The organism is Kluyvera genomosp. 1, from assembly GCF_001266615.1.
Lineage (GTDB): Bacteria > Pseudomonadota > Gammaproteobacteria > Enterobacterales > Enterobacteriaceae > Kluyvera > Kluyvera cryocrescens_A.
Map to the genome: position 1 here is coordinate 1 of NZ_LGHZ01000021.1, position 57,671 is coordinate 57,671.

The window sequence follows — 57,671 nt, forward strand, 5'->3', positions numbered from 1 at the left end:
ACAGAGCCACAGCAGCCCGCTTACGAGCAGCCGCAGTACGCACAGCCACAGCAGCCCGCTTACGAGCAGCCGCAGTACGCACAGCCACAGCAGCCCGCTTACGAGCAGCAGCAGTACGCACAGCCGCAGCAGCCAGCCTACGAACAGCCGGCTTATCAGGAACCTCAGCACGCTCAGCCAGAAATTCCTGCGTATGAGCCACCGTATGCTGCTCAGGATCCGATCGCACCAACACATACCGCTGAGCCAGAACCGGCTGTAGAAGAAGAAATTAAACCCGCTCACCGTCCACCGCTTTACTATTTTGAAGAGGTGGAAGAGAAGCGGGCGCGTGAACGCGAGCAACTGGAGGCTTGGTATCAGCCTATCCCTGAACCATTAGCACCGGTTGAACAACGTGGTGTCTTCCCCTCGACAACTGCTTCGGTCTCCGTACCTGAACCTACGGCTGCCGTTGCACCGGTCGCAGCAAGCGTCCGTCATGCATCTGCTGCTACAGGCGTGGCCGCAGCCGCGGCAGCCGCATCAGCACCGTTATTTAGTCCAGCTGATGGCCCTCGTCCGCAGGTGAAAGAGGGCATAGGCCCGAAACTGCCACCACCGAACCGCGTACGTGTCCCAACGCGCCGTGAACTGGCATCTTATGGCATTAAACTGCCTTCGCAGCGCATGGCAGAAGAGCGCGCAGCGCGAGAAGCCGAAAATTATCAGCATGAAGACGCTGATAATCTCATAGACGATGATGCTGAAGCCCTGCATCAGGATGCGCTGGCCCGTCAATTTGCCGCGTCTCAACAGTCTCGCTACGGCGAAAATCATCTTAATGATGATGAAATTGGTGAAGAAGAGGATGCAGATACCGCAGCGGAAGCCGAACTGGCCCGCCAGTTTGCCGCTTCACAGCAGACTCGCTATTCCAGCGAGCAGCCGCAGGGGGCACGCCCATTCTCCGCTGAGGATTATGAATTCTCGCCGATGAAAACGCTGGTTGATGACACGCCGAAAGCGCCGCTGTTTACACCAGGCGTGATGCCGGAACCTGCACAGCCGCAGCAACACTATCAGCAGCAGCCGCCTCAGCATGCCCAAGGCTACCATCAGCCGCAGCATGCTGCGCAGCCATCGCAATATGCGCAGTCGCAGGCACCGGTTCAGCAGCCGGTTGCTCAACCGCCGCAGTACGCGCAACCGCAGGCAACGGTGCAGCAGCAGCCACCGCAGTATGCGCAGCCGCAACAGCAGCCTGTTACGCCACCGCAGGAAAGTTTAATTCACCCTCTGCTGATGCGTAATGGTGACGATCGTCCGCTGCAAAAGCCAACAACGCCACTGCCGTCGCTCGATCTTTTAACGCCTCCTCCAACGGAAGTTGAGCCGGTCGACACCTTCGCACTGGAGCAAATGGCGCGTCTGGTTGAAACCCGCCTGGCCGACTACCGCATTAAAGCGGATGTGGTTAACTACTCTCCAGGCCCCGTGATCACGCGTTTTGAGTTGAATCTGGCGCCTGGCGTTAAGGCTGCACGAATCTCTAACCTGTCGCGCGACCTGGCGCGTTCGCTATCAACCGTTGCCGTACGCGTGGTGGAAGTGATCCCGGGTAAACCGTACGTGGGTCTGGAACTGCCGAATAAAAAACGTCAGACCGTCTACCTCCGCGAAGTGCTGGACTGCGATAAATTCCGTGATAACCCATCACCGCTGACCGTGGTACTGGGTAAAGATATTGCCGGTGAACCGGTTGTTGCCGATCTGGCTAAAATGCCGCACCTGCTGGTTGCGGGTACCACCGGTTCTGGTAAGTCGGTTGGCGTGAACGCCATGATCCTCAGCATGCTGTATAAAGCGCAGCCGGAAGATGTTCGCTTCATCATGATCGATCCGAAGATGTTGGAACTCTCGGTCTACGAAGGCATTCCACATCTGTTGACGGAAGTAGTAACCGATATGAAGGATGCTGCCAACGCCTTGCGCTGGAGCGTCAACGAGATGGAGCGTCGCTACAAGCTGATGTCCGCTTTGGGCGTGCGTAATCTGGCTGGCTATAACGATAAGATTGCCGAAGCGGCTCGTATGGGACGTCCAATTCCGGACCCATACTGGAAGCCTGGTGACAGTATGGATGCTACCCATCCGGTACTGGAAAAACTGCCGTATATTGTGGTGCTGGTTGATGAATTTGCTGACTTGATGATGACCGTCGGTAAAAAAGTCGAAGAGCTTATTGCGCGACTGGCGCAGAAAGCGCGTGCCGCAGGGATTCACCTGGTACTGGCGACTCAACGTCCGTCGGTGGATGTGATTACCGGTCTTATTAAGGCCAATATCCCGACGCGTATTGCCTTTACGGTTTCCAGTAAAATTGACTCTCGCACGATTCTCGATCAGGGCGGTGCAGAGTCCCTGCTGGGCATGGGCGACATGCTTTATGCCGGTCCAAACTCGAATAACCCGGTACGTGTCCACGGTGCATTCGTTCGCGACCAGGAAGTTCACGCTGTGGTTCAAGACTGGAAAGCGCGTGGTCGTCCGCAGTATGTTGATGGCATCACCTCCGATACGGAAAGTGAAGGCGGCGCTGCAGGTTTTGACGGTGGCGAGGAGCTGGATCCTTTATTCGATCAAGCGGTGAATTTTGTTACCCAGAAGCGTAAAGCGTCAATTTCTGGCGTTCAGCGTCAGTTCCGCATTGGCTACAACCGCGCGGCGCGAATCATCGAACAGATGGAAGCGCAGGGCATCGTGAGCGAGCAGGGGCACAACGGCAACCGTGAAGTACTGGCACCGCCGCCGTTCGACTGATTGCAAAGATGGGTAAATAAGTCAAAATTAAGCATTTTCTTCTGTCACCTCGCGAAATGGCGTCATAGAGTGGGTGACAGAAGCTCTCCTGGCGGGAGCATGAGGCTATTTAAGGATTAACAATGAAAAAGTTCGCGATCACGTGTGCATTACTTTCCAGCTTTGTTGTTAGCAGCGTTTGGGCTGATGCCGCCGGTGACCTGAAATCTCGTCTGGACAAAGTGAGCAGCTTCCATGCGAGTTTTACCCAGAAAGTGACTGACGGTAGCGGTAATGCGGTACAGGATGGTCAGGGCGATCTGTGGGTTAAACGCCCGAATCTGTTTAACTGGCATATGACCCAGCCGGATGAAAGTGTTTTGGTTTCTGACGGTAAAACCCTGTGGTTCTACAATCCATTTGTCGAGCAGGCTACTGCTACCTGGCTGAAAGATGCGACCGGCAATACGCCGTTTATGCTGATTGCTCGTAACCAGGCCAGTGACTGGCAACAGTACAACATTCAGCAGACCGGTGATGATTTCGTTCTGACTCCGCGCGGCAACAATGGCAACCTGAAGAAATTCACCATTAACGTTGGTCGTGACGGCACCATCCATCAGTTTAGCGCCATTGAGCAGGACGATCAGCGCAGCAGCTATCAGCTGAAAACGCAGCAGAACGGCGCGGTTGACGCATCTAAATTCACCTTTACACCGCCGCAGGGCGTGACGGTGGACGATCAGCGTAAGTAAGAGGCATGCGTGGGCAATTTGTCGCTCGATTTTTCCGATAATACTTTCCAACCTCTGGCCGCGCGTATGCGGCCAGAAAATTTAGCGCAGTATATCGGCCAGCAGCATCTGTTGGCCGCCGGTAAGCCGCTGCCGCGAGCCATCGAAGCCGGACATCTGCATTCGATGATCCTCTGGGGGCCTCCGGGCACCGGTAAAACCACGCTGGCGGAAGTGATTGGCCGCTATGCTAACGCTGACGTAGAAAGGATCTCCGCGGTCACCTCTGGGGTAAAAGAGATCCGCGAGGCTATCGAGCGCGCCCGGCAGAATCGCAACGCTGGCCGGCGTACCATCTTGTTCGTTGACGAAGTCCACCGCTTTAACAAAAGCCAACAGGACGCCTTTCTTCCGCATATTGAAGACGGCACTATTACCTTTATCGGCGCAACCACCGAAAACCCATCGTTTGAACTCAACTCGGCGCTGCTCTCCCGCGCTCGAGTTTACCTGCTGAAGTCCCTCACGACCGAAGACATCGAGCAGGTTTTGACTCAGGCAATGGAAGACAAAGAACGTGGGTATGGCGGCCAGGATATTGTCCTACCGGATGAAACGCGTCTTGCTATTGCTGAGTTAGTGAACGGCGATGCCAGAAGGGCCCTCAACACGCTGGAAATGATGGCCGACATGGCGGAGCTTGATGCCAGCGGCAAGCGCGTGTTGCAGCCGCAGCTGCTGACGGAAATTGCCGGTGAGCGCAGCGCGCGTTTTGATAACAAAGGCGATCGCTTCTATGACCTGATTTCTGCACTGCACAAATCGGTACGCGGCAGTGCGCCTGATGCAGCCCTTTATTGGTATGCACGCATTATCACCGCCGGCGGCGATCCGCTCTACGTTGCACGACGCTGTCTGGCGATTGCTTCAGAAGATGTGGGTAATGCCGATCCGCGAGCGATGCAGGTGGCTATTTCCGCCTGGGATTGTTTTACCCGCGTCGGTCCTGCTGAAGGGGAACGGGCAATCGCCCAGGCGATTGTTTATTTGGCCTGTGCGCCGAAAAGTAACGCAGTTTATACCGCATTTAAAGCGGCAATGGCCGATGCCCGAGAACGTCCGGATTACGACGTGCCGGAACATTTGCGTAATGCGCCGACCAAACTGATGAAAGAGATGGGCTATGGGCAGGAATACCGCTATGCCCACGATGAGCCAAATGCCTATGCGGCGGGAGAAGAGTATTTCCCCAGCGAAATGGCGCAAACTCGCTACTATCGTCCAACGAATCGGGGTCTTGAAGGCAAGATTGGCGAAAAGCTCGCCTGGCTCGCTGAACAGGATCAAAATAGCCGCACAAAACGCTACCGCTAGCGCAGGCGTTGCGGTAATGTTGTCAATGTACCTCTGCGACCGCGGGCTGCGGTCGCATACTCCACTTTCAATTCGATAAGCATAGGATAAGCATGCTCGATCCCAATCTGCTGCGCACAGAGCCAGACGCAGTCGCAGAAAAACTGGCACGCCGGGGCTATAAGCTGGATGTAGATAAACTTCGCGCTCTTGAAGAGCGTCGTAAAGTACTGCAGGTAGAAACTGAAAATCTGCAGGCAGAGCGTAACTCGCGATCGAAATCCATCGGCCAGGCGAAAGCACGCGGGGAAGACATTGAGCCTTTACGCCTGGAAGTGAACAAGCTTGGCGAACAACTTGATGCCGCAAAATCTGAACTGGACGTTCTGCTGGCTGAAATTCGTGATATCGCGCTGGCGATTCCGAACGTTCCTCACGACGATGCTCCGGTCGGTAGAGATGAAAACGACAACGTTGAAGTCAGCCGCTGGGGTACCCCGCGTGAATTTGACTTTGAAGTTCGCGACCACGTGACGCTGGGTGAAATGCACAGCGGCCTGGATTTTGCCGCGGCGGTTAAACTGACCGGTTCACGTTTTGTGGTGATGAAAGGCCAGATCGCCCGTATGCACCGCGCATTGTCGCAGTTCATGCTGGATCTGCACACCGAACAGCATGGCTATAGCGAAAACTATGTACCTTACCTGGTTAACCACGATACTCTCTACGGTACCGGGCAACTGCCTAAATTCGCCGGCGACCTGTTCCATACTCGTCCACTGGAAGAAGAGTCTGACAGCAGCAACTATGCGCTGATCCCGACGGCGGAAGTGCCGCTAACTAACCTGGTTCGCGATGAAATCATCGACGAAGACGATCTGCCTATCAAAATGACTGCACATACGCCGTGCTTCCGCTCCGAAGCGGGTTCTTACGGTCGTGATACCCGTGGCCTGATCCGTATGCACCAGTTCGACAAAGTTGAAATGGTACAGATCGTTCGTCCGGAAGATTCCATGGCGGCGCTGGAAGAGATGACTGGACACGCGGAAAAAGTGCTGCAGTTACTGGGCCTTCCTTACCGTAAAATTATTCTATGCACCGGCGATATGGGCTTTAGCGCATGCAAAACCTATGACCTCGAAGTTTGGGTGCCTGCGCAGAATACCTATCGTGAAATCTCTTCATGCTCTAACGTCTGGGATTTCCAGGCGCGTCGCATGCAGGCTCGCTGTCGCAGCAAGTCTGACAAGAAAACGCGTCTGGTTCACACCCTGAACGGGTCTGGACTGGCGGTAGGGCGTACGCTGGTTGCCGTGCTGGAAAACTACCAGCAGGCAGACGGCCGCATTGAAGTTCCTGCGGTACTGCGTCCTTATATGAATGGTCTGGAATATATTGGTTAATTCTAACCATGTCGAAAAAAGCGCCGCAAGGCGCTTTTTTTATGTCTGACATTGATACCGAACAATACCTCTCCTGACAGAACGTTTAATACTCCCTTCTAAGTACTACCAGCATATAAAACTACAATAACAGAATTTCGTTATATAAATAACTATATAGCGATTAGTGTTTTCAATGTCAGCAACGAAGTGAGTATCCATGAAAACTGAAACCCCCGATGCTTTACTGGCAGCCGAGGTCAGCCGCCGTGGTTTGATGAAAACTACGGCGATAGGCGGACTGGCGATGGCCAGCAGCGCGTTAACGCTTCCGTTCAGCCGTATTGTCAGCGCCGCCGACGCAATTGCCCCAGCGACCGCTGCTGAACGCATTACCTGGAGCGCTTGTACGGTAAACTGCGGCAGCCGCTGCCCGCTGCGCATGCATGTTGTCGACGGTGAGATTAAGTATGTTGAGACCGACAACACTGGTGATGATGACTATGAAGGTCTCCATCAGGTTCGTGCCTGTCTGCGCGGCCGTTCCATGCGCCGTCGTGTCTATAACCCAGACCGTCTGAAGTATCCGATGAAGCGCGTGGGTAAGCGCGGGGAAGGCAAATTCGAGCGCATTAGCTGGGAAGAAGCTTTCGACCTCATTACCGACAATATGAAGCGCTTAATCAAAGATTACGGTAACGAGTCGATTTATCTCAACTACGGTACCGGTACGCTGGGCGGAACCATGACCCGCTCGTGGCCGCCGGGAAGTACGCTGATTGCACGCCTCATGAACTGCTGCGGTGGCTATCTGAACCACTACGGCGACTACTCCTCCGCGCAGATTGCCGCAGGTCTGAACTACACCTATGGTGGCTGGGCTGATGGCAATAGCCCGTCCGATATTGAAAACAGCAAACTGGTCGTTCTGTTTGGTAATAACCCTGGCGAGACGCGTATGAGCGGCGGCGGGGTGACCTACTATCTGGAACAGGCGCGGCAAAAATCCAACGCACGCATGATCATCGTCGATCCTCGTTATACCGATACCGGTGCGGGCCGCGAAGATGAATGGATCCCTATTCGTCCGGGTACCGATGCTGCGCTGGTCTCTGCGTTGGCGTGGGTAATGATCACGGAAAACATGGTCGACCAGCCGTTCCTCGATAAATATTGCGTGGGCTACGACGAGAAAACGTTGCCTGAAGGTGCTCCGGCGAACGGTCACTATAAGGCCTATATCCTGGGCCAGGGCAGCGACGCCACGGCGAAAACGCCGGAGTGGGCTTCTACGATCACCGGGATTCCTGTTGATCGTATCGTGAAGCTGGCGCGTGAAATCGGCAGTGCCAAACCGGCCTATATCTCTCAGGGTTGGGGACCACAACGCCACGCTAACGGTGAAATTGCTACCCGTGCTATTTCGATGCTGTCAATTCTGACGGGCAACGTCGGGATTCATGGTGGCAACAGCGGTGCACGCGAAGGTTCCTATGAAGTGCCATTCGAGCGTATGCCGACGCTGGAAAACCCAATTGAAACCAGCATTTCCATGTTTATGTGGACTGATGCGATCGTACGCGGCCCGGAAATGACCGCACTGCGCGACGGTGTTCGTGGGAAAGACAAACTGGATGTACCGATCAAAATGATCTGGAACTATGCCGGTAACTGTCTGATTAACCAGCATTCTGAAATCAACCGTACCCATGAAATTTTGCAGGATGATAAGAAGTGCGAAATGATTGTGGTGATTGACTGCCACATGACGTCGTCGGCGAAATATGCCGATATTCTGCTGCCGGACTGCACCGCATCCGAACAGATGGACTTCGCGCTTGATGCTTCCTGCGGCAACATGTCCTACGTTATCTTCACCGATCAGGTCATCAAACCTCGCTTTGAATGCAAAACGATTTATGACATGACGACCGAGCTGGCGAAACGCATGGGTGTGGAGCAGAAATTTACTGAGGGAAGGACCCAGGAAGGCTGGATGCGCCACCTGTATGAAATCTCTCGCCAGACCGTACCTGAGCTGCCAGATTTCGACACCTTCCGTAAGCAAGGCATCTTTAAGCAACGCGACCCGGAAGGGCATCACGTAGCCTACAAAGCATTCCGTGAAAATCCACAGGCGAATCCGCTGACGACGCCGTCGGGGAAAATTGAAATCTATTCGCAGGAGTTGGCGAAAATCGCCGCGACCTGGGAGCTGGCGGAAGGTGATGTTATCGATCCGTTGCCGATCTATACGCCAGGTTTCGAAAACTACAACGATCCGCTTGCCGGGAAGTATCCGCTGCAGCTGACGGGTTTCCACTATAAGTCTCGCGTTCACTCAACCTACGGTAACGTCGATGTACTGCAGGCGGCGTGCCGTCAGGAAATGTGGATCAACCCGCTGGATGCGAAGAAACGCGGCATTGCGAATGGCGATCGTATTCGTATCTTCAACGACCGTGGTGAAGTGCATATTGAAGCCAAGGTTACACCGCGCATGATGCCGGGCATCGTCGCGTTGGGTGAGGGCGCCTGGTACAACCCGGATGCGGGTCGTATCGATCAGGCCGGCTCTATCAACGTGCTGACTACCCAGCGCCCATCGCCGTTGGCGAAGGGTAACCCATCGCACACGAATCTCGTCCAGGTTGAGAAGGTGTAAGGAGTAACTGATGACCACCCAATATGGCTTTTTTATTGACTCCGCCCGCTGCACCGGTTGTAAAACCTGCGAGCTGGCCTGTAAAGATTACAAGAACTTAACCCCGGACGTCAGCTTCCGCCGTATTTACGAATACGCGGGCGGTGACTGGCAGGAAGACAACGGCGTCTGGAACCAGAACGTCTTTGCTTATTACCTGTCGATTGCATGTAACCACTGTGAAGATCCGGCCTGTACCAAGGTCTGCCCGAGCGGTGCGATGCACAAGCGTGAAGATGGCTTTGTGGTTGTTGACGAAGATGTCTGCATCGGCTGCCGCTACTGCCATATGGCCTGTCCATACGGTGCGCCGCAGTACAACGCCGCCAAAGGTCACATGACCAAATGCGACGGCTGCCACGAACGTGTGGCCGACGGCAAGAAACCGATCTGTGTGGAATCCTGTCCGCTGCGCGCGCTGGACTTCGGCCCGATTGAAGAGTTGCGCCAGAAGCACGGCCAGCTGGCTGCGGTGGCCCCGCTGCCTTCTGCGCACTTTACTAAGCCAAGTATCGTGATTAAGCCTAACGCCAACGCACGTCCGTGCGGTGACACAACCGGCTATCTGGCCAACCCGAAGGAGGTGTGAGATGGGAAGTGGATGGCATGAATGGCCGCTGATGATCTTCACGGTCTTTGGGCAGTGCGTTGCCGGTGGTTTTATCGTTCTGGCGCTGGCACTGATGAAAGGTCAGTTGCCGCGTGAGCAACAGCAGCGCGTAGTGCTGAGTATGTTTGCGCTGTGGGTGCTGATGGGCATTGGTTTTATCGCCTCGACGCTACACCTCGGTTCGCCGATGCGCGCGTTTAACTCGCTGAATCGCGTAGGGGCTTCCTCGCTGAGTAACGAAATCGCCAGTGGCGCCATCTTCTTTGCGGTGGGTGGAATTGGCTGGCTGCTGGCAGTCACCAATAAGCTGTCGTGCGCATTGCGTAGCGTATGGCTGGTGGTGACGATGGTGCTGGGCGTGGTGTTCGTGTGGATGATGGTGCGGGTGTACAACACTATCGATACCGTACCAACCTGGTACAGCATCTGGACGCCGCTGAGCTTCTTCCTGACGCTGTTTATCGGTGGCCCGCTGCTGGGTTACTTGCTGCTGTGCTGGTCGGGTGTGCAGGGCTGGGCGCTGCGTCTGCTGCCGGTTATTAGTCTTGCGGCGCTGGCGGTGAGCGTGGTGGTGGTGCTGATGCAGGGCGTTGAATTGGCCTCCATTCACAGCTCCATCCAGCAGGCTTCGGCGCTGGTACCGGACTACGGCTCGCTGATGGCGTGGCGTATTGCGGCTATCGTGCTGGCACTGGTGTGCTGGGTGGCTCCGCAGCTGAAGGGCTATCAGCCCGCGCTGCCGCTGCTCAGCCTGGCCTTTGTGCTGGTACTTATCGGAGAGCTCATTGGCCGCGGTGTGTTCTACGGTCTGCATATGACCGTCGGAATGGCGGTTGCCAGCTAAGTAAAGTAAGCTGCCAGGGCGACCTCGCCCTGGCACTTTTTGTTCATGAATTTTTTCGACCGAACCTCTTCTTGCTATTTTGTCTATTTCTCAATAAAAACAAACAAATAGATTTATCTAATGATTTTGTGCCCTCGCGCTGAATAAGAAACATCAATCGTGGCATCAGAAAGCGCGTATTGGCCGTAATCAGGTGGATTGACAATGTTTTTGGCAGTGGCATGATGCGCTCGAAATCTGTCTATCCTCACGGTTTGTAGCCCATGTCCACCTATACTCGCCCAGTGCTGTTATTGCTCTGTGGCTTACTTTTATTGACGCTGGCGATCGCGGTATTAAACACGCTCGTCCCGCTCTGGCTCGCCCATGAAAATCTGCCTACCTGGCAGGTGGGGATGGTCGGCTCGTCCTATTTTACCGGTAACCTGGTCGGTACTATGCTGACCGGACGTCTGATTAAGCGGCTGGGATTCAACTTCAGCTATTACATTGCTTCGCTTATCTTTGCCGCTGGCTGTGTAGGGCTGGGCTTTATGGTGGGCTTCTGGAGCTGGATGTTCTGGCGCTTCATCGCAGGTGTTGGCTGTGCCATGATCTGGGTGGTGGTAGAAAGCGCGCTGATGTGTAGCGGGACGTCACGTAACCGTGGGCGTCTGCTGGCTGCATATATGATGATGTACTATATCGGCACCGTGCTGGGTCAGCTTATCGTTAGCAAGCTGCCGACTGATATGGCGACCATTTTGCCGTTGATGACTGGGGTCGTATTGGCCGGGATTCTGCCTTTGCTGTTCACCCGTATTCTGAACCAGCAGAGCGAACCGCAGGACGGCACGACGCGTGTCTGGCCAATGTTCAAACTGCGGCAGGCGCGTTTGGGCGTCAATGGCTGTATTATTTCAGGTATTGTGCTGGGGTCGCTGTATGGTCTGATGCCGCTGTATCTTAACCACCGCGGTGTGAGTGATTCAGGGATTGGTTTCTGGATGGCGGTGATGGTCAGCGCCGGTATTCTGGGGCAGTGGCCGATTGGCCGTCTGGCAGACCGTTACGGTCGCCTGCTGGTACTGCGTGTGCAGGTGTTTGTGGTGATCCTTGGCTGCATCGCGATGCTCAATCAGGCGATGATGGCGCCGGCGCTGTTTATTCTTGGTGCTGCTGGTTTCACGCTGTATCCGGTTGCCATGGCCTGGGCTTGCGAAAAAGTAGAGCACCATCAGCTGGTGGCCATGAACCAGGCGCTGTTGTTGAGCTACACGATTGGCAGCCTGCTTGGCCCAACGTTTACCGCCATGTTGATGCAAAACTATTCTGATAACCTGCTGTTTATCATGATAGCCGGCGTATCATTTGTATACCTTATGATGCTTCTGCGCAAAGCCGGTCATCATCCAACGCCTGTTGCCCACGCCTGATATTCCATGCGCGTTGTCAGCCTGACAACGCGCCTCTCCACTTATTGCCACTATACGTATCTGGTGATGCGATGCACCGATCGGGCGAACTTATAACATTCTTAGTTCAACATCATTAACCCTATTTAATGTGCGTGATATTGGAATTTTGCCCCATGGCATTATCCTTTTCCTTACTGCGCTCGCATAATCATCCGTCTAAAAAACGCATTCGCGAATAATAGCATTCAAGGAACGGAATTTATGGCAAGCGGTCAGGATAAACAGCTGCGATGGTACAACATCGCGCTGATGTCGTTCATTACGGTTTGGGGCTTTGGTAACGTTGTTAATAACTACGCTAACCAAGGTCTGGTTGTTGTTGTTTCATGGATTTTTATCTTTGCTCTCTATTTTACGCCTTACGCGCTGATTGTTGGCCAGCTTGGCTCGACTTTCAAAGACGGCAAGGGTGGGGTGAGTACCTGGATTAAAAATACCATGGGGCCAGGATTGGCCTATTTGGCGGCATGGACCTATTGGGTGGTACATATTCCGTATCTGGCGCAGAAGCCGCAGGCAATTCTGATAGCGCTGGGATGGGCAATTAAGGGTAACGGTTCGCTGATCACTGAATATGGTGTTGTGGCGTTGCAAGGCTTTACATTAGCGCTGTTTATTTTCTTCATGTGGGTGGCATCCAGAGGAATGAAGTCACTCAAGCTGGTGGGTTCTATTGCCGGCATCGCTATGTTCATTATGTCGTTATTGTTCGTTGTAATGGCGGTGACTGCCCCAGCGATTACTGAAGTGACCATCGCGACCACCAATATTACCTGGCGGACGTTCATTCCGCATATTGATTTCACCTATATCACGACGATTTCGATGCTGGTGTTTGCTGTTGGCGGTGCGGAAAAAATCTCACCTTACGTGAATAACACCCGTAATCCGGGTAAAGAGTTTCCGCGGGGGATGATTTTTCTCGCGGTGATGGTGGCGCTATGTGCCATTCTTGGCTCACTGGCAATGGGGATGATGTTTGATTCCAATAATATTCCAGATGATCTGATGGCAAACGGTCAGTATTACGCGTTCCAGCGGTTGGGCGAGTACTACCACATGGGCAATACGCTCATGGTTATCTATGCTGTTGCAAACACCCTGGGACAGATTGCGGCGCTGGTGTTTTCTATCGATGCACCACTGAAAGTTTTGCTAAGCGATGCTGATAGCCGCTATATCCCAGAAAAACTGTGTCGGACTAATGCGTCGGGAACGCCGGTGAATGGTTACTTGTTGACGCTGGTGCTGGTTGCGCTACTCATCATGCTGCCGACGCTGGGTATCGGTGATATGAATAATCTCTACAAGTGGCTACTGAATCTCAACTCGGTGGTGATGCCGCTGCGCTACCTGTGGGTGTTTATCGCTTTTATTGCGGTGATTCGTCTGGGGCAGAAATACCGTTCAGAGTATGTCTTTATTCGTAATCGTTCGCTTGCGATGACCGTCGGCATATGGTGCTTCTTGTTTACCGCCTTTGCCTGCATAACGGGGATCTTCCCGAAAATGGCCGCCTTCACGCCGGAGTGGATCTTCCAGCTGTCGCTCAATGTTGCCATGCCGTTTGTACTGATAGGATTAGGACTGATTTTCCCTTTATTGGCACGTAAGCGCTAAAAACAGAGAACCCGGCGTTATGCCGGGTTCTTAATAATAGGCAGGGAGCTTAGTACATCACCTTATGACCGTACTGCTCGAGGATACCTTTCACACGTTCCATGGTCTCTTTCTTTGGCGGATGAACGCCGTCTAGTTTGTACTCTTCACCCATCGCTACCCACTTGTGTTTGCCCAGTTCGTGGTAAGGCAGCAGTTCGATTTTCTCAACGTTGCCCATATCGCGGGTAAACTCACCCAAGCGATGGGCAGAATCGTCATCGTCTGACCAGCCAGGCACCACGACGTAGCGGATCCAGACCTTAATGTCTTTCTTCGACAGATACTTGGCAAACTCCAGCGTACGATGGTTGGAGACACCCACCAGATTCTGGTGAATATCGTCATTCATCTGCTTGAGATCGAGCATGACCAGGTCGGTCACTTCCAGCAGTTCATCAATGACTGGATCGTAGCGACGAACGAAACCGTTAGTATCGAGACAGGTGTGTATACCTTCTTTATGACAGGCGCGGAACCAGTCGCGGACGAACTCAGCTTGAAGAATGGCTTCACCGCCGGATGCGGTTACGCCACCACCGGATGCATTCATAAAGTGGCGATAGGTCACCACTTCTTTCATCAGTTCTTCAACAGTAATCTCTTTACCGCCATGTGTATCCCACGTATCGCGGTTGTGGCAGTAAAGGCAGCGCATCAGGCAGCCCTGGAAGAAGGTAATAAAGCGGATGCCTGGGCCATCAACGGTGCCACAGGACTCAAAGGAGTGAATACGACCAATTACAGACATTGCGGTGTTATCTCCAGTTCTTCCCGGCTTCCAGCCAGGTTTGCGAGCACGGTTATAAAGCCGCGTCGAGTTTATTTTGCGTGTTAACCTCATTATAGAAGTCAGCAGGCAAAATCCACTCAGCGTGAGTAGGTTATAAGAAAGGCCCCACCGAGGTGGAGCCTTTATTTTACGCGTTTTTAATCGCGATTTCAGTCAAATCTATTAGATAGATTGAGTGAAGGTACGAGTGATAACGTCCTGCTGCTGTTCTTTAGTCAGGGAGTTAAAACGTACTGCGTAGCCAGATACGCGGATGGTCAGCTGAGGATATTTCTCAGGATTTTCCATCGCGTCGAGCAGCATTTCGCGGTTCATAACGTTAACGTTCAGGTGCTGACCGCCTTCGATAGACGCTTCGTGGTGGAAGTAACCATCCATCAGACCTGCCAGGTTGGTTTTACGAACGTCGTCGTCTTTACCCAGTGCGTTAGGAACGATAGAGAAGGTATAAGAGATACCATCTTTAGCGTAAGCAAACGGCAGTTTCGCAACGGAGGTCAGAGAGGCAACAGCACCTTTCTGGTCACGACCGTGCATTGGGTTAGCACCTGGGCCGAATGGCGCGCCAGCACGACGACCGTCTGGGGTATTACCGGTTTTCTTACCATAAACCACGTTAGAGGTGATGGTCAGAACAGACTGAGTCGGGATAGCGTTACGGTAAGTAGTCAGTTTCTGAATTTTCTTCATGAAACGTTCTACCAGGTCAACAGCCATGTCATCTACGCGAGCATCGTTGTTACCAAACTGCGGGTATTCGCCTTCGATTGCGAAGTCGATAGCCAGACCATCTTCGTCACGAATTGGTTTAACTTTCGCATATTTGATTGCAGACAGGGAGTCAGCAGCAACGGACAGACCTGCGATACCACACGCCATGGTGCGGATAACGTCACGGTCGTGCAGCGCCATCAGAGAGGCTTCGTAGCTGTACTTGTCGTGCATGTAGTGAATCACGTTCAGCGCGGTGACATACTGTTTAGCCAGCCAATCCATGAAGTGATCCATGCGGTCCATAACTTCGTCGAAGTTCAGAACGTCGCCTTTGATAGGATCAGTTTTAGGACCAACCTGCATTTTCAGTTTTTCATCAACGCCGCCGTTGATTGCGTACAGCATGGTTTTCGCCAGGTTTGCACGAGCACCGAAGAACTGCATTTGTTTACCAACGATCATTGGGCTTACGCAGCAAGCGATAGCGTAGTCATCGTTGTTAAAATCAGGACGCATCAGGTCATCGTTCTCATACTGCAGGGAAGAAGTATCGATGGATACTTTTGCTGCGTATTTTTTGAACGCCAGTGGCAGTTTTTCAGACCACAGAACGGTGATGTTCGGCTCTGGAGAAGGACCCATGGTGTACAGGGTATTCAGGAAGCGGAAGCTGTTTTTGGTAACCAGAGTACGGCCATCAACGCCCATACCACCGATAGATTCAGTTGCCCAGATTGGGTCACCGGAGAACAGTTCATCGTACTCAGGAGTACGCAGGAAGCGAACCATACGCAGTTTCATGACCAGATGGTCAATCATTTCCTGAGCTTCTTGTTCAGTGATTTTGCCTGCTTTCAGGTCACGTTCGATGTAGATATCCAGGAAGCTGGAGGTACGACCGAAGGACATTGCAGCGCCGTTCTGAGATTTAACCGCAGCCAGGTAGCCGAAGTAAGTCCACTGAATAGCTTCCTGAGCGTTGGTAGCAGGACCGGAGATGTCGTAGCCGTATTTAGCAGCCATCTCTTTGATCTGACCCAGCGCACGGTGCTGTTCGGAGATTTCTTCACGCAGACGGATAGTCGCTTCCAGGTTTACGCCGTTTTCCATGTCAGACTGCAGGGACAGGAACTGTGCGTATTTGTCTTTCATCAGGAAGTCGATACCGTACACCGCGATGCGACGGTAGTCACCGATGATACGACCACGGCCGTACGCATCTGGCAGACCAGTCAGAACGCCAGATTTACGGCAGTTCAGAATGTCTTTGGTGTAAACATCGAAGACGCCCTGGTTGTGGGTTTTGCGATATTCGGTGAAGATTTTTTTCAGCATTGGGTCCAGCTCGCGATTGTACGCTTTGCAAGAACCTTCAACCATTTTAATACCACCGAACGGGATAATCGCACGTTTCAGTGGAGCTTCAGTTTGCAGACCAACAATTTTTTCCAGCGCTTTATTGATGTAGCCAGCGTCGTGGGAAGTGATGGTAGATGCAACGGAGGTGTCAAAATCAACTGGCGCGTGAGTGCGGTTTTCCAGTTTAACGCCTTCCATAACGTTGTCCCACAGCTTGGTGGTCGCGTCAGTTGCGCCAGCCAGGAAGGACTCGTCACCCTCATACGGAGTGTAGTTTTTCTGGATGAAGTCACGTAAGTTTACTTCATTCTGCCAGTCACCTTTGGTAAAACCTTCCCAGGCTGTGGCTAACTTTTCATTAAGTTCGGACATGTAACACCTACCTTCTTAAGTGGACTTTTATTTACTGCCTGGAGCAGCCGTCAATTAATGACGGTCACCGCCACGCAGGTAAATGACCCAGTATGTCAACCCAACCAGCAAACCGCCGCCGATGATGTTCCCGATAGTCACGGGAATCAGGTTATCGGTGATGAAGTGCATCACGGTCAGGTGAGAGAAATTTTCCGGAGAAGAACCAACAGCGGTCCAGAATTCCGGGCTAGCAAAATCGCGTATTACGATACCCATCGGGATCATAAACATGTTTGCGATACTGTGCTCAAAACCGCTGGCAACGAACATGGCAACCGGTAAAACCATAATCATGGCTTTATCCATCAGGCTGCGGCCAGAGTAGCTCATCCACACCGCCAGACAGACCATCAGGTTTGCCAGGATGCCGAGAGCAACGGCTTCAATAAATGTATGATGCAATTTGTGATCGGCAGTTTGCAGGACATTTAGCCCCCATCCGCCGTTGGCCGTCATATATTCACCGGACAGCCACATGAGCAGTACGAAGAGCAGGCAACCTACCAGGTTACCAACATAGACGTTGAGCCAGTTTTTCGCCAGTTGACCCCAGGTGATTCGGCCGCTGGCTTTCGCAACAACGATAAGCACGGTCGAGGTAAAGAGGTCGGCGCCACAAATAACGCAAAGAATGAGGCCTAGTGAGAAGCAGATACCACCAATCAGTTTCGCAATGCCGAACGGCATGCCAGCTGTACCTGTGGTGGCTGTAATATAAAATACAAAAGCAATCGAGATGAAGACGCCCGCAGTAATCGCCAGATAAAAGGTTTTCAGCGGATGTTTGGTTGCTTTATAGACACCTGCTTCTTCGGCAACTTTGGCCATTGCAGCAGGGAGAAGTAGATCAAAAGGGTTGTCAGCTTTCACACTAACTCTCTCTTTTTATTTAATCGGCGACGAGATACTAACAAAGCATTATAGATGAGAAATTGATATAGATCATATCCCGCCGGGCTTATAGGCCTGCAAGTTGGATGGTTTTTCAACGAAAGCAGGGTAATTTATTGAATATAATGATAAAAATAAATTTTAAGATTTGCAAATTCAGTTGAATTATTTCTTTACCCTTCATTTTGCTAGTTAATTAAAATGGAGTAATGATCAAGTAAATTAACAATAAAAGTAAGCTACTAATAATTGAGTTTACTTATCTTTAACTTTATTTTCACACTGAGTTGAAGCGAAGCGCGGAAATAAAAAAGGGGCCAACAAGTGGCCCCGTAATATAGCGTAGAGTAAAGGTTAAAACCTACTTTTTCTGTGGGGAAAACTTATTTCCCCCAGAACGCAGCTTTCGCACGCTGCAGTTTTTCGTAGGCTTGCAACAGCGACTGATGTGCAGGGAAGGCTTTCAGTGAACCGTCAACCGGCTGCAGGCCATAGAAGGCCTCTTCACCACTCAGGGCCGCACTGGCGGCTTCTACAGCTTCAGCACCGTACATACGCACGAAGGCATTGAGGTATTGCAGCGGTTCGCGCTCTTCTTCCTGAGACAATAGCAGCAGCGTCTGCAGGCAGCGGTAGTAGTTCGCACGTTCTGCGCTGAAGACCGAGGCGTTAAATTCCATGGTCCATTCGGTCCAGATCAGCGCCTGTTCCAGATCGCCGCCCGCCAGCGCCAGCATCGCTTTCAGCTCGCCGACACGCAGAGTGTACCAGCCGTTATCGGAACCGGTCGCCAGACCCAGCAGTTCACGCACGCGAGTGAAGTCGTCCAAACCTTCATCATCGATCTGCTCGATAAGATTCAGGTACTCTTCTTTTTCCCACTCGCTGCCCGGCAGAGAGAGAATGGTTTCGCGCAGGTGGCTACCCATATTGTTGTTGGCCAGCCACAGATCTTCCGCAGGATAAATATCGGACATGCCTGGCACAATAATGCGGCAAGCGTAAACGCTCAGGTGCTCATAGTCAGCGATGTACACTTCTTTATCTTCCGCGTTGAAGATAGCCATCAGCGTCGCGAACTCTTCTTCAGTAGTACCAGAGAAGCTCCAGTCAGCGAATGGATAGTCAGCATCCTGCTTGAACAAATCCCAGGAAATTGAACCGCTGGAATCGATGAAATGAGTTTCCAGGTTGGTATGTTCAGCCACTTCTTCATCATCGAAGGTTGGCGGGGTAAACACGTCGAGGTCTTTCAGACCACGGCCCTGAAGCAGTTCGGTAACGGTACGCTCCAGTGCAACACCGAAGTCTGGGTGCGCGCCGAAGGAAGCGAAGCAGGTACCGTTCGCTGGGTTGAACAGCACAACGCAGATAACCGGGTATTTACCGCCCAGTGAGCCATCGTATGCGAAGATTGGGAAGCCTTCGGCCTCCAGTTTAGCGATAGACTCAACGACGCCAGGATAACGAGCCAGCACTTCGGATGGAATTTCCGGCAGACTGATGCTCTCCGCGATGATGCGATTTTTGACATAACGCTCGAACACTTCCGACAGCCCCTGAACGCGGGCTTCGTTACGGGTGTTGCCAGCAGACATGCCGTTGGAAACATACAGGTTGGCGACGATGTTCATTGGAATATAAATGGTTTCGCCGTCGGACTGGCGAGTGAACGGCAGACCGCACACACCGCGATCGTCATTCCCGGACTGCAGATCGACCAGCATGCTCGCAGTCAGTTGATCGTCAGGATCGTAGAATGCGCGCAAACGAGCGTCGAGCAGACCTTCTGGTACATCGTCGTTCTCAGTCAGCGGGAACCATTTCTCGTTCGGATAGTGTACGAACGGGCCATTGGCGATTTCATCGCCCAGCCAGAAATCAGCAAAGAAATAGTTGGTAGAGAGACGTTCAAAGTACTCACCCAGCGCTGACGCCAGCGCTGCTTTTTTGGTGGCGCCTTTGCCGTTGGTAAAGCATAAAGAGCATGCCTTATCACGAATATGCACCGACCAGACGTTAGGAACAGGGTTCAACCAAGAGGCTTCTTCAATATCGAAACCCAGGTCGAGCAGCTTTTGCTGGAAGCGAGCGATGGAATCTTCCAGCGCGGCATCTTTGCCGGGAATATAGGTCTGCGTCATAGCAATCTCTTTTGTCGTACGGAAAGCGCGCAATGATACGGGTTTTGCGTGACGGGTGCTATCTCCGGCGAAAATAAAAGGGCCGTCTATGCTTATAAGCAATAACCTATTGTTAAGGCGTGGAAAAGATGAAAGCGTTTGATCTTCAACGGATGGCGTTTGATAAATTCCCGCCTGAATTTTTAGGCGAAGTCGCGTTAAGAACCCTGTTTACCTTTTTATTAGTCTTTCTCTTTCTCAAAATTACCGGGCGTCGCGGCGTTCGGCAGATGTCGCTGTTTGAAGTTCTGATCATTCTGACGTTGGGTTCAGCGGCAGGGGACGTCGCTTTTTATGATGATGTGCCGTTGGTGCCGGTTTTTGTGGTGTTCGTCTCCCTTGCTTTACTTTACCGTTTGGTGATGTGGCTGATGTCGAAAAGCGAAAAGCTGGAGGATTTGCTGGAAGGCAAAGCTATTGTCATTGTGAAAGAGGGGCAACTCGCGTGGGAGAACGTTCGTAAAGCCAATATGACCGAGCTGGAGTTTCTGATGGAACTGCGGCTTAACAGCGTTGAACAGCTGGGGCAAGTCAGGTTGGCGATTATGGAGACCAACGGCCAAATCAGTGTTTTCTATTATCCTGACGACGACGTCAAGCCGGGTTTGTGCATTTTGCCAGAAAGCTTCGCGCCGAGATTTAAGGTGATGCCAGCGTCGGGCGAGTACGCTTGTGCGCGATGTAGCTATGTCGTCAGCCTTGAGGTCGGTTGTCGTCAATTATGTCCTCGCTGTACGAATCCAGTATGGACGAAGGTTAGCCGGGCGAAACGCGTCGCCTGACAGCTATTTTGTCGGTTTTGACGTACTCGAGCGGAAGAATGTTTTGTGTGACGATCAACGCAATTCGCGGGCGAAAAGTTTTAGACATTGCGGCGCGTGTCACTGAATGATAAAACCGATATCCACAGTTATTACTTATGGCTTTTAGCGTGGTGAGGGAAAATGGCTCAGGTTTTTAATTTCAGTTCAGGTCCGGCAATGTTACCGGCAGATGTTCTTAAATTGGCGCAGCAAGAACTTTGCGACTGGAACGGGTTAGGTACGTCGGTAATGGAAGTCAGCCACCGTGGTAAAGAATTTATCCAGGTGGCCGAGGAAGCAGAAAAAGATTTCCGCGACCTGCTCAATATCCCTTCCAACTACAAAGTTCTGTTTTGCCATGGCGGCGGTCGCGGTCAGTTTGCCGGCGTTCCGCTGAATATCCTGGGCGATAAAACCACCGCCGACTACGTTGACGCTGGCTACTGGGCTGCCAGTGCGGTTAAAGAAGCAAAAAAATACTGCACACCGAACGTGATTGACGCCAAGGTTACCGTTGATGGTAAACGCGCAGTGAAACCGATGCGTGAATGGCAGCTTTCCGATAATGCGGCCTATCTGCATTTCTGCCCGAATGAAACCATTGACGGTATTGCGATTGAAGAAACGCCGGACTTTGGGAAAGACGTTGTCGTTGCTGCTGATTTTTCCTCCACCATTCTGTCGCGTCAAATTGACGTGAGCCGCTACGGTGTTATTTATGCGGGCGCGCAGAAAAACATCGGTCCTGCTGGCTTAACGTTGGTGATCGTGCGCGAAGATCTTCTGGGTAAAGCGCATGTAGCCTGTCCGTCAATCCTCGACTACACCGTGCTGAACGACAATGATTCTATGTTTAACACGCCACCGACTTTTGCCTGGTATCTTTCTGGCCTGGTGTTTAAATGGCTGAAAGAGCAGGGTGGCGTAGAAGCCATGGATCGCATCAATCAGCAAAAAGCCGATCTGCTGTATAGCACTATTGATGGCAGTGATTTCTACCGCAATGATGTCGCGAGCGCCAACCGCTCCCGCATGAACGTTCCATTCCAGCTGGCTGATAGCGCGCTGGATAAAGTGTTCCTCGAAGAGTCGTTTGCGGCCGGTCTGCATTCACTGAAAGGCCACCGTGTGGTTGGCGGGATGCGCGCTTCTATCTATAACGCAATGCCGCTGGCTGGCGTACAGGCGCTGACGAACTTCATGCAAGACTTCGAACGCCGTCACGGTTAATCTGGCTGTATCTATTCATCCCCACGGTTACGCCGTGGGGTTTTTACTTCTGTTTTAGAGAGTTGAGTTTCATGGAATCCCTGACGTTACAACCTATCGCGCGTGTCGACGGCACCATTAATCTGCCCGGTTCAAAAAGCGTGTCGAACCGCGCACTGCTGCTGGCGGCATTGGCTCGTGGCACCACCGTCCTGACCAATCTGCTGGACAGTGATGATGTTCGCCACATGCTGAACGCGCTGAAGGCTCTGGGAATTCACTATACCCTGTCCGCCGATCGTACCCGTTGTGAAGTCACCGGTAATGCGGGCATGTTGCAGTCATCTGACGAGCTGGAATTGTTCCTCGGCAACGCTGGCACGGCGATGCGCCCATTGGCAGCCGCTTTATGCTTGGGGACCAATAATATTGTGCTGACCGGCGAGCCGCGTATGAAAGAGCGCCCAATTGGTCATCTGGTCGATGCTTTGCGCCAGGGCGGTGCCCAGATTGATTATCTGGAACAGGAAAACTATCCGCCTTTGCGCCTGAAGGGTGGATTTACCGGTGGTAACGTCGAAGTGGATGGCAGCGTATCCAGTCAGTTCCTCACCGCGCTGCTGATGACTGCACCGCTGGCACCTCAGGACACGACAATCGCCATTAAAGGCGACCTGGTGTCTAAACCGTATATCGATATCACTCTGCACCTGATGAAAACTTTCGGCGTGGAAGTGGAAAACCAGAACTACCAGCGCTTTGTGGTGCGTGGTCGTCAGCAGTACGTTTCCCCTGGCCAATATCTGGTGGAAGGGGACGCGTCTTCGGCTTCATATTTCCTTGCTGCGGGCGCTATTAAAGGCGGCACAGTGAAGGTCACTGGCATCGGTCGTCACAGCGTTCAGGGCGATATCCGTTTTGCGGATGTGCTGGAAAAAATGGGCGCTACCGTGACCTGGGGCGATGATTTTATTGCTTGCACGCGCGGTGAACTTAACGCTATCGACATGGACATGAACCACATCCCTGATGCCGCCATGACCATCGCTACCGCTGCGCTGTTTGCCAAAGGGACGACCACGCTGCGTAACATCTACAACTGGCGAGTGAAAGAGACCGATCGCCTGTTCGCGATGGCGACTGAACTGCGCAAAGTGGGTGCAGAAGTGGAAGAGGGCGAAGACTACATTCGCGTTACGCCGCCTGCGACGCTTAATTTTGCGGAAATTGGTACTTATAACGATCACCGTATGGCGATGTGTTTCTCGCTGGTGGCGCTGTCCGATACGCCTGTGACCATTCTCGACCCGAAATGTACGGCGAAAACGTTCCCGGATTATTTCGAACAGTTGGCGCGTATCAGCACTCTGGCTTAACGCTGATCTTAGCATAAAAAATACACTTTCTGGGCTGGCATCTTGCCAGCCCACTATACTTATCTATTCTCCTGCACTTCTTAGGCCTAATTCTGGAATTCGCAGACAAAAGTAACCGTCGGGCGCAGAGATGCGTATAATGCGCGGCGTTTACGTTGATTACGCCTTTTATTAAGGAGATAGAGATGACGGCAATTGCCCCGGTAATTACCATTGATGGCCCAAGTGGCGCGGGTAAAGGCACACTGTGCAAAGCCATGGCAGAAGCATTGCAATGGCATTTACTGGATTCGGGCGCGATTTATCGCGTACTGGCTTTGGCTGCGTTGCATCATCATGTTGACGTGACCTCGGAAGATGCGCTCGTTCCCCTGGCGGTTCACCTGGACGTTCGCTTTGTTTCGACTGACGGTACGCTGGAAGTCATTCTTGAAGGTGAAGACGTGAGCGGTGAAATCCGCACCCAGGACGTTGCTAATGCGGCTTCCCAGGTTGCCGCATTCCCACGCGTTCGTGAAGCGCTGCTGCGTCGTCAGCGCGGTTTCCGTGAAGCACCAGGCCTGATTGCCGATGGCCGTGATATGGGGACAGTCGTCTTCCCGGATGCGCCGGTAAAAATCTTCCTTGATGCGTCATCGGAAGAACGTGCCAACCGCCGCATGCTACAGTTGCAGGAAAAGGGCTTTAGTGTTAACTTTGAGCGCCTTTTGGCAGAGATAAAGGAACGTGACGACCGCGATCGTAATCGTGCCGTTGCGCCACTGGTTCCTGCCGCTGATGCTTTAGTGTTGGATTCCACCACCTTAAGCATTGAGCAAGTAATTGAAAAAGCGTTAGACTATGCGCGCCAGAAATTGGCACTCGCGTAAAACGCGACAGAATTTTGTAGTACCCCCGTTGCAATGGATTGACAGCGGGTATGTGAAACAACCCCATCCGACAAGGTGTCAGGTGGACGTTAAATCTAACTTCGAAGATTAAACATGACTGAATCTTTTGCTCAACTATTTGAAGAATCTTTAAAAACAATCGAAACCCGTCCGGGTTCCATCGTTCGTGGCGTTGTTGTTGCTATCGACAAAGACGTCGTCCTGGTTGATGCGGGCCTGAAATCTGAATCTGCAATCCCTGCAGAGCAGTTCAAAAACGCAGCCGGCGAGCTGGAAATCCAGGTCGGTGACGAAGTTGACGTTGCGCTGGACGCAGTAGAAGACGGCTTCGGCGAAACCCTGCTGTCCCGTGAGAAAGCTAAGCGTCACGAAGCTTGGATCACGCTGGAAAAAGCATACGAAGACGCTGAAACTGTTGTTGGTGTTATCAACGGCAAAGTTAAAGGTGGCTTCACTGTTGAGCTGAACGGTATTCGTGCGTTCCTGCCAGGTTCCCTGGTAGACGTTCGTCCAGTGCGCGATACGCTGCACCTGGAAGGCAAAGAGCTTGAGTTCAAAGTAATCAAGCTGGACCAGAAGCGTAACAACGTTGTTGTTTCTCGTCGTGCCGTTATCGAATCCGAAAACAGCGCAGAGCGCGATCAGCTGCTGGAAAACCTGCAGGAAGGCATGGAAGTTAAAGGTATCGTTAAGAACCTCACTGACTACGGTGCATTCGTTGATCTGGGCGGCGTTGATGGCCTGCTGCACATCACTGATATGGCATGGAAACGCGTTAAGCATCCAAGCGAAATCGTAAACGTTGGCGACGAAATCACTGTTAAAGTGCTGAAATTCGACCGCGAACGTACTCGTGTATCTCTGGGCCTGAAACAGCTGGGCGAAGATCCATGGGTAGCTATCGCTAAGCGTTATCCAGAAGGTACCAAACTGACTGGCCGCGTGACCAACCTGACCGACTACGGCTGCTTCGTTGAAATCGAAGAAGGCGTTGAAGGCCTGGTACACGTATCCGAAATGGATTGGACCAACAAAAACATCCACCCATCCAAAGTTGTTAACGTTGGTGACGTAGTGGAAGTTATGGTTCTGGATATCGACGAAGAACGTCGTCGTATCTCCCTGGGTCTGAAGCAGTGCAAAAACAACCCATGGCAGCAGTTCGCTGAAACCCACAACAAGGGCGACCGCGTTGAAGGTAAAATCAAGTCTATCACTGACTTCGGTATCTTCATCGGCCTGGACGGCGGCATCGACGGCTTGGTTCACCTGTCTGACATCTCCTGGAACGCTACAGGCGAAGAAGCAGTTCGTGAATACAAAAAAGGCGACGAAATCGCAGCTGTGGTTCTGCAGGTTGACGCAGAACGTGAACGTATCTCCCTGGGCGTTAAACAGCTCGCAGAAGATCCGTTCAACAACTGGGTTGCTCTGAACAAGAAAGGCGCTATCGTTAACGGTAAAGTGACTGCAGTTGACGCTAAAGGCGCAACCGTAGAACTGGCTGACGGCGTTGAAGGTTACCTGCGTGCTTCTGAAGCATCCCGTGACCGCGTTGAAGATGCAACTCTGGTTCTGAGCGTTGGCGATGACGTTGAAGCTAAGTTCACCGGCGTTGATCGTAAAAACCGCGCAATTAGCCTGTCTGTTCGTGCTAAAGACGAAGCTGACGAGAAAGATGCAATCGCTACTGTTAACAACAAACAGGAAGACGGCAACTTCTCCAACGCTATGGCTGAAGCATTCAAAGCAGCTAAAGGCGAGTAATCTTGCCGATTTGGGTTTAACAACCTGAATTGTGATGAGTTTACTTGACAGATTGCAGGTTTCGGCCTGTAATCTAGCACAAAGGGCGGCTACGGCCGCCCTTGTTTAATAAGCTGTTAGCTAATTTTCCTTAAAAGGAAACCGGAGGAATCATGACCAAGTCAGAATTGATTGAAAGACTTGCCAGCCAGCAATCCCATATCCCTGCAAAAGCAGTGGAAGATGCGGTGAAAGAGATGCTGGAGCATATGGCCTCAACCCTTGCTGAGGGTGAGCGCATTGAAATCCGCGGTTTCGGCAGCTTCTCTCTGCACTACAGAGCACCACGTACCGGGCGTAACCCGAAAACTGGCGACAAAGTGGAACTGGAAGGCAAATATGTGCCGCACTTCAAGCCGGGTAAAGAACTGCGCGATCGCGCCAATATTTACGATTGAGTTCGTCTCGCCAAGTGCGACAAACTTGATTGAGAGAAAAGCACCTACGGGTGCTTTTTTCGTTTCTGAAATACCGATTCTACGATCACAATCCCCATTTCTTTGCGGTCTCTGCGGAATGCGTCTCGCAGTTTGGCTGCAACGTAGAGTTGCTTTAAACGCTGCTCTGGAATCTTCTCCGTAAACCCATTTTTAACCACGCGACACACGACTAAGCCAGCGCGACACTTCTGCTATCAAGGAGGTGTAAATGCGTCTACCACATTTGGCTTGTTGCGTGCTACTGGGCATTCTACCGCTTAGTGTATTGCCCGAGTTGCCGTCACCAGGCACCATCAAATTAGCCATTGTAGGGTGTGTAGCGCTGGTGTTTTTTGGGCGAATGGGACGCGTAGCCTGTCTTATTGGGCTTTTCTTTTGTTGGGGCGTTCTTGCTGCATGGCGGGTGTTGCTGCCAGCCGAAATCCTGCCGGGGAAAAATCGACATATTGAGATTGTACTCACGCAAACGGATGGGCAAACCACACACCGTGGCATCATTACGCATCTGGAAGGGCAGCGTTATTTTGCGCGAACAGAGATTGCTTTATATGGGAGCTATCTGCCAAAGCCTCCCTGTGTTGGGCAACATTGGCGTATAGCGGTAAGTGCGCGAGCCGTGCACGGACAGCTTAATGAAGGTGGCTTTGATGCACAGCGCTATGCACTCTCGCAGAACCGCCCGCTGACGGGGCGAATTGTTGACGCGCAACCGCTGGATACCGATTGTAGTCTACGTGGGCAATTCTTGGCCTCGTTGCAAGCATTGCTTGCGGACTATGAATGGCGGGATGTGATGTTGGCATTGGGGATGGGGGAGCGTCTTTCGGTCTCCCCGGAAATTAAAATGTTGATGCAGCAAACCGGGACTTCACACCTGATGGCGATTTCGGGGCTACATATTGCACTTGGCGCATCGCTGGGGTGGCTGTTGATTCGTGGTATTCAATTCTTCCTGCCCAGCTGGCTTATCGGCTGGCGTTTTCCATCTCTGATTGGACTCATGGCGGGTATTGCATACGCCATGCTGACGGGAATGCAACCTCCTGCACTCCGAACGGTAGTGGCTGCTGCTATCTGGTATGCACTACGATTAAGTGGCAGGCAGTGGGCTGGCTGGGAGGTATGGCTTTGCTGTCTGGCCGCTATCGTATTCATCGATCCTCTGTCGGTACTCTCGGACAGCCTGTGGCTGTCGGCATTTGCTGTCGGTGTTCTGATTTTTTGGTACCAGTGGGTGCCGTTTCCAGTCGGGTATTTTTCGCGGCTGTTTACGCCATTCGCAAGGCTTATCCATTTGCAGTTTGGCTTATTGTTGCTACTCACTCCGCTGCAAATTGCGCTTTTTCACGGCATGAGCATGACGTCGTTATGGGCAAATATCGTAGCGGTGCCGGTGGTCACATTCATCGCTGTGCCGCTTATTTTGCTGGCTATGTTTTTACACCTTTGGGCACCAGCAGCGGCTGAAATGGCGGTATGGAACGGTGCGGATAGTGTTATAGCGCTGCTGTTTCGCTACTTACACTTGCTGCCGACGGGGTGGCTGAATATTAGTGGTGCCTGGCTCGGTGTGTCGCTTCTGCCCTGGCTGGCTGTAGTTGTCTGGCGTCTACATGGATGGTGGCGATTTCTGGCGCTATGGCTGTCGTTCGCTGTACTGCTTTCTTTTCCTTTGTGGCGTAAAACGCCTCAAGATCAATGGAGCGTCACAATGCTGGATGTGGGGCAGGGGTTAGCTTTGGTGATTGCTAAAGGTGGCAATGCGCTTATCTATGATACAGGGCTAGCATGGCCCGGAGGGGATAGCGGTGAGCAATTGATCATCCCCTGGCTGCGCTGGCATGGACTAACGTTACAAGGGATCGTACTGAGCCACGATCATCTGGATCATCGTGGGGGGCTTCATTCTGTGCAACGCGTTTGGCCGCGGACGTGGGTTAGAAGCCCACTGGGCTGGGCGGGGCACCTGCCTTGCTCACGTGGTGAATCCTGGCAATGGCAGGGGCTTACCTTCCGTGCACTCTGGCCATTAGCTGGCAACGTGCAGAAGGGTAACAATGGTTCATGCGTGGTGAAGGTTGATGATGGGAAAAATAGCATTCTGCTTACGGGAGACATTGAATTTCCGGCTGAAATGGCCATGATTAGCCGTTTCTGGCAGCCATTTGCGTCTACAATTATTCAGGTTCCACATCATGGCAGTTCGACATCGTCAGGTTTAGCGTTGATTCAACGGGTGGGCGGCTTTGCTGCACTGGCTTCCGCATCTCGCTATAACGCATGGCACCTGCCTTCCTCAAAGATAAAGGCTCGCTATCTTCAGCATCAGTACGCTTGGTTTGATACCCCCCATCAGGGGCAGATTACCGTCACTTTCGGTGCTAAAGGCTGGAAGATTGAAGGCTTACGAGATCAACTTTTACCACGTTGGTATCATCAGTGGTTTGGCGAGACTCGCGATAACGGGTAGAATATGCGGCTATTTCAACATAAGCTGGTTTTTTGAATGCAGAACGACAAAGATCTCTCCACGTGGCAGACCTTCCGCCGACTCTGGCCGACTATCGCGCCATTTAAAGCAGGGTTGATCGTGGCGGCCATCGCGTTAGTCCTTAACGCGGCCAGCGATACCTTTATGCTATCGCTTCTTAAACCGTTACTGGATGATGGTTTTGGTAAAACAGATCGCTCAGTGCTGCTGTGGATGCCGCTGGTCGTTATTGGCTTGATGATCCTGCGTGGCATCACAAGCTATATTTCAAGCTATTGTATCTCCTGGGTTTCTGGCAAAGTGGTGATGACCATGCGCCGTCGGCTATTTAGCCATATGATGGGAATGCCGGTCTCATTCTTCGATAAGCAGTCCACCGGGACGCTGCTGTCGCGTATTACCTATGACTCTGAACAGGTCGCATCGTCCTCATCAAGCGCACTGATTACCGTTGTCCGTGAAGGGGCGTCGATTATCGGTCTGTTCATCATGATGTTTTACTACAGCTGGCAGCTGTCGGTGATTCTCATCGTACTGGCACCCATTGTGTCAATTGCGATCCGCGTGGTCTCCAAGCGTTTCCGTAGCATCAGTAAGAATATGCAAAATACGATGGGGCAGGTTACTACCAGTGCCGAACAGATGCTGAAAGGGCATAAAGAAGTGCTGATGTTTGGTGGTCAGGCCGTTGAGTCTCATCGCTTTGATAAAGTCAGCAACAAGATGCGTCTGCAGGGAATGAAACTGGTTTCTGCGTCTTCGATTTCTGACCCTATTATTCAGTTGATTGCCTCACTGGCACTGGCGTTCGTTCTGTATGCCGCAAGCTTCCCAAGCGTTATGGAAACGCTGACTGCGGGTACCATTACCGTCGTCTTCTCCTCAATGATTGCCCTAATGCGTCCTCTGAAATCACTGACTAACGTGAATGCGCAGTTCCAGCGTGGAATGGCCGCTTGCCAGACGCTGTTTGCGATTCTTGATAGCGAGCAGGAAAAAGACGAAGGCAAACTCGACGTTGATCGCGCGAAAGGTGCAATTGAGTTCCGTAACGTCACCTTTACCTACCCAGGCCGTGAAGTACCGGCGCTGCGCAATATCAACCTGTCTATCCCTGAAGGGAAAACGGTGGCGTTGGTTGGGCGTTCTGGTTCGGGTAAATCGACCATCGCCAGTTTACTGACCCGTTTTTACGATATCGATGAAGGCGAAATCCTGCTTGATGGCCATGATTTACGCGAGTACAAGCTCTCCGCGTTGCGTAATCAGGTCGCGCTGGTTTCGCAGAATGTGCATCTGTTTAACGATACGGTCGCCAACAACATTGCCTATGCGCGTACGGAAGAATTCAGCCGCGAGCAGATTGAAGATGCTGCGCGTATGGCCTATGCGATGGACTTTATCAATAAGATGGATAACGGCCTGGATACAATTATCGGCGAAAACGGCGTCTTGCTTTCTGGTGGTCAGCGTCAGCGTATTGCGATTGCGCGAGCGCTGCTGCGTAACAGCCCAATCCTGATCCTTGACGAAGCCACTTCTGCGCTGGATACCGAATCTGAACGTGCGATTCAATCGGCGCTGGATGAACTGCAGAAAAACCGTACTTCGCTGGTCATTGCACACCGTCTCTCTACCATCGAACAGGCCGACGAAATTATCGTGGTGGAAGATGGCCAGATTGTTGAGCGCGGTAGCCACAGCGATCTGCTGGAGCAGCGTGGCGTTTACGCGCAGCTGCACAAAATGCAGTTTGGCGAATGATAGCCAGAATCTGGTCGGGCGAATCGCCGCTTTGGCGCCTGCTGTTGCCGCTTTCCTGGCTGTATGGCCTGGTGAGCGGCATTATCAGACTGTGCTATCAGCTTGGTCTGAAGAAAGCCTGGCGTGCGCCTTGTCCAGTTGTGGTCGTCGGTAACCTGACCGCGGGCGGTAATGGTAAAACGCCGGTAGTTATCTGGCTGGTTGAGCAACTGCAGCGCCAGGGTATTCGTGTCGGTGTGGTTTCTCGTGGCTATGGCGGTAAAGCTGAACGCTATCCGTTGCTGCTAAATGCCGGCACGACGACCGCAGAAGCGGGCGATGAACCGGTGCTTATTTTTCAACGCACCGGCGCGCCGGTCGCTGTTTCCCCAGTGCGAGTAGATGCGGTAAAAGCGCTGCTGGCCGCTCACGATCTGCAACTTATTGTCACTGATGATGGGTTACAGCACTATCGTTTGGCGCGAGATAAAGAGATCGTTGTTATCGATGGCGTACGTCGTTTTGGGAACGGCTGGTGGCTACCTGCTGGCCCAATGCGTGAGCGAGCTTCACGTTTAGACTCTGTTGATGCGCGGATTGTGAACGGTGGAGAGGCTCAATCGGGGGAAATCCCGATGGTACTGCGTCCCGGAGAGGCGGTTAATTTATTAACCCATGAAAGGCGTCCTGTGGACACGCTGAAAAACGCAGTGGCGATGGCCGGTATTGGTCATCCGCCGCGTTTTTTTGCTACCTTGAATCAGTGCGGGCTACAACCGGTGCGCACCGTCGCCTTAGCCGACCACAAGGCGCTCACGGAAGCGGATGTACAGGCGTTGGTCGAACCCGGTCAACAGCTGATTATGACAGAAAAAGATGCGGTGAAATGCCGCCGCTTTGCGCAGGAAAACTGGTGGTATTTACCGGTCGATGCTGTTCTTTCCGGCGACCGTGCACAGACGCTGCTACAGGACTTGATAACTCTCGCTAGACGCTAACACGGCATCGGCGATACCCAGGAGAATTGGTATGGCCGAACATCACCTTTCCCTACGCGCAGCGCGTCATCTTCATCTGGCCGCGCAGGGTCTCCTTAATCGCCCACGCCGTCAGCCAACAGCGGCTGATATTCTGCCTACCATCCAACAAATGTCGCTGCTGCAAATTGACACCATCAACGTGGTGGCTCGCAGCCCCTATCTGGTGTTATTCAGCCGTCTGGGTGCTTACCCGCAGGCATGGTTAGATGATGCACTTGCCCGTGGCGAACTGATGGAGTATTGGGCTCATGAAGCCTGCTTCCTGCCGCGCCAGGATTTTCCGCTGGTGCGCCACCGTATGTTGGCTCCGCACAACATGGGCTGGAAATATCATCAAAGCTGGATGGATGAACACGCGCAGGAGATTGTGGCGCTGAAATCCCATATCGCCGAAAACGGTCCGGTACGTTCCGCTGATTTCTCGCATCCACGGAAAGGGGCAAGCGGCTGGTGGGAATGGAAACCGCATAAACGTCATCTGGAAGGTCTGTTCACCGCCGGCGAAGTGATGGTGGTGGCGAGGCGTAACTTTCAGCGCGTTTACGATCTCACTGAACGCGTGATGCCGAACTGGAATGATGCCACGGACGCGCTGGCGCAGCCCGTTGCTGAAATGCAGATGCTGGAAAATAGCGCCCGCAGCCTGGGCATTTTTCGACCTCAATGGCTGGCGGATTACTACCGCCTGCGTAAACCCGATCTGGCGGCTCTGATGGCGCAGTGGCGGGCTGAACAGCAAGTAGTGGCCGTGGATGTCGGAACGCTGGGCGAAATGTGGGTACACAATAGCAGGTTGCCTGAGCTTGAGCGGGCAGCCGCGGGCAAGCTGAATGCCACCCACAGCGCGGTGCTGTCGCCTTTTGACCCTGTAGTCTGGGATCGTAAACGGGCTGAACAATTATTTGATTTTAGCTATCGCCTCGAATGCTATACGCCAGCACCTAAGCGCCAGTTCGGCTATTTTGTTTTGCCGCTACTACATCGGGGAGAAATCGTTGGCCGAATGGATAGCAAAATACATCGTCGCGACGGCGTGCTGGATATTTTCGCACTGTATTTGCAGGTGGGCGTGCGTGTGAGCCAGCACCTTGAACATGGGCTGAAACAGGCGATTAATGATTTTGCCAGTTGGCAGGGTGCCACACAGGTTAAGTTTGGTTCACTGCCAGAAAAACTCTTTAGTGAACAACGTCGCGGATGGGAGATTGACGCCGACCGTTAGCGCTCTATGATATGCTGCACTGGTTTTCGATACGGCCCATCAGGAGGAACCATGGATCACCGTCTACTTGAAATTATTGCCTGCCCGGTTTGCAACGGCAAATTGTACTACAGCCAGGACAAGCAAGAACTGATTTGCAAACTTGATAATCTGGCGTTTCCCCTGCGTGACGGAATTCCCGTATTGCTGGAAACTGAAGCCCGCGTACTCGCTGCTGAAGAGAACAGACCATGAGTTTTGTCGTTATTATTCCCGCGCGTTTTGCCTCTACGCGCCTGCCGGGTAAACCGCTGCAGGATATCAACGGCAAACCGATGATTGTGCACGTGCTGGAGCGCGCGCGCGAATCCGGCGCTGAACGTATTATCGTGGCGACCGACCACCCGGAAGTGAAACAAGCCGTTGAAGCCGCCGGTGGTGAAGTTTGCATGACTCGCGCCGATCATCAGTCAGGCACCGAACGTCTGGCGGAAGTGGTTGAGACGTGTGGTTTTAGCGATGATACCGTCATTGTTAACGTGCAGGGCGATGAGCCGATGATCCCGGCGGTGATTATCCGCCAGGTGGCTGATAATCTGGCAGCCAGCCAATCCGGCATGGCGACGCTGGCGGTCCCGATTCATGACGCTGAAGAAGCTTTTAACCCGAACGCGGTGAAAGTCGTCATGGACAAAGACGGTTATGCGCTTTATTTCTCGCGTGCCACCATTCCATGGGATCGCGATCGCTTTGCGAAAAGCCGTGAAGCGATCGGCGACACACTGCTACGCCATATTGGTATCTACGGCTATCGCGCCGGTTTTATTCGTCGTTACGTCACCTGGGCGCCAAGTCCGCTTGAGCACATTGAGATGCTTGAGCAGCTTCGCGTACTTTGGTACGGCGAAAAAATTCACGTCGCGGTGGCGAAAGAAGTCCCGGGTACGGGCGTTGATACGCCAGAAGATCTGGCCCGCGTTCGCGCCGAAATGAAGTAATCCCTTCGCCCCCTTGTTCACAGGGGGCGTCTTTAGCCTCATGTTTCCTGACTATCTGTTGCAATTTTGATCTTGTCTGGTGAAATTCACGTCCCATATGCTCATTATGAAAGCAATGGCTTTTATAGGGGTAATCTGACATGGAACAGCTACGTGTAGAACTCAGCCATCTTTTGGGTGAATCACTCAGCCGCGTGGAGTGTATTAACGAGCAGACGGATACCGCGCTGTGGTCGCTGTATGATGCCAACGGTAATCCGATGCCATTATTGGCGCGAAGCTTCTCGTCACCAGGGTTGGCCCGCCAGCTGGCGTGGAAAATATCGATGTTGGCGCGTAGCGGTACCGTGCGGATGCCAGTGGTGTACGGCGTGATGACGCATGAAGAACATCCTGGCCCGGATGTGTTGCTATTGGAACGTCTGCGCGGCGTTCCGGCCGAAGCGCCAACCCGTAGCCCTGAGCGTTGGGATGCGTTAAAAGATCAAATTGTCGAAGCGTTATTGGCGTGGCATCGGGTGGACAGTTCAGGCAGCGTCGGCTTTGTCGATGGGACTCAGGAAAACAGCTGGCCGCAATGGTATCGCCAGCGGATTGAAGTGCTGTGGGGCACTCTTAGTCTCTATCACAGCACCGGGTTGACGATGCAGGATAAACGACTGTTGTTCCGCACTCGTGAATGTCTGGACGCGTTGTTTGAGGGGTTCAGCGATAACTGTGTGCTGGTACATGGGCATTTAACGTTACGTAGCATGCTAAAAGATTCCCGTAGCGATCAGCTGCTGGCGATGGTGGGGCCGGGGCCAATTTTGTGGGCTCCGAGGGAATATGAACTGTTCCGCCTGCACGAAAGCGGACAGGCGGAACAGCTGATGTGGCATTATCTCCAGCGCGCGCCGGTTGCCGAAGCATTCCTCTGGCGGCGCTGGCTCTATCTGCTGTGGGATGAAGTTGAGAAGCTGGTGAATACCGGTAAATTCAACCGCGCTAATTTCGATCTCGCGTCAAAATCACTGCTCCCCTGGCTTTCCTGAATCGCCTTTTAACCATTGCCAGATACGGCCAAGCGTTTCATAACCCACCCGGTCGCTGTGCATCAGCCAGACCGGGGAAGGGATCATGCGCTCCCATGGATTAAGCGGTGATACGATGGCCAGCTGGTTGGCTGGTGCAGGAAGCGGATGCAGCCCTACCTGTTGGAAGAAAATCATGGCGCGCGGTAGATGAGACGCTGAGGTGACCAACAGGAAAGGAGCGTCACCAATAGCCGCTTTAACCGCGCTGGCTTCTTCTTCCGTATCTTTTGGGCTATCCAGCACGATAATCTCACTGCGCGGTACGCCAAGGCTTTCAGCCACGCGAGCACCGGCCTCTGCCGTGCTGACGGGATTAGTCAGCGCACGCGCACCGGTAAAGATCATTTTGGCGCCAGGATTGGCCTGCCACAAGCGAATCCCTTCCGCCAGACGCGGTAAACTGTTGTTGATCAGGTTAGAACTTGGCGCCCAATTTGGGTTCCAGGTATAACCCCCTCCCAGCACCACCACGTACTGTGCCGGTTCTTCGCCACGCCAGGTGGGATATTTATCTTCAATGGGTTTCAGCAGTCCGTCGGCAACCGGCTGAAGGCTCAATAGCAGCAGTGCAAGCCAGCCTGCGGTAATGGCGGTTTTGCCCAGTTTTTGAAAACGCGTGAACCAAACCAGGACAATTCCTAAACCTATCAGCAAAAGAAGCAGCGGCAGCGGCAGCATCATTCCGCCGATATACTTTTTCAGCATAAAAAGCATTCTGTAGAGTACCTTTTTTAAGCATCTGACCGTATGAATGAAGCGATATTACACCAGATAGCTTCATTCTCGCCGTGGGTGTGACAAAATAGACCTTTTGTGGCTGGCGAAGTCAGTAAGGATGCCCTGTGCAGGATCGCAATTTTGATGACATGGCAGAAAAGTTCTCGCGCAACATTTATGGCACCACCAAGGGCCAGCTGCGTCAGGCTATTCTGTGGCAGGATCTGGACAAGCTGCTGGCGACGATGGGTACCCAACCGCTGCGTATCCTCGATGCTGGCGGCGGTGAAGGCCAGACTGCACTCAAAATGGCAGCGCGCGGGCATCATGTGACGCTGTGCGACCTTTCTGCGGAGATGATCGCCCGTGCACGCAAGGCGGCAGACGAGAAAGGTGTGAGCGACAACATGCATTTCATACATTGCGCAGTCCAGGATGTGGACGAGCATTTGGAAAGCCCTGTTGATCTGATATTGTTTCACGCTGTGCTGGAGTGGGTGGCCGATCCGCAGGATGTGTTAAAAACACTGTGGTCGGTGCTTCGTCCGGGCGGCGCATTATCATTAATGTTCTACAATGCAAACGGCCTGTTGATGCATAACATGGTGGTGGGCAACTTCGATTATGTCGTTGCCGGCATGCCGAAAAAGAAAAGACGGACGCTGTCGCCGAACTATCCGCGCGATCCGCAGCAGGTCTATAGCTGGCTGGAAGATATCGGCTGGCACATTAACGGGAAAACCGGCGTGCGAGTGTTTCATGACTATTTGCGCGATAAGCAGATGCAGAAGAACTGTTTTGATATTCTGCTGGAACTGGAAACGCGCTATTGCCGCCAGGAACCGTATATTAGCCTGGGGCGCTATATTCATGTCACCGCACTGAAGCCGCAGACAGAAACAAGGAAAAACGATGAGTGAATTTTCCCAGACAGTCCCCGAACTGGTTGCCTGGGCCAGGAAAAATGATTTTGCCATCTCGCTACCCGTCGATAGGCTCTCATTCCTGCTGGCCGTCGCAACGCTGAACGGCGAACGACTGGAAGGTGAAATGACGGAAGGCGAGCTGGTGGATGCGTTTCGTCACGTCAGTGATGCGTTTGAGCAAACCAGTGAAACCATCGGAACGCGCGCCAACAACGCGATCAACGACCTGGTTCGCCAACGTCTGCTGAACCGCTTTACCAGCGAAATCACAGAAGGGAATGCCATCTATCGTCTGACGCCGCTGGGTATTGGTATTACCGACTACTATATTCGCCAGCGCGAGTTCTCGACGCTGCGCCTGTCAATGCAGCTGTCGATCGTCGCCGGTGAATTGAAGCGCGCGGCGGATTCTGCTGACGAAGGGGGCGATGAGTTCCACTGGCACCGTCATGTTTACGCGCCGCTCAAATATTCGGTGGCTGAAATTTTCGACAGCATCGACCTGACGCAGCGCATCATGGATGAGCAGCAACAGTCGGTGAAAGATGACATCGCTCAGCTGCTGAACAAAGACTGGCGAGCGGCGATTTCCAGCTGTGAACTGCTGCTGTCAGAAACGTCCGGCACGCTGCGTGAGCTTCAGGATACGCTGGACGCCGCGGGCGATAAGCTGCAGGCGAATCTGCTGCGTATTCAGGATGCCACCCTCAGTCACAACGATTTGCAGTTTGTCGATCGTCTGGTCTTTGATTTGCAAAGTAAGCTCGACCGCATCGTGAGCTGGGGCCAACAGGCGATTGACCTGTGGATTGGCTACGACCGCCACGTGCATAAATTTATCCGTACCGCGATTGATATGGATAAAAACCGCGTCTTCGCCCAGCGACTGCGCCAGTCGGTACAGAACTATTTCGATGCGCCATGGGCGCTCACCTATGCCAATGCCGACCGTTTGCTGGACATGCGTGATGAAGAGATGACGCTGCGTGACGAAGAGGTTACCGGGGAACTTCCACCGGATTTAGAATACGAAGAATTTAACGAAATTCGCGAACAGCTCGCTGCGCTGATTGAAGAGCAGCTGGCGATTTATAAAACCAAACAGCTGCCGCTGGATCTCGGTCTGGTGGTCAAAGAGTACCTGGTTCAGTACCCGCGTGCGCGTCACTTTGACGTTGCGCGAATCGTGGTAGACCAGGCGGTACGTTTGGGTATTGCACACGCAGATTTCACCGGACTGCCGGCAAAATGGCAGTCGATTAATGATTACGGAGCCAAGGTACAGGCGCATGTCATCGACAAATATTGAACAAGTGATGCCAGTTAAACTGGCACAGGCTCTGGCCAATCCCATTTTTCCTGCGCTGGATAGCGCGCTGCGTGCCGGTCGCCACATTGGCCTCGACGAACTGGATAATCACGCATTTTTAATGGATTTCCAGGAATACCTGGAAGAGTTTTACGCCCGCTATAACGTTGAACTTATCCGCGCGCCGGAAGGGTTTTTCTATCTTCGCCCGCGTTCCACAACGCTTATCCCGCGTTCGGTACTCTCCGAGCTGGATATGATGGTTGGCAAGATTCTCTGCTACCTCTATCTCAGCCCTGAGCGTCTGGCGAACGAAGGTATCTTCACCCAGCAAGAGCTGTATGACGAACTGCTGGCGCTCGCCGAAGAGGCCAAACTGCTGAAGCTGGTGAACAACCGCTCCACCGGTTCCGACCTGGACCGTCAGAAGCTGCAAGAAAAAGTACGTTCCTCGCTTAACCGCCTGCGCCGTCTGGGAATGGTGTGGTTTATGGGGCATGACAGCAGCAAGTTCCGCATTACCGAATCCGTCTTCCGCTTTGGTGCCGATGTGCGCTCCGGCGATGACGCGCGCGAAGCGCAGCTGCGCATGATCCGCGACGGTGAAGCAATGCCTATTGAGAACCATCTGCAGCTTAATGACGAGAACGACGACAATCAGCAGGATAGCGGGGAGGAAGAATAATGATCGATCGCGGTAAATTTCGTTCGCTAACGCTGATTAACTGGAACGGCTTCTTTGCTCGTACCTTTGACCTGGATGAACTGGTCACCACGTTGTCTGGCGGGAATGGTGCGGGTAAATCAACCACCATGGCGGCCTTCGTCACGGCGCTGATCCCGGACTTAACCCTGCTGCACTTCCGTAACACCACGGAAGCCGGGGCGACCAGCGGTTCACGCGATAAAGGTCTGCACGGTAAGCTGAAAGCCGGTGTCTGTTATTCGGTGCTGGACGTGATGAACTCGCGCAACCAGCGCGTGGTAGTTGGCGTACGTCTGCAACAGGTTGCGGGCCGTGACCGTAAAGTGGACATCAAACCGTTCGCTATCCAGGGTCTGCCAACCTCATTCCAGCCGACCCAACTGTTGACTGAAACGCTGAACGAACGCCAGGCGCGCGTCCTAACGCTCCAGGAACTCAAAGACAAGTTGGATACCATTGAAGGTGTCCAGTTCAAACAGTTCAACTCGATTACCGACTACCACTCGCTGATGTTTGACCTGGGCATTGTGGCGCGTCGTCTGCGTTCAGCGTCTGACCGTAGCAAGTTCTATCGTCTGATTGAAGCCTCGCTGTACGGTGGTATCTCCAGCGCCATTACCCGCTCCCTGCGCGACTACCTGTTGCCGGAAAACAGCGGCGTGCGTAAGGCATTCCAGGACATGGAAGCCGCGCTGCGTGAAAATCGCATGACGCTGGAAGCGATTCGCGTGACGCAGTCCGATCGTGACTTGTTTAAACATCTTATTTCCGAAGCGACCGACTATGTGGCCGCTGACTATATGCGCCACGCCAACGAACGTCGGGTGCATCTGGATAAAGCGCTGGAGTATCGTCGCGAACTGTTTACCTCTCGCTCACAGCTAGCGGCGGAACAGTACAAACATGTGGATATGGCGCGTGAACTTCAGGAGCACAATGGAGCAGAAGGGGATCTCGAAGCCGATCACCAGGCCGCCAGCGATCACCTGAATCTGGTCCAAACCGCCCTGCGTCAGCAGGAAAAAATTGAACGCTATGAAGCGGATCTGGACGAGCTGCAAATTCGTCTGGAAGAACAAAATGAAGTAGTAGCGGAAGCGGCCGACCAGCAAGAAGAGAATGAAGCGCGTGCGGAAGCCGCTGAGCTGGAAGTGGATGAACTGAAAAGCCAACTGGCGGACTACCAGCAGGCGCTGGATGTTCAACAGACGCGCGCCATTCAGTATACCCAAGCGCTGCAGGCGTTACAGCGTGCAAAAGAACTTTGCCATCTGCCGGATTTGACTCCGGAAAGTGCGGATGAGTGGCTGGAAACCTTCCAGGCCAAAGAACAGGAAGCGACTGAAAAACTGCTGACCTTAGAGCAGAAGATGAGCGTTTCGCAGACGGCGCACAGCCAGTTTGAACAGGCCTTCAAAATCGTTGAGGCGATTAACGGCCCTCTGGCTCGTGATGAGGCCTGGGATATCGCCCGCGAACTCCTGCGCGATGGTGTCAACCAACGCCATCTGGCGGAGCAGGCGCAACCGCTGCGTAGCCGTTTGAACGAACTGGAGCAGCGCCTGCGCGAACAGCAGGATGCCGAACGTCTGCTGGCTGATTTCTGCAAACGGCAGGGCAAGCAGTACGATATCGACGAGCTCGAAACCCTGCACCATGAACTGGAAGCGCGCATTGCGGCGCTGAGCGACTGCGTCAGCGACGCGCGTGAACAGCGTATGGCGCTGCGTCAGGAACAAGAGCAGCTGCAATCACGGATCTCGGCGCTGATGCACCGTGCGCCGGTATGGCTGGCGGCACAAAATAGCCTGAACCAACTGTGCGAACAGAGTGGCGAGCAGTTTGAATCAAGCCAGGACGTGACCGAGTATCTGCAGCAGCTGCTGGAGCGTGAACGTGAAGCGATCGTTGAGCGTGACGAAGTCGGTACGCGTAAGCGTGCGGTCGATGATGAAATTGAGCGCTTAAGCCAGCCCGGCGGTTCTGAAGATCAGCGTCTTAATGCGCTGGCGGAGCGTTTTGGCGGTGTGCTGCTGTCGGAAATCTATGACGACGTAAGCCTTGAAGATGCACCGTACTTCTCTGCACTGTACGGCCCATCGCGCCACGCGATTGTCGTGCCGGATCTGTCGCAGATCGCCGAGTATCTGGAAGGGCTGGAAGATTGTCCGGAAGATCTCTATCTGATTGAAGGGGATCCGCAGTCGTTTGATGACAGCGTATTTGCCGTCGATGAACTGGAAAAAGCGGTTGTCGTTAAAATTGCCGACCGCCAGTGGCGTTATTCTCGCTTCCCGTCGGTGCCGCTGTTTGGCCGTGCTGCGCGTGAAAGCCGTATTGAAAGCCTACACGCCGAGCGTGAAGGGCTGTCTGAACGTTTTGCGACGCTGTCGTTTGACGTCCAAAAAACTCAGCGCCTGCATCAGGCATTCAGCCGCTTTATCGGCAGCCATCTTTCCGTGGCCTTTGAAGCCGATCCGGAAGCCGAAATTCGCAAGCTGAATACTCGTCGTAACGAGCTTGAGCGTGCGCTCAGCAGCCACGAAAGCGACAACCAGCAGCAACAGACGCAGTTTGAACAGGCGAAAGAGGGCGTTGCACTGTTGAACCGCCTGCTGCCGCGTTTGAGCCTGTTGGCTGATGAAACGTTGGCCGATCGCGTTGATGAAATTCAGGAACGTTTGGACGAAGCCCAGGAAGCTGCGCGCTTCATCCAGCAGCACGGTAATCAGCTGGCGAAACTCGAGCCGATTGCTTCCGTACTGCAAAGCGATCCGCAGCAGTTTGAGCAGTTAAAAGAAGATTATGCCTGGTCACAGCAGGTGCAGCGCGAAGCGCGCCAGCAGGCCTTTGCGTTGACAGAAGTGGTGCAGCGTCGCGCCCACTTTGGTTATTCTGACTCTGCCGATATGCTTTCCGGCAATAGCGATTTGAACGAGAAACTGCGTCAGCGTCTGGCTCAGGCTGAGACCGAGCGTAGCCGGGCACGTGAAGCGATGCGTACCCACGCCGCGCAGGTCAGCCAATACAGTCAGGTACTGGCATCGTTGAAAAGCTCCTACGACACCAAAAAAGAGTTGCTCAACGATCTGCACAAAGAGCTCAAAGATATCGGCGTCCGCGCCGATGCGGGGGCCGAAGAACGTGCGCGTGCACGCCGTGATGAACTGCATGCCCAGCTCAGCAATAACCGTGCGCGTCGTAACCAGCTGGAAAAAGCACTCACCTTCTGTGAAGCGGAGATGGACAACCTGACCCGTAAACTGCGTAAGCTGGAACGTGATTATCTGGAGATGCGCGAGCAGGTTGTGACGGCGAAGGCTGGATGGTGCGCGGTGATGCGTCTGGTGAAAGACAATAATGTCGAACGTCGCCTGCATCGTCGTGAGTTGGCCTATCTTTCTGCCGATGATTTGCGTTCCATGTCGGATAAAGCGCTGGGTGCGCTGCGTCTGGCGGTCGCGGACAACGAACATTTGCGCGATGTACTGCGTATGTCGGAAGACCCGAAACGCCCAGAACGTAAAATTCAGTTCTTCGTGGCGGTTTATCAGCATCTGCGCGAGCGTATCCGTCAGGATATTATTCGCACCGATGACCCGGTTGAAGCTATCGAACAGATGGAGATTGAACTGAGTCGTCTGACCGAAGAGTTGACCAACCGCGAACAGAAGCTGGCGATTAGCTCTCGCAGCGTGGCGAATATTATTCGCAAGACTATTCAGCGTGAACAAAACCGTATTCGCCAACTGAACCAGGGGTTACAGAATGTCTCCTTCGGCCAGGTGAACAGCGTCCGTCTGAACGTGAATGTGCGTGAAACTCACTCGATGCTGCTGGATGTGTTGTCTGAGCAGCATGAACAGCATCAGGATCTGTTTAACAGCAACCGTCTGACCTTCTCGGAAGCGTTGGCGAAGCTGTATCAGCGCCTGAACCCACAGATTGATATGGGCCAGCGTACGCCGCAGACTATTGGTGAAGAGCTGCTCGATTATCGTAGCTACCTGGAAATGGAAGTTGAGGTTAACCGTGGTTCTGATGGCTGGCTGCGTGCTGAGTCTGGCGCGCTGTCCACCGGTGAAGCTATTGGTACCGGGATGTCAATTCTGGTGATGGTCGTTCAGAGTTGGGAAGATGAAGCGCGTCGTCTGCGCGGCAAAGATCTGTCGCCGTGTCGTCTGCTGTTCCTCGATGAAGCTGCGCGTCTTGATGCCCGCTCGATTGCTACGCTATTCGAACTGTGTGAACGTTTGGAAATGCAGCTGATTATCGCGGCACCAGAAAACATCAGTCCGGAGAAAGGGACAACCTACAAACTGGTACGTAAAGTGGTGAATAACCACGAGCATGTGCATGTGGTTGGCCTAAGAGGCTTTGCGGCCCAGCTTCCTGAAACATTGCCAGGCACGGCCGACGCATCGTAGGGGACTGACGATGGCTTGATACGCGGTGTGCTATCGAGCTGTTTAGCGAAGATAATTAAGCGATAGTCTGGAGCGGAGCGGGCGGGGAAACACCCTCGGGTCCGAATACAGAACAAAGGGCGACAATCGTGTCGCCCTTTTTGTTATCCCCTTTACGCTTATATCGCGTTATTATCTTTAGACTTCTTTACATTTCACCGGGCAAAAATGTTTTTGTCTTTATATACTGAAGGTAAGCCCACGTTAGGGGTCTTCGTATATATAACAGGGGGCAAGGGATGTTGCTTACTCAGAAAAATGGTCGTCGATTGTCAGCCGTAAGTTTGTGCCTGACAATGACATTTGCTCCACTGTTTACTGCTTTTGCAGATGAACCCGAAGTGGTTCCATCTGATAGCACAGCGCTGCCGGCGGAACCGTCTCCGGTTCTCCAGCATCCGGGATCTCAATCCGCTGCCATGGCAAGCCTTGTCGGGGGACAACCTCTGGCTGAAGGCGCAGCTGCGGCAAGCAGGGCTGAAATTCAGTCTCTTCTGCCGGCCGGATACCAACCCGTCTACCTTAATCCGCTGGTGACGCTGTATGCCGCGCGCGGAATGAAACCGATGTGGGATAACCGCGATGCGGTTCGTGCTTTCCAGCAGCAGTTGGCAGAGGTGGCGATCGCCGGTTTCCAGCCGCAGTTTACCCGTTGGGTTGAATTACTTACCGACCCCAACATCAGCGGTATGACTCGCGATGTGGTGTTATCCGATGCGCTGATGGGCTATCTCCACTTTATTAGCGGTATTCCGGTACAGGGTAATCGTTGGTTGTACAGCGACAAGCCTTACACGTTGGCGACCCCGCCGCTGTCGGTTGTCAATCAGTGGCAGCTGGCGCTTGATAATGGCGCTTTGCCACAGTTTATCGCCGCACTGGCGCCACAGCATCCGCAGTATGCTGCCATGCATCAAGCGCTTCTGGCGCTGACAGGGGATTCGCGTCCGTGGCCAAAACTGACCTCCACCGTTTCTTTGCGTCCAGGCCAATGGAGTAGCGATGTTCCTGCGTTGCGCGAGATATTGCAACGTAACGGTGCGCTGGATTCCGGGCCGGATATTGCGTTGCCTGGCGATAATATCGGTAAAACGAAAAAGACCGTGAAAAGCAGTCCTGCGGCCTACGACCAAACGCTGGTCGCCGCGGTCAAACGTTTCCAGGCGGCGCAAGGGCTGGGGGCTGACGGGGTTATTGGTGCGTCGACGCGCGACTGGCTTAATGTCTCTTCTGCCCAGAGAGCTGGTGTTTTGGCGCTTAACATTCAGCGTCTGCGACTGCTGCCGGGGAAAGTCTCGACCGGTATTATGGTGAATATCCCGGCCTATTCGCTGGTCTACTACCTGAACGGTAATGAAGCGTTGGCTTCGCGCGTCATCGTGGGGCGTCCGGATCGTAAAACGCCAATGATGAGCAGTGCACTGAATAACGTGGTGGTGAATCCACCGTGGAACGTCCCGCCGACGCTGGCGCGTAACGACATTCTGCCGAAGCTGCGTGACGACCCTGGCTATCTTGAGCGTCACAACTACACGGTGCTGCGCGGCTGGAACAGTAAAGAGGCTATCGATCCCTGGCGCGTAGATTGGTCAACGATCACGGCGTCAAATTTACCGTTCCGTTTCCAGCAGGCGCCAGGCGAACGTAACTCCCTGGGGCGTTATAAATTTAATATGCCAAGTTCGGATGCCATTTATCTGCATGACACACCGAATCATAATCTGTTCCAGAAAGATGCTCGGGCGCTGAGTTCTGGATGCGTGCGCGTAAATAAAGCATCCGATCTGGCTAATATGTTGTTACAGGATGCGGGATGGAATGATGCGCGAATTTCTGATGCGCTGAAACAGGGTAATACCCGCTACGTTAATATCCGGCAGAATATTCCGGTTAACCTTTATTATTTGACTGCCTTTGTTGGTGCTGATGGTCAGACACAATATCGAACAGATATTTACAATTACGATGTGACTGCGCGATCCGGTGCACAGATTTTGCCAAAAGCGGAACAATTAATCAGATAAATGAAGTAGTTCAGGTAATGTAGTTGTCGAATAAAAAGCAATGAAGCCAGCCTCGAACGTCCAGGGCTGGCGGATCTGCGCTGCAGGCCGCCTTGACGCTGGCTTTGATGCCCGGTAAGGTGCTTAACGTGCGCCGAAGTGCATATTTTTCGATCACATTTACTACTGTAGACCTGATTATCATGGACAAATTTGACGCTAATCGCCGCAAACTGCTGGCGTTAGGTGGTGTTGCGCTAGGCGCAGCGGCCATCTTACCCACACCTGCATTTGCTACCCTCTCGACCCCACGTCCGCGTATTTTGACGCTGAATAACCTGAACACAGGTGAGTTGATAAAAGCCGAGTTTTTTGACGGCCGAGGCTATATTCAGGATGAATTAGCAAAACTAAACCATTTTTTCCGTGACTATCGCGCGAATAAAATAAAGAGCATTGATCCTGCATTGTTCGATCAGCTCTATCGCCTTCAAGGATTATTAGGAACCAATAAGCCTGTGCAATTAATTTCTGGATATCGCTCCGTTGATACCAATAACGAACTGCGAGCGCACAGCCGTGGAGTAGCGAAACAAAGCTATCACACGAAAGGTCAGGCAATGGATTTCCATATTGAAGGCATTTCATTAAGCAATGTTCGCAAAGCAGCGTTATCTCTGCGCGCAGGTGGTGTAGGATATTACCCACGTAGCAACTTTGTGCATATTGATACCGGGCCGTTACGGCATTGGTAACTCTAAGCCCGATCGTTGAGAGCCATTGATGGATCCTGACGGTGATGAGTATAAACAGGAGCAGCATGAATTATCGCATTATTCCGGTTACTGCCTTCGCGCAAAACTGTTCGTTGATTTGGTGTGAGCAAACTAAACTGGCGGCGCTGGTCGATCCAGGTGGTGATGCCGAGACCATTAAACAGCAGGTTGCAGACGCCGGCGTGACGTTGCAGCAAATTTTGCTGACCCATGGTCATCTTGACCATGTGGGTGCGGCGGCGGAGCTGGCCCAGCATTATGGTGTGCCGGTGATTGGGCCGGAAAAGGAAGATGAGTTCTGGTTGCAGGGGCTGCCTGCACAAAGCCGGATGTTTGGTCTTGACGACTGTCAGCCGTTGACGCCAGACCGCTGGCTGAACGAAGGCGATACGGTGAGTGTCGGTAACGTGAAGCTACAGGTGCTGCACTGTCCTGGTCATACTCCGGGCCATGTGGTCTTTTTTGACGATGCAGCGCGTTTACTGATTTCAGGTGACGTACTGTTTAAAGGCGGGGTAGGACGCAGCGATTTCCCGCGCGGCGACCATGCGCAGCTGATTGATGCTATCAAGCGCAAGCTGCTGCCGCTGGGCGACGATGTGAAGTTTATTGCTGGGCACGGGCCGATGTCGACGCTGGGTCATGAGCGTTTGCATAACCCATTCCTGCAGGACGAACTCCCCGTCTGGTAAGATAATAAAAAGGCCGCGAATGCGGCCTTTTTTGTCTCTGCATAACGACCCGGCGCTGGCCGGGCGGAAATTACAGGACGGCGACGATGGCTTCACACAGTGGTGCCATATTGTCAGGTGTCATTCCGGCAACGTTAATACGGCCAGAAGCGACGGCATAAACCCCAAACTCTTCACGCAGACGCAGCACCTGTTCTTTGGTCAGACCGCTGAAGGAGAACATGCCGTTCTGTTTGGTGATAAAGCTAAAGTCACGGCCTGCGCCTTTCTCCTGCAGCGTGTTCACAAACAGCAGACGCATGCGCTGAATACGCTGACGCATATCGGTGAGTTCTTGTTCCCAGATGGCGCGCAGCGCGTCATTGCTAAGAATAGTGGCCACCACGGATGCACCGTGGGCCGGAGGGTTAGAGTAGTTCGCGCGGATAACGGCTTTCATTTGGCTAAATGCACGGTCAGCTGTTTCGGCGTCCGCGGTCACCAGCGTACAGGCACCCACACGTTCGTTATACAGACCGAAGTTCTTGGAATAAGAGCTCGCGACAATCAGCTCTTTATGCTGCGCGGCGAATGCACGTAGACCTTCAGCATCTTCCTCCAGACCACGGGCGAAGCCCTGATAGGCGAAGTCGAACAGCGGCAGCCAACCTTTTTCAATAGACAGCGCAGCCAGCTGCTGCCACTGCTCAAGCGTAGGATCAATACCGGTTGGGTTATGGCAGCAGCCGTGGAACAAAACCACGTCGCCTGCCTGAGCATCATTCAGGCTTGCCAGCAGCGCGTCGAAGTCCAGCGCGTGTTTTTCGGCGCTGTAATAGTTGTATTCACGCACTTCCAGGCCGGCTGCACCAAATACGCTTTTGTGGTTCGGCCAGCTTGGGTTACTTACCCAGATACGTTTCACGTCAGTGTTCTTCGCGAGGAAATCCGCCGCGACGCGCAGAGCGCCGGTTCCGCCTGGGGTCTGTGCGGTACGCGCGCGCTTGTCGCTGACGATTGCGCTGCCTTTACCAAACAGCAGCTCCTGCGTGCAACGACCGAATTCAGGGATACCATCAATACCGAGATAGTTTTTGGTGGTTTCGTTTTCCAGCAGATACTGTTCTGCTTTCTTAACGCTGGTCAGAACCGGTGTCTTACCGGTTTCATCTTTATAGACACCAATCCCGAGATTGATTTTTCCCGGGCGTTCGTCGGCGCGAAACAGATCGGCCAGGCCCAGAATCGGGTCGGCAGGGGCGGCGGTGATGTTCTCAAACATGACGAGGTTCCATTTATAAGTTCGGGGGAAATCCGCTATCAGGTTAACGGTAGATTTACAAAATGCCAACCGTTAGCGACAAAAAGCGCGGTGCTTTTCAAAAGTTACGATCTTCATCTTAGGAACGTAAAAAAGCAGGACCGAAGTCCTGCTTTTTAGGCATATAGCAGCGAGGGTCTGCTGATTAGAACTGGTAAACGATACCCACTGCAGCCTGGTCGTCGGTCGCCAGACCGGATTCAGCTGAGTATGCGTTGTCGTCCAGCAGGTTGAACTTGTACGCAGCGTATACGTTCATGTTCTTGTTGAAGTAGTACCAGGTACCGACTTCGATGTATTTAACCAGATCCGCGTCGCCGCCTTTGAAGTCGCCACGAGCGATCAGGTCTTTACCTTTGGACTGTACGTAGCCGATGGATGGACGCAGGCCGAAGTCGAACTGGTACTGAACCACAGCTTCGATGTTCTGAGTTTTGTTCGCGAAGTTGTTGTCTGGTTCACGAGTCATGTTCAGAGTTTCAGCGTACATTACCGCAGCGTAGACGTTGTTCGCGTCATACTTAGCAGCGGTAGACCATGCTTCAGCTTTGCTGCCGCCAGCGCTTGCCCAAGTGTGGGTCACGCCACCAAGGGTGGTGCTGCCTGGGTTAACCTGCGCGTTGGTGCGGTCTGCAACTTCATAACCTGCTGCCAGCGCGATACCGTTGCCGAAATCGTACTGTGCGGAGGTGCTGAAGCCGTCGCCGTTACCTTTAGCGCCGTTGCCGCCGTAGCCAACTTTATCAACGGTGCCGTCGGAGTTGAAGGTGGTCACGACTGGGTTGTTACGATCGTTTTTACCCTGATACTGCAGCGCGAAGCTCAGACCATCAACCAGGCCGAAGAAATCGCTGTTACGGTAGGTCAGCAGACCAGAAGAACGACCGTTCATGAAGTTGTCGGTTGCAGCCCAGGAATCGCCGCCCCATTCAACCAGCATATCGGTGTAAGCAGCTACGTCGTAGATGGCGCCGTAGTTACGACCGTAGTCGATAGAACCCGCGTCACCAAATTTCAGGCCAGCGAATGCCAGACGAGTTTTAGTCCCCTGGGAACCTTCCGCGTTGGAAGCATCCATGTTGTATTCCCACTGACCGTAACCGACCAGCTGATCGTTGATCTGGGTTTCGCCTTTAAAGCCGATACGCGCATAAGTGGTATCTTCGTTGCTGGTGTCGCCGTTGGTGGTCCAAATGTGTTCACCAACTGCCTTACCATAGAAGTCCAGTTTGTTGGCATTTTTGTTGTAGATTTCTGCAGCATTCGCTGCGCCAGCTACCAGCAGAGCAGGGATAACCACTGCCAGGATATTACGCTTCATCATTATTTATTACCCTCATTAGGTTTTTTTTATAGACACTCTCGACTTTCGACAATTACTTCCGTCAATAAAAATTTACGGAACTATTGATGAGAGTTTGGTGTCTTTATGTGTCTGAGAGGCATCTTTCCATTCAAAACATTCTTTCGCTAGCCTGAAAATGCTACAAACATCGAGAATGAGTAAGCAAAAGAAATAATGTGTAAGAATTTGTGTATTTTAAGGAACTTTGTGAACTAACTCAAAATTCTGAGATGCACGCGGAATAAATGAGCGATCGCTTATCTATCAATATGAATTTCTTATCTTTTATTCGCATAACGCTTTTTCTTATCGCATAGAGCGGATGAGTGATATTTTCCCTATGACATTTTTTGGCCGTCTGGATAGCTATGTTTTTGGCTAAAAAATATGCTAAGGCGTTAGCGAAATCTTAGATGCAATAAAATGTCGGCTATTTTTTGTGCGAAATGATGACGGGAAATGGGCTGTAACAAAGTGGGGAAGGCGAGGTCTTGATGTTTAAGTTTGTTAAACTTAATAAAGATTTCTTTACATAATCTGTCGACGGCGTAAAAAGGCCAGCACGATGGCTGGCCTTTGAGACAGAGTTAACTTAGAAGGTGGCGTTACGCGGCGTTCTTGGGAACGCGATCACATCACGCACGTTCTGAACGCCAGTGACGTAAGCAATCAGACGTTCGAAGCCCAGACCAAAGCCAGAGTGCGGAACGGTACCGTAACGACGCAGGTCGCGATACCACCAGTAGTCTTCTTTATTAAGACCCATTTCCGCCATACGCGCATCCAGTACGTCCAGACGCTCTTCACGTTGGGAGCCCCCGATGATTTCACCGATGCCTGGCGCCAGAACGTCCATGGCAGCAACGGTTTTACCGTCGTCGTTAAGACGCATATAGAACGCCTTGATCTCTTTCGGGTAGTTTTTCACCACTACCGGCGCTTTGAAGTGCTCTTCTGCGAGGTAGCGTTCGTGCTCGGAAGAGAGGTCAACGCCCCAGTAAACTGGGTTCTCAAATTTCTTACCGCAGTTTTCCAGAATGGTGACCGCGTCGGTGTAATCAACCTGGGCGAAATCAGCGGTGACGAAGCGTTCCAGACGGTCGATAGCGTCTTTATCTACACGTTCAGCGAAGAATTTCATGTCGTCCGCACGTTCAGTCAGAACAGCTTTAAAGACATATTTCAGCATCGCTTCTGCCAGCGCGGCGTTATCGGCCAGATCGGCGAAGGCCACTTCAGGTTCCAGCATCCAGAATTCTGCCAGATGGCGGCTGGTGTTGGAGTTCTCTGCGCGGAAAGTTGGGCCAAAGGTGTAGATTTTTGACAGCGCACAGGCGTAAGTTTCGCCGTTTAACTGACCAGAAACGGTCAGGAACGCTTCCTTACCAAAGAAGTCTTTGTCGTAGTCAACTTTACCCTGATCGTTACGCGGCAAGTTTTCCATGTCCAGCGTAGAGACGCGGAACATTTCACCCGCACCTTCGGTATCGGAAGCGGTAATCAGCGGGGTTGAAACCCAGAAGAAACCCTGCTCATCGAAGAAGCGGTGCAGCGCCTGAGCTAGCGTATGACGAACACGAGCGACCGCGCCAATCAGGTTGGTACGCGGACGCATATGTGCCACTTCACGCAGGTACTCGATGCTGTGGCGTTTTGCCGCCATTGGGTAGGTATCAGGATCTTCAACCCAACCGGTGACTTCCACATTAGTGGCCTGAATTTCAAAACTCTGACCTTCGCCCTTAGAGGCGACAATCTTACCGGTGACAATAACGGAACAGCCGGTGGTCAGACGCAGCACTTCCTGATTGTAATTGGGCAGAGAATTATTAATTACGGCCTGTACAGGATCAAAGCAGGAACCGTCATAGACGGCCAGGAAGGAAAAGCCAGCTTTTGAATCTCGGCGGGTACGTACCCAGCCGCGCACGGTGACTTCGCTGTCAACGGCTACGCGGCCCTGGAGTACGTCGGCTACAGGCACAACGCTCATAATAGTCTCTCTATTCGTAGTCCAATAAAAAAATCGTTTCCCCATCACTACGGGGGGATATCTATGTTACCTGTCATCTTCCATCAGACAAGCAGAATTCGCATGGGGAGAGGGTGTTTTGAGAAATAAATAAAGAAGAAGGGAGCCTGGCGGCTCCCTTTTGATGATTAACTGGCCTTTTTAATCTGCGGGAGATCGAAGGCTTTACGTAACGCGCGAACAAACGCTTTATCGTGGCAGATGGTTTTACCGGGGCTGTCAGAGAGCTTCGCTACCGGTTTGCCATTACACTCCACCAGTTTAATGACGATATTGAGCGGTTTGACCTGGGGAATATCGCAGGTCAGACGGGTGCCAATACCAAAACTCAGATTCACACGTGAAGAGAAATGTCGGTACAGTTCAACGGCTTTTGGCAAATCAAGGTTGTCGGAGAACACCAGCACTTTCGTCAGCGGGTCAATGCCAAGCTTCTGATAATGGCGAATGGCTTTTTCGCCCCATTCAAACGGGTCGCCCGAGTCATGGCGGAGCCCCTGATAACGGGTGGCGAATTCCGGGCCAAAGTCGCGCAGGAAAGCATCCATGGTAATACAGTCGGTCAGAGCGATGCCGAGCTGATCCGGGTATTCGGTGAGCCAGGCCGCTAATGCGGCGCGCTGGCTGGTGGCCAGGTCCGGGCTAATTTGCTGATGCGCCTGGAACCATTCGTGTGCCTGGGTGCCCATAGGAGTCAGCGTCAAGCGACGAGCTAAATCGTAGTTGCTGGTACCGGTAAACCATGATTCCTGTTGTAGGCGGCTAACAATCGCCTCCTGAACATCGCGTGAGAAACGACGGCGGGTACCGAAATCCATCAACTTAAAGGCGGACATATCGATATCGGCGGTCATCTGGTTAAAGTCGACCAGTTTACGTTCGAGCATGGCGAGCGCTTCCGGCACGCCGTTTTCGGGAGAGCGGTAGCGGTGGACCAGTTCACTGATAACTGCGAGTAGCGGAACCTCCCACATGATGACTTCACGCCACGGGCCTTCAAGACGAATATTGAGTTTGCCATTGTCGTTAGTGACGGTCACCTGCTGCGGGTCGTAGCGAAAATCGCGGAGCCAGTTCAGGTAGTCTTGCTTAAAGAAAGGCAGTCCGGACAGCCAGTGATATTCGTCATCTTGCAGCGTAAGAGAACGCATGGCGTCGACTTGTTCGCGAATTGCGTCAGCATAAATGCCTAGCAGATCGTCTCCACGGCAGCGGAATTCCGCCGCTACGTTGACATCGTAGTAGTGGTGGAAAACGGCCTGCTGCATATGCAGTTTGTAGGCATCTGTATCCAGCAGCGAGTGCAGAACAGGGGAAGCGAATTGTGTCATGGTGCGCAGTAGCATCCTCTCACAGGAGCGTTTAGTACAATAAACAACAGGGGAGAATCGCTGGAGTATACCTTGTTTATCGATTTATTGAACCCCGATCACAACATAAGGCACGAAGAGCCACCCGTTCGTTTTGTGCGTCATGTTGCGTAAATGTATCATTTTTCCCTATTTGACTGGAAAAGATGAAGATTCTGCGTAGCGTGATTAACACAACAGGAATAGACTGGAGATGACATTTACATAAGATGCTAAAGGTTTTTTATGACACAACAGCCCCAAGCCAAGTACCGCCACGACTATCGTGCGCCGGACTACCTGATTAGTGATATTGACCTGGCCTTTGACCTGGATGCCGCAAAAACCGTCGTGACAGCGGAAAGCCAGGTTTCCCGCCACGCAGCGTCTGATGTGCCGCTCCGTCTCGATGGTGAAGACTTAACGCTGGTTTCTGTTCATGTTAACGGCCAGCCATGGAGTGACTATAAAGAAGAAAATAGCCAACTGGTGATTTCCGGTCTGCCAGAGCGTTTCACGCTGAAGATCGTCAATGAAATCAGCCCAGCGGCAAACACCGCATTAGAAGGCCTGTACCAGTCAGGCGAAGCGCTGTGCACCCAGTGTGAAGCGGAAGGTTTCCGTCACATCACTTGGTATCTGGACCGCCCAGACGTGCTGGCTCGCTTTACCACCAAAATCACCGCCGATAAAAGCAAATATCCATACCTGCTCTCTAACGGCAACCGTATTGCCGAGGGTGAGCTGGATAATGGCCGTCACTGGGTTCAGTGGCAGGATCCGTTCCCAAAACCGTGCTACCTGTTTGCGCTGGTGGCCGGTGACTTCGATGTGCTTCGCGATACCTTCAAAACCCGTTCCGGGCGCGAAGTGGCGCTGGAGCTATTCGTTGACCGCGGCAATCTTGATCGTGCGCCGTGGGCGATGACGTCACTGCAAAATTCCATGAAGTGGGATGAAGACCGTTTCGGTCTCGAATATGATCTCGACATCTATATGATCGTGGCCGTCGACTTCTTTAATATGGGCGCGATGGAGAACAAAGGTCTCAACGTCTTTAACTCAAAATACGTGCTGGCGCGTACCGATACCGCAACCGATAAAGATTATCTCGATATCGAGCGCGTGATCGGACATGAGTATTTCCACAACTGGACCGGTAACCGCGTGACCTGCCGCGACTGGTTCCAACTGAGCCTGAAAGAGGGCTTAACGGTATTCCGCGATCAGGAGTTCAGCTCCGATCTCGGTTCGCGCGCTGTTAACCGCATCAGCAATGTGCGTACCATGCGCGGCCTGCAGTTTGCCGAAGATGCCAGCCCAATGGCACACCCAATTCGCCCGGATAAAGTTATTGAAATGAATAACTTCTATACACTGACGGTGTATGAAAAAGGGGCGGAAGTCATTCGTATGCTGCACACGCTGCTGGGCGAAAGCAATTTCCAGAAAGGGATGCAGCTCTATTTCGAACGGCATGACGGTAGCGCTGCGACCTGCGACGATTTTGTTCAGGCGATGGAAGATGCCTCGAACGTCGATCTGTCTCATTTCCGCCGCTGGTATAGCCAGGCGGGGACGCCAATTGTGAGCGTTCATGACGACTATAATCCAGAAACCGAGCAATATACGCTGACGATTCGCCAGCGTACGCCAGCAACGGCAGAGCAGGATGAAAAACTCCCGCTGCATATCCCGTTCGATATCGAATTGTACGATAACGAAGGCAAAGTCATTCCGCTGCAAAAAGACGGCCATCCGGTACACCACGTGCTGAATGTGACTCAAGCCGAGCAGACGTTTGTCTTCGATAACGTCTACTTCCAGCCCGTACCCTCGCTGCTGCGTGAATTCTCCGCGCCGGTGAAGCTGGAGTATAAATGGAGCGATCAACAGCTGACGTTCCTGATGCGCCATGCGCGTAACGATTTCTCTCGTTGGGATGCGGCGCAAAGCCTGTTGGCGACTTATATCAAACTGAACGTCAATCGCCATCAGCAGGGACAACCGCTGTCGCTGCCGGTGCATGTGGCCGATGCTTTCCGCGCCATTCTGCTGGATGAGAAGATCGATCCTGCATTGGCCGCAGAAATTCTCACGCTGCCATCCGCCAGTGAAATCGCCGAACTGTTCGAGATAATCGATCCTATCGCCATTGCGGCGGTCCGCGAAGCGCTGACCCGTACGCTGGCAACTGAACTTGCCGACGAGTGCCTGGCGATTTATAACGCCAATAAACTGGATAGCTATCGCGTAGAACATGCGGATATTGGCAAGCGTACGCTGCGTAATACCTGTCTGCGCTACCTGGCGTTTGGTGATGCGGAGCTGGGGGATAAGCTGGTTAGCCAACAGTATCATGAAGCTGACAACATGACCGATGCGTTAGCTGCGCTGTCTGCTGCGGTCGCCGCAGAGCTGCCGTGCCGCGATGCGTTGATGCAGGAGTATGATGATAAGTGGCATCAGGATGGACTGGTGATGGACAAATGGCTGATTCTGCAGGCAACAAGCCCGGCGGATGATGTCCTGGCAACGGTACGTAAACTGCTGAACCACCGCTCATTTAGCATGAATAACCCGAACCGTATTCGTTCGCTTATCGGGGCGTTTGCTGGCAGTAACCCGGCGGCGTTCCATGCGGAAGATGGCAGTGGCTATCAGTTCCTGGTGGAAATGCTTACCGAGCTGAACAGCCGTAACCCGCAGGTGGCTTCGCGCTTGATCGAGCCGCTGATCCGTCTTAAACGCTACGATGCAAAACGCCAGGCGCTGATGCGTTCGGCGCTGGAGCAGCTGAAAGGGCTGGAGAATCTGTCCGGCGATCTGTACGAGAAGATTGCGAAAGCGCTAGCGTAACAGGTTGGTTACCCGGACGAGGCCGTTGCGTTGAGGCCGGGTTAATCAACGACCGCTAAGGCGAGGGATATTTCTCGCTGAAAGATGTAAAAAACGCCACATGGTTTTCTATGCGGCGTTTTTTTTATCAAACATGCTCGACCTTTCGCGCAGCGCCTAATGTGGGTACCTGAATATCCCGCCGATGCAGTGCCTGCCAGAATGTTTCCAATGCGCTATCAAGTCGATTATGCAGATTCTGACTGAATTGCGGCTTATGTTGATAATCTGTCACCTGGCTATCGTCGGCAAATACCCCTTGTAGAATTTCTTGCGCCTTCAGCGCGTTTAATACGGGTTTCAAAGCGTAATCTACCGCCAGCATATGTGCCACTGTACCGCCTGTGGCCAACGGCAGCACCACTTTGCCTTCCAGCGCGCGTTCCGGGAGCAGGTCGAGCAGCGCTTTCAGGGCACCGGCGAATGAGGCCTTATAGACTGGCGTGGCGATAATCAAACCGTCCGCGTGCACCAGCTGTTCGGTTAAGGTTTGCAGCGCCGGGCTATCAAAACGGGCATAAAAAAGATCTTCCGGGGCGAAATTTTGTAGATGCCAGTGAAACACTTCTACATCCGCTGCCGACAGTTTCTCGCGTGCGTACTCTAGCAGGGCGCTAGAGCGGGAAGGAAAGCGGGGACTGCCTGCTAAAGTAATGACGCGCATACTCTCTCCTTATAACTAAAAACAAACATTAATCTAAAGTTGATAACATTTGCGCCAGTGTGGCAGAGGCGTTAGAGGAGGCGAAATACTTTTTCTGGCGTTGGATTACCAGAAAATGCATATGGCTCGTAGCTGAATAAGGCTGTGGAAGGAAAACGATTGCGCTTTTTTTGCCATAGGTCAATTCCCTTTCTGAACAAGATCGCACATAATACGCCCCCGGTTTGCACACCGGGAATCCAGGAGAGTTCATGTACTATCCCTTCGTTCGTAAAGCACTTTTTCAGCTCAATCCAGAGCGCGCTCATGAATTAACATTTCAACAATTACGCCGTATTACCGGAACACCGCTGGAAGCTTTAGTGCGCCAGAAGTTGCCGGAAAAACCGGTCACCTGTATGGGATTGACGTTTAAAAATCCACTGGGTCTGGCTGCGGGTCTGGATAAAGATGGTGAATGTATTGATGCCTTAGGAGCCATGGGCTTCGGTTCGATCGAGATCGGGACCGTCACACCGCGCCCGCAGCCAGGTAATGACAAACCGCGTCTGTTCCGCCTGGTCGATGCAGAAGGTTTGATCAACCGTATGGGCTTCAATAACCATGGCGTTGATAACCTGGTAGAGAACGTTAAAAAAGCGCATTTCGACGGTATTCTGGGGATTAATATCGGTAAGAATAAAGATACTCCAGTCGAGCAAGGTAAAGATGACTATCTGATTTGTATGGAAAAAATCTATGCCTACGCCGGTTATATTGCGATTAATATCTCTTCACCAAATACGCCTGGGCTGCGTACACTGCAATATGGTGAAGCGTTGGATGATTTACTTTCTGGTATTAAAAATAAACAATCTGAACTCCAGAAAAAACACCATAAATACGTTCCAGTGGCCGTAAAGATCGCGCCGGATCTTTCTCATGAAGAGTTGATCCAGGTTGCCGATAGTTTAGTTCGCCATAATATTGATGGGGTAATCGCAACCAACACTACATTAGATCGTTCTCTGGTTCAGGGGATGAAACATTGTGATGAAATGGGTGGATTAAGTGGTCGTCCATTACAATTAAAAAGCACCGAGATTATTCGTATGCTGTCGGCGGAATTAAAAGGCCAACTGCCTATTATTGGTGTTGGTGGGATTGATTCAGTGATTGCGGCCCGCGAGAAGATTGCGGCTGGCGCTTCGTTGGTGCAGATCTATTCCGGCTTTATTTTTAAAGGCCCACCGCTGATTAAAGAAATCATCACGCATATCTAGTCTTTTTCCTCGTATTGTGATCCAGGGCTTTATTTCCGGCCCTGGTTGCTTTATATTTCCGTATTGTTGCTTATTTAAACATATTGGTCTTTTATTATTTAAGGCAAAGTAACGCAACGGAAGAATGGGCAAAGCAATGGACGCGAAAATGATGGGGGAGACAAATGCGAATTAAACCTGATGATAACTGGCGTTGGTATTATGATGAAGAGCACGATCGTATGATGCTCGATTTAGCCAATGGCATGTTATTTCGCTCGCGTTTTGCTCGT

General features: G+C 52.6%; 42 protein-coding genes (1 of these 42 running past the window's edge). 32 read left to right on the forward strand and 10 right to left on the reverse strand.

Going from position 1 to position 57,671, the window contains the following annotated elements; translation table 11 throughout:
• From ftsK to KP80_RS12755, 9 genes are all read left to right on the forward strand, one after another.
• Positions 1-2,802 (forward strand): DNA translocase FtsK (gene ftsK, locus KP80_RS12715; protein WP_052284016.1); only part of this gene is annotated, 2,802 nt, incomplete at its 5' end.
• Between the two features lie 122 nt (positions 2,803-2,924).
• Entirely contained in the window at positions 2,925-3,536 is a 612-nt protein-coding gene (gene lolA / locus KP80_RS12720) for an outer membrane lipoprotein chaperone LolA (protein ID WP_052284017.1), read from the forward strand.
• 9 nt (positions 3,537-3,545) lie between these two features.
• A complete protein-coding gene (gene rarA, locus KP80_RS12725) occupies positions 3,546-4,889 on the forward strand; it encodes a replication-associated recombination protein RarA (RefSeq protein WP_052284018.1) in 1,344 nt (447 codons plus the stop codon).
• Between the two features lie 92 nt (positions 4,890-4,981).
• Positions 4,982-6,274 (forward strand): serine--tRNA ligase, encoded by a 1,293-nt coding sequence (serS, locus tag KP80_RS12730; RefSeq protein ID WP_052284019.1) that lies wholly within the window; start codon positions 4,982-4,984, stop codon positions 6,272-6,274.
• 199 nt (positions 6,275-6,473) lie between these two features.
• A complete protein-coding gene (gene dmsA, locus KP80_RS12735) occupies positions 6,474-8,918 on the forward strand; it encodes a dimethylsulfoxide reductase subunit A (protein WP_052284020.1) in 2,445 nt (814 codons plus the stop codon).
• A 10-nt stretch (positions 8,919-8,928) separates the two neighbouring features.
• A complete protein-coding gene (locus KP80_RS12740) occupies positions 8,929-9,546 on the forward strand; it encodes a DMSO/selenate family reductase complex B subunit (protein WP_052284021.1) in 618 nt (205 codons plus the stop codon).
• Position 9,547: 1 nt separating this feature from the next.
• Entirely contained in the window at positions 9,548-10,411 is an 864-nt protein-coding gene (locus KP80_RS12745) for a dimethyl sulfoxide reductase anchor subunit family protein (RefSeq protein ID WP_052284022.1), read from the forward strand.
• 263 nt (positions 10,412-10,674) lie between these two features.
• Positions 10,675-11,826, forward strand: coding sequence for an MFS transporter (locus tag KP80_RS12750; RefSeq protein ID WP_052284023.1), 1,152 nt, complete (start codon positions 10,675-10,677; stop codon positions 11,824-11,826).
• A 243-nt stretch (positions 11,827-12,069) separates the two neighbouring features.
• Positions 12,070-13,488 (forward strand): APC family permease, encoded by a 1,419-nt coding sequence (locus KP80_RS12755; RefSeq protein ID WP_052284024.1) that lies wholly within the window; start codon positions 12,070-12,072, stop codon positions 13,486-13,488.
• 49 nt (positions 13,489-13,537) lie between these two features.
• Here KP80_RS12755 and pflA read toward each other — a convergent pair whose 3' ends face one another.
• The 4 genes from pflA to ycaO all read right to left on the reverse strand — a co-directional run bounded on the left by pflA (position 13,538) and on the right by ycaO (position 19,842).
• Complete coding sequence (gene pflA / locus KP80_RS12760; RefSeq protein WP_052284025.1) at positions 13,538-14,278, reverse strand: pyruvate formate lyase 1-activating protein; 741 nt, start codon at positions 14,276-14,278, stop codon at positions 13,538-13,540.
• Between the two features lie 204 nt (positions 14,279-14,482).
• Positions 14,483-16,765 (reverse strand): formate C-acetyltransferase, encoded by a 2,283-nt coding sequence (gene pflB, locus KP80_RS12765; RefSeq protein ID WP_052284026.1) that lies wholly within the window; start codon positions 16,763-16,765, stop codon positions 14,483-14,485.
• Positions 16,766-16,819: 54 nt separating this feature from the next.
• The gene (gene focA, locus KP80_RS12770) at positions 16,820-17,677 is read right to left on the reverse strand and encodes a formate transporter FocA (protein WP_052284027.1); all 858 of its coding nucleotides are present in this window, start codon (positions 17,675-17,677) and stop codon (positions 16,820-16,822) included.
• Positions 17,678-18,081: 404 nt separating this feature from the next.
• Positions 18,082-19,842, reverse strand: a complete 1,761-nt coding sequence (gene ycaO, locus KP80_RS12775; protein ID WP_052284028.1) for a 30S ribosomal protein S12 methylthiotransferase accessory factor YcaO — start codon at positions 19,840-19,842, stop codon at positions 18,082-18,084.
• 128 nt (positions 19,843-19,970) lie between these two features.
• On the opposite strand from ycaO, the gene KP80_RS12780 reads away from it, so the two are divergent.
• From KP80_RS12780 to KP80_RS12840, 13 genes are all read left to right on the forward strand, one after another.
• Complete coding sequence (locus tag KP80_RS12780; protein WP_052284029.1) at positions 19,971-20,663, forward strand: DUF421 domain-containing protein; 693 nt, start codon at positions 19,971-19,973, stop codon at positions 20,661-20,663.
• A 162-nt stretch (positions 20,664-20,825) separates the two neighbouring features.
• The gene (serC, locus tag KP80_RS12785; RefSeq protein ID WP_052284030.1) at positions 20,826-21,914 is read left to right on the forward strand and encodes a 3-phosphoserine/phosphohydroxythreonine transaminase; all 1,089 of its coding nucleotides are present in this window, start codon (positions 20,826-20,828) and stop codon (positions 21,912-21,914) included.
• Positions 21,915-21,985: 71 nt separating this feature from the next.
• Positions 21,986-23,269 carry a 3-phosphoshikimate 1-carboxyvinyltransferase gene (aroA, locus tag KP80_RS12790; protein WP_052284031.1) on the forward strand — a complete coding sequence of 428 codons (1,284 nt, stop codon included), beginning with the start codon at positions 21,986-21,988 and terminating at the stop codon, positions 23,267-23,269.
• A gap of 185 nt (positions 23,270-23,454) precedes the next feature.
• Entirely contained in the window at positions 23,455-24,138 is a 684-nt protein-coding gene (gene cmk / locus KP80_RS12795; RefSeq protein WP_052284032.1) for a (d)CMP kinase, read from the forward strand.
• A gap of 114 nt (positions 24,139-24,252) precedes the next feature.
• Positions 24,253-25,926 carry a 30S ribosomal protein S1 gene (gene rpsA / locus KP80_RS12800; protein WP_052284033.1) on the forward strand — a complete coding sequence of 558 codons (1,674 nt, stop codon included), beginning with the start codon at positions 24,253-24,255 and terminating at the stop codon, positions 25,924-25,926.
• A gap of 152 nt (positions 25,927-26,078) precedes the next feature.
• Positions 26,079-26,363, forward strand: a complete 285-nt coding sequence (gene ihfB / locus KP80_RS12805; protein ID WP_052284034.1) for an integration host factor subunit beta — start codon at positions 26,079-26,081, stop codon at positions 26,361-26,363.
• A gap of 250 nt (positions 26,364-26,613) precedes the next feature.
• Positions 26,614-28,875, forward strand: a complete 2,262-nt coding sequence (locus KP80_RS12810) for a ComEC family protein (RefSeq protein WP_052284035.1) — start codon at positions 26,614-26,616, stop codon at positions 28,873-28,875.
• 36 nt (positions 28,876-28,911) lie between these two features.
• Positions 28,912-30,660 (forward strand): lipid A ABC transporter ATP-binding protein/permease MsbA, encoded by a 1,749-nt coding sequence (msbA, locus tag KP80_RS12815; protein WP_052284036.1) that lies wholly within the window; start codon positions 28,912-28,914, stop codon positions 30,658-30,660.
• Complete coding sequence (gene lpxK, locus KP80_RS12820; protein WP_052284037.1) at positions 30,657-31,637, forward strand: tetraacyldisaccharide 4'-kinase; 981 nt, start codon at positions 30,657-30,659, stop codon at positions 31,635-31,637. The genes msbA and lpxK overlap by 4 nt, the downstream gene beginning before the upstream one ends.
• A 31-nt stretch (positions 31,638-31,668) precedes the next feature.
• Complete coding sequence (locus KP80_RS12825; protein ID WP_052284038.1) at positions 31,669-32,901, forward strand: winged helix-turn-helix domain-containing protein; 1,233 nt, start codon at positions 31,669-31,671, stop codon at positions 32,899-32,901.
• A gap of 51 nt (positions 32,902-32,952) precedes the next feature.
• Positions 32,953-33,135, forward strand: coding sequence for a protein YcaR (ycaR, locus tag KP80_RS12830; RefSeq protein WP_052284039.1), 183 nt, complete (start codon positions 32,953-32,955; stop codon positions 33,133-33,135).
• Entirely contained in the window at positions 33,132-33,878 is a 747-nt protein-coding gene (gene kdsB, locus KP80_RS12835; protein WP_052284040.1) for a 3-deoxy-manno-octulosonate cytidylyltransferase, read from the forward strand. Before ycaR ends, kdsB begins: the two co-directional genes overlap by 4 nt.
• 140 nt (positions 33,879-34,018) lie before the next feature.
• Positions 34,019-34,912, forward strand: a complete 894-nt coding sequence (locus tag KP80_RS12840) for a YcbJ family phosphotransferase (protein WP_052284041.1) — start codon at positions 34,019-34,021, stop codon at positions 34,910-34,912.
• Here the strand turns inward: KP80_RS12840 and elyC are convergent.
• On the reverse strand, positions 34,889-35,668 hold the full coding sequence (gene elyC, locus KP80_RS12845; RefSeq protein ID WP_052284042.1) for an envelope biogenesis factor ElyC: 780 nt from the start codon (positions 35,666-35,668) through the stop codon (positions 34,889-34,891). The two genes, KP80_RS12840 and elyC, sit on opposite strands and share 24 nt — an antisense overlap.
• Before the next feature lie 128 nt (positions 35,669-35,796).
• On the opposite strand from elyC, the gene cmoM reads away from it, so the two are divergent.
• The 7 genes from cmoM to KP80_RS12880 all read left to right on the forward strand — a co-directional run bounded on the left by cmoM (position 35,797) and on the right by KP80_RS12880 (position 46,549).
• Positions 35,797-36,591, forward strand: a complete 795-nt coding sequence (gene cmoM, locus KP80_RS12850) for a tRNA uridine 5-oxyacetic acid(34) methyltransferase CmoM (RefSeq protein WP_052284043.1) — start codon at positions 35,797-35,799, stop codon at positions 36,589-36,591.
• The gene (gene mukF, locus KP80_RS12855) at positions 36,584-37,906 is read left to right on the forward strand and encodes a chromosome partition protein MukF (RefSeq protein ID WP_052284044.1); all 1,323 of its coding nucleotides are present in this window, start codon (positions 36,584-36,586) and stop codon (positions 37,904-37,906) included. The genes cmoM and mukF overlap by 8 nt, the downstream gene beginning before the upstream one ends.
• Positions 37,887-38,591 carry a chromosome partition protein MukE gene (gene mukE / locus KP80_RS12860; protein WP_052284045.1) on the forward strand — a complete coding sequence of 235 codons (705 nt, stop codon included), beginning with the start codon at positions 37,887-37,889 and terminating at the stop codon, positions 38,589-38,591. The genes mukF and mukE overlap by 20 nt, the downstream gene beginning before the upstream one ends.
• Positions 38,591-43,039 (forward strand): chromosome partition protein MukB, encoded by a 4,449-nt coding sequence (mukB, locus tag KP80_RS12865; protein ID WP_052284046.1) that lies wholly within the window; start codon positions 38,591-38,593, stop codon positions 43,037-43,039. The genes mukE and mukB overlap by 1 nt, the downstream gene beginning before the upstream one ends.
• A gap of 278 nt (positions 43,040-43,317) precedes the next feature.
• Positions 43,318-45,102, forward strand: a complete 1,785-nt coding sequence (gene ldtD / locus KP80_RS12870; protein ID WP_052284047.1) for a L,D-transpeptidase — start codon at positions 43,318-43,320, stop codon at positions 45,100-45,102.
• Positions 45,103-45,284: 182 nt separating this feature from the next.
• Positions 45,285-45,836 (forward strand): YcbK family protein, encoded by a 552-nt coding sequence (locus tag KP80_RS12875; protein WP_052284146.1) that lies wholly within the window; start codon positions 45,285-45,287, stop codon positions 45,834-45,836.
• 65 nt (positions 45,837-45,901) lie between these two features.
• Positions 45,902-46,549 (forward strand): MBL fold metallo-hydrolase, encoded by a 648-nt coding sequence (locus tag KP80_RS12880; protein WP_052284048.1) that lies wholly within the window; start codon positions 45,902-45,904, stop codon positions 46,547-46,549.
• A 70-nt stretch (positions 46,550-46,619) separates the two neighbouring features.
• On the opposite strand, the gene KP80_RS12885 is transcribed toward KP80_RS12880, so the two are convergent.
• The 4 genes from KP80_RS12885 to pncB form a co-directional block, all read right to left on the reverse strand.
• Positions 46,620-47,810, reverse strand: a complete 1,191-nt coding sequence (locus KP80_RS12885; protein ID WP_052284049.1) for an amino acid aminotransferase — start codon at positions 47,808-47,810, stop codon at positions 46,620-46,622.
• 184 nt (positions 47,811-47,994) lie between these two features.
• A complete protein-coding gene (locus KP80_RS12890; protein WP_052284050.1) occupies positions 47,995-49,173 on the reverse strand; it encodes a porin in 1,179 nt (392 codons plus the stop codon).
• Positions 49,174-49,786: 613 nt separating this feature from the next.
• The gene (gene asnS / locus KP80_RS12895; RefSeq protein WP_052284051.1) at positions 49,787-51,187 is read right to left on the reverse strand and encodes an asparagine--tRNA ligase; all 1,401 of its coding nucleotides are present in this window, start codon (positions 51,185-51,187) and stop codon (positions 49,787-49,789) included.
• A 167-nt stretch (positions 51,188-51,354) separates the two neighbouring features.
• The gene (pncB, locus tag KP80_RS12900) at positions 51,355-52,557 is read right to left on the reverse strand and encodes a nicotinate phosphoribosyltransferase (RefSeq protein WP_052284052.1); all 1,203 of its coding nucleotides are present in this window, start codon (positions 52,555-52,557) and stop codon (positions 51,355-51,357) included.
• A 264-nt stretch (positions 52,558-52,821) separates the two neighbouring features.
• Here pncB and pepN point away from each other — a divergent pair, with 264 nt between their 5' ends.
• On the forward strand, positions 52,822-55,434 hold the full coding sequence (gene pepN, locus KP80_RS12905; protein ID WP_052284053.1) for an aminopeptidase N: 2,613 nt from the start codon (positions 52,822-52,824) through the stop codon (positions 55,432-55,434).
• Positions 55,435-55,561: 127 nt separating this feature from the next.
• Here pepN and ssuE read toward each other — a convergent pair whose 3' ends face one another.
• Positions 55,562-56,137, reverse strand: coding sequence for an NADPH-dependent FMN reductase (gene ssuE, locus KP80_RS12910; protein ID WP_052284054.1), 576 nt, complete (start codon positions 56,135-56,137; stop codon positions 55,562-55,564).
• Positions 56,138-56,388: 251 nt separating this feature from the next.
• Here ssuE and pyrD point away from each other — a divergent pair, with 251 nt between their 5' ends.
• The gene (gene pyrD, locus KP80_RS12915) at positions 56,389-57,399 is read left to right on the forward strand and encodes a quinone-dependent dihydroorotate dehydrogenase (RefSeq protein WP_052284055.1); all 1,011 of its coding nucleotides are present in this window, start codon (positions 56,389-56,391) and stop codon (positions 57,397-57,399) included.
• Between the two features lie 164 nt (positions 57,400-57,563).
• On the forward strand, positions 57,564-57,671 hold the start of the coding sequence (gene zapC, locus KP80_RS12920) for a cell division protein ZapC (RefSeq protein ID WP_052284056.1). The gene runs 435 nt beyond the window's last position; 108 of the gene's 543 nt are visible here — the first part of the coding sequence; its start codon is at positions 57,564-57,566; the stop codon falls past the right edge of the window.

Bases quoted from the DNA above. Each gene is read 5' to 3' on its own strand.
- KP80_RS12755 (WP_052284024.1), top strand. From the start codon at position 12,070: ATGGCAAGCGGTCAGGATAAACAGCTGCGATGGTACAACATCGCGCTG.
- KP80_RS12745 (WP_052284022.1), top strand. From the start codon at position 9,548: ATGGGAAGTGGATGGCATGAATGGCCGCTGATGATCTTCACGGTCTTT.
- kdsB (WP_052284040.1), top strand. From the start codon at position 33,132: ATGAGTTTTGTCGTTATTATTCCCGCGCGTTTTGCCTCTACGCGCCTG.
- KP80_RS12780 (WP_052284029.1), top strand. From the start codon at position 19,971: ATGAAAGCGTTTGATCTTCAACGGATGGCGTTTGATAAATTCCCGCCT.
- dmsA (WP_052284020.1), top strand. From the start codon at position 6,474: ATGAAAACTGAAACCCCCGATGCTTTACTGGCAGCCGAGGTCAGCCGC.
- KP80_RS12885 (WP_052284049.1), bottom strand. From the start codon at position 47,810: ATGTTTGAGAACATCACCGCCGCCCCTGCCGACCCGATTCTGGGCCTG.
- KP80_RS12810 (WP_052284035.1), top strand. From the start codon at position 26,614: ATGCGTCTACCACATTTGGCTTGTTGCGTGCTACTGGGCATTCTACCG.
- lolA (WP_052284017.1), top strand. From the start codon at position 2,925: ATGAAAAAGTTCGCGATCACGTGTGCATTACTTTCCAGCTTTGTTGTT.
- KP80_RS12740 (WP_052284021.1), top strand. From the start codon at position 8,929: ATGACCACCCAATATGGCTTTTTTATTGACTCCGCCCGCTGCACCGGT.
- ycaO (WP_052284028.1), bottom strand. From the start codon at position 19,842: ATGACGCAGACCTATATTCCCGGCAAAGATGCCGCGCTGGAAGATTCC.
- mukF (WP_052284044.1), top strand. From the start codon at position 36,584: ATGAGTGAATTTTCCCAGACAGTCCCCGAACTGGTTGCCTGGGCCAGG.
- rpsA (WP_052284033.1), top strand. From the start codon at position 24,253: ATGACTGAATCTTTTGCTCAACTATTTGAAGAATCTTTAAAAACAATC.
- pyrD (WP_052284055.1), top strand. From the start codon at position 56,389: ATGTACTATCCCTTCGTTCGTAAAGCACTTTTTCAGCTCAATCCAGAG.
- KP80_RS12750 (WP_052284023.1), top strand. From the start codon at position 10,675: ATGTCCACCTATACTCGCCCAGTGCTGTTATTGCTCTGTGGCTTACTT.
- KP80_RS12840 (WP_052284041.1), top strand. From the start codon at position 34,019: ATGGAACAGCTACGTGTAGAACTCAGCCATCTTTTGGGTGAATCACTC.
- pflA (WP_052284025.1), bottom strand. From the start codon at position 14,278: ATGTCTGTAATTGGTCGTATTCACTCCTTTGAGTCCTGTGGCACCGTT.
- msbA (WP_052284036.1), top strand. From the start codon at position 28,912: ATGCAGAACGACAAAGATCTCTCCACGTGGCAGACCTTCCGCCGACTC.
- pncB (WP_052284052.1), bottom strand. From the start codon at position 52,557: ATGACACAATTCGCTTCCCCTGTTCTGCACTCGCTGCTGGATACAGAT.
- KP80_RS12890 (WP_052284050.1), bottom strand. From the start codon at position 49,173: ATGATGAAGCGTAATATCCTGGCAGTGGTTATCCCTGCTCTGCTGGTA.
- ycaR (WP_052284039.1), top strand. From the start codon at position 32,953: ATGGATCACCGTCTACTTGAAATTATTGCCTGCCCGGTTTGCAACGGC.
- asnS (WP_052284051.1), bottom strand. From the start codon at position 51,187: ATGAGCGTTGTGCCTGTAGCCGACGTACTCCAGGGCCGCGTAGCCGTT.
- serS (WP_052284019.1), top strand. From the start codon at position 4,982: ATGCTCGATCCCAATCTGCTGCGCACAGAGCCAGACGCAGTCGCAGAA.
- lpxK (WP_052284037.1), top strand. From the start codon at position 30,657: ATGATAGCCAGAATCTGGTCGGGCGAATCGCCGCTTTGGCGCCTGCTG.
- KP80_RS12825 (WP_052284038.1), top strand. From the start codon at position 31,669: ATGGCCGAACATCACCTTTCCCTACGCGCAGCGCGTCATCTTCATCTG.
- KP80_RS12875 (WP_052284146.1), top strand. From the start codon at position 45,285: ATGGACAAATTTGACGCTAATCGCCGCAAACTGCTGGCGTTAGGTGGT.
- mukB (WP_052284046.1), top strand. From the start codon at position 38,591: ATGATCGATCGCGGTAAATTTCGTTCGCTAACGCTGATTAACTGGAAC.
- serC (WP_052284030.1), top strand. From the start codon at position 20,826: ATGGCTCAGGTTTTTAATTTCAGTTCAGGTCCGGCAATGTTACCGGCA.
- KP80_RS12880 (WP_052284048.1), top strand. From the start codon at position 45,902: ATGAATTATCGCATTATTCCGGTTACTGCCTTCGCGCAAAACTGTTCG.
- pflB (WP_052284026.1), bottom strand. From the start codon at position 16,765: ATGTCCGAACTTAATGAAAAGTTAGCCACAGCCTGGGAAGGTTTTACC.
- aroA (WP_052284031.1), top strand. From the start codon at position 21,986: ATGGAATCCCTGACGTTACAACCTATCGCGCGTGTCGACGGCACCATT.
- ihfB (WP_052284034.1), top strand. From the start codon at position 26,079: ATGACCAAGTCAGAATTGATTGAAAGACTTGCCAGCCAGCAATCCCAT.
- ldtD (WP_052284047.1), top strand. From the start codon at position 43,318: ATGTTGCTTACTCAGAAAAATGGTCGTCGATTGTCAGCCGTAAGTTTG.
- pepN (WP_052284053.1), top strand. From the start codon at position 52,822: ATGACACAACAGCCCCAAGCCAAGTACCGCCACGACTATCGTGCGCCG.
- elyC (WP_052284042.1), bottom strand. From the start codon at position 35,668: ATGCTTTTTATGCTGAAAAAGTATATCGGCGGAATGATGCTGCCGCTG.
- ssuE (WP_052284054.1), bottom strand. From the start codon at position 56,137: ATGCGCGTCATTACTTTAGCAGGCAGTCCCCGCTTTCCTTCCCGCTCT.
- cmk (WP_052284032.1), top strand. From the start codon at position 23,455: ATGACGGCAATTGCCCCGGTAATTACCATTGATGGCCCAAGTGGCGCG.
- mukE (WP_052284045.1), top strand. From the start codon at position 37,887: ATGTCATCGACAAATATTGAACAAGTGATGCCAGTTAAACTGGCACAG.